Source organism: Pseudodesulfovibrio profundus (assembly GCF_900217235.1).
GTDB classification, from domain to species: Bacteria; Desulfobacterota; Desulfovibrionia; order Desulfovibrionales; family Desulfovibrionaceae; genus Pseudodesulfovibrio; species Pseudodesulfovibrio profundus.
The window spans coordinates 1,385,105-1,442,775 of record NZ_LT907975.1 but is presented as its reverse complement, the minus strand read 5'-3'; the positions used below and the strand labels follow the sequence as shown (position 1 = coordinate 1,442,775).

Annotated in this window: 45 protein-coding genes and 1 pseudogene (2 of these 46 running past the window's edge); 20 read left to right on the top strand and 26 right to left on the bottom strand. The window is 52.5% G+C overall.

The genetic code is table 11. The features are described 5' to 3' along the window. On the top strand, window positions 1-46 hold the 3' portion of the coding sequence (locus DPRO_RS06895; RefSeq protein WP_097011384.1) for a hypothetical protein. 317 nt of this gene lie to the left of the window's left edge; only the last 46 of its 363 coding nucleotides appear in the window; the start codon falls outside the window, past its left edge; its stop codon occupies window positions 44-46. A gap of 50 nt (window positions 47-96) precedes the next feature. Here the strand turns inward: DPRO_RS06895 and DPRO_RS06890 are convergent, their stop codons facing one another. Beyond that, window positions 97-975, bottom strand: a complete 879-nt coding sequence (locus DPRO_RS06890) for a prenyltransferase (RefSeq protein WP_097011383.1) — start codon at window positions 973-975, stop codon at window positions 97-99. 452 nt (window positions 976-1,427) lie between these two features. On the opposite strand from DPRO_RS06890, the gene DPRO_RS06885 reads away from it, so the two are divergent. From DPRO_RS06885 to DPRO_RS06865, 5 genes are all read left to right on the top strand, one after another. Beyond that, the gene (locus DPRO_RS06885; RefSeq protein WP_097011382.1) at window positions 1,428-2,003 is read left to right on the top strand and encodes a pentapeptide repeat-containing protein; all 576 of its coding nucleotides are present in this window, start codon (window positions 1,428-1,430) and stop codon (window positions 2,001-2,003) included. Window positions 2,004-2,295: 292 nt separating this feature from the next. Next, a complete protein-coding gene (locus DPRO_RS06880; protein ID WP_097011381.1) occupies window positions 2,296-4,443 on the top strand; it encodes a methyl-accepting chemotaxis protein in 2,148 nt (715 codons plus the stop codon). Between the two features lie 246 nt (window positions 4,444-4,689). Continuing rightward, on the top strand, window positions 4,690-5,343 hold the full coding sequence (locus DPRO_RS06875; protein ID WP_097011380.1) for a hypothetical protein: 654 nt from the start codon (window positions 4,690-4,692) through the stop codon (window positions 5,341-5,343). 95 nt (window positions 5,344-5,438) lie between these two features. After that, window positions 5,439-5,774, top strand: a complete 336-nt coding sequence (locus tag DPRO_RS06870) for a zinc ribbon domain-containing protein YjdM (RefSeq protein ID WP_097011379.1) — start codon at window positions 5,439-5,441, stop codon at window positions 5,772-5,774. Between the two features lie 100 nt (window positions 5,775-5,874). Beyond that, window positions 5,875-6,267: a hypothetical protein gene (locus tag DPRO_RS06865; RefSeq protein ID WP_097011378.1), complete on the top strand. Its 393-nt coding sequence runs from the start codon at window positions 5,875-5,877 to the stop codon at window positions 6,265-6,267. Window positions 6,268-6,386: 119 nt separating this feature from the next. Here DPRO_RS06865 and DPRO_RS06860 read toward each other — a convergent pair whose 3' ends face one another. The 14 genes and pseudogenes from DPRO_RS06860 to DPRO_RS06790 form a co-directional block, all read right to left on the bottom strand. Then, window positions 6,387-8,069 (bottom strand): L-lactate permease, encoded by a 1,683-nt coding sequence (locus DPRO_RS06860; protein WP_097011377.1) that lies wholly within the window; start codon window positions 8,067-8,069, stop codon window positions 6,387-6,389. A gap of 465 nt (window positions 8,070-8,534) precedes the next feature. After that, the gene (locus tag DPRO_RS06855; protein WP_097011376.1) at window positions 8,535-9,941 is read right to left on the bottom strand and encodes a sigma-54-dependent transcriptional regulator; all 1,407 of its coding nucleotides are present in this window, start codon (window positions 9,939-9,941) and stop codon (window positions 8,535-8,537) included. Further along, window positions 9,926-12,562, bottom strand: coding sequence for a hybrid sensor histidine kinase/response regulator (locus DPRO_RS06850; RefSeq protein ID WP_097011375.1), 2,637 nt, complete (start codon window positions 12,560-12,562; stop codon window positions 9,926-9,928). Before DPRO_RS06850 ends, DPRO_RS06855 begins: the two co-directional genes overlap by 16 nt. A 166-nt stretch (window positions 12,563-12,728) precedes the next feature. After that, window positions 12,729-14,333 (bottom strand): methyl-accepting chemotaxis protein, encoded by a 1,605-nt coding sequence (locus DPRO_RS06845; protein WP_097011374.1) that lies wholly within the window; start codon window positions 14,331-14,333, stop codon window positions 12,729-12,731. 162 nt (window positions 14,334-14,495) lie between these two features. After that, window positions 14,496-16,493: a sensor histidine kinase gene (locus DPRO_RS06840; protein WP_097011373.1), complete on the bottom strand. Its 1,998-nt coding sequence runs from the start codon at window positions 16,491-16,493 to the stop codon at window positions 14,496-14,498. Further along, window positions 16,490-17,611: pseudogene (locus DPRO_RS06835) on the bottom strand (ABC transporter substrate-binding protein). The gene DPRO_RS06840 and the pseudogene DPRO_RS06835 overlap by 4 nt, the downstream one beginning before the upstream one ends. A gap of 233 nt (window positions 17,612-17,844) precedes the next feature. Continuing rightward, the gene (locus tag DPRO_RS06825) at window positions 17,845-18,213 is read right to left on the bottom strand and encodes a hypothetical protein (RefSeq protein WP_097011370.1); all 369 of its coding nucleotides are present in this window, start codon (window positions 18,211-18,213) and stop codon (window positions 17,845-17,847) included. A gap of 71 nt (window positions 18,214-18,284) precedes the next feature. Next, a complete protein-coding gene (locus DPRO_RS06820; RefSeq protein WP_097013668.1) occupies window positions 18,285-19,181 on the bottom strand; it encodes a YitT family protein in 897 nt (298 codons plus the stop codon). After that, entirely contained in the window at window positions 19,150-19,989 is an 840-nt protein-coding gene (gene ablB, locus DPRO_RS06815) for a putative beta-lysine N-acetyltransferase (protein WP_097011369.1), read from the bottom strand. The genes DPRO_RS06820 and ablB overlap by 32 nt, the downstream gene beginning before the upstream one ends. Further along, complete coding sequence (gene kamA, locus DPRO_RS06810) at window positions 19,979-21,298, bottom strand: lysine 2,3-aminomutase (RefSeq protein WP_097011368.1); 1,320 nt, start codon at window positions 21,296-21,298, stop codon at window positions 19,979-19,981. Before kamA ends, ablB begins: the two co-directional genes overlap by 11 nt. Before the next feature lie 13 nt (window positions 21,299-21,311). Beyond that, window positions 21,312-22,049, bottom strand: a complete 738-nt coding sequence (locus DPRO_RS06805) for an amino acid ABC transporter ATP-binding protein (RefSeq protein WP_097011367.1) — start codon at window positions 22,047-22,049, stop codon at window positions 21,312-21,314. A 2-nt stretch (window positions 22,050-22,051) separates the two neighbouring features. Further along, window positions 22,052-22,714 (bottom strand): amino acid ABC transporter permease, encoded by a 663-nt coding sequence (locus DPRO_RS06800; RefSeq protein WP_097011366.1) that lies wholly within the window; start codon window positions 22,712-22,714, stop codon window positions 22,052-22,054. A 76-nt stretch (window positions 22,715-22,790) separates the two neighbouring features. Next, entirely contained in the window at window positions 22,791-23,576 is a 786-nt protein-coding gene (locus DPRO_RS06795) for an ABC transporter substrate-binding protein (RefSeq protein WP_097011365.1), read from the bottom strand. 307 nt (window positions 23,577-23,883) lie between these two features. Beyond that, complete coding sequence (locus tag DPRO_RS06790) at window positions 23,884-25,098, bottom strand: LuxR C-terminal-related transcriptional regulator (RefSeq protein WP_097011364.1); 1,215 nt, start codon at window positions 25,096-25,098, stop codon at window positions 23,884-23,886. A gap of 390 nt (window positions 25,099-25,488) precedes the next feature. Here DPRO_RS06790 and DPRO_RS19960 point away from each other — a divergent pair, with 390 nt between their 5' ends. Continuing rightward, complete coding sequence (locus tag DPRO_RS19960) at window positions 25,489-28,380, top strand: ABC transporter substrate binding protein (protein ID WP_162291152.1); 2,892 nt, start codon at window positions 25,489-25,491, stop codon at window positions 28,378-28,380. A 69-nt stretch (window positions 28,381-28,449) separates the two neighbouring features. On the opposite strand, the gene DPRO_RS06780 is transcribed toward DPRO_RS19960, so the two are convergent. The 3 genes from DPRO_RS06780 to glnH form a co-directional block, all read right to left on the bottom strand. Continuing rightward, window positions 28,450-29,181, bottom strand: coding sequence for an amino acid ABC transporter ATP-binding protein (locus DPRO_RS06780; RefSeq protein WP_097011363.1), 732 nt, complete (start codon window positions 29,179-29,181; stop codon window positions 28,450-28,452). Between the two features lie 9 nt (window positions 29,182-29,190). After that, window positions 29,191-29,859 (bottom strand): amino acid ABC transporter permease, encoded by a 669-nt coding sequence (locus tag DPRO_RS06775; protein ID WP_097011362.1) that lies wholly within the window; start codon window positions 29,857-29,859, stop codon window positions 29,191-29,193. A gap of 75 nt (window positions 29,860-29,934) precedes the next feature. Next, complete coding sequence (gene glnH / locus DPRO_RS06770; RefSeq protein ID WP_097011361.1) at window positions 29,935-30,681, bottom strand: glutamine ABC transporter substrate-binding protein GlnH; 747 nt, start codon at window positions 30,679-30,681, stop codon at window positions 29,935-29,937. 544 nt (window positions 30,682-31,225) lie between these two features. Here glnH and DPRO_RS20460 point away from each other — a divergent pair. Continuing rightward, window positions 31,226-32,074, top strand: a complete 849-nt coding sequence (locus DPRO_RS20460; RefSeq protein WP_232005732.1) for a sigma-54-dependent transcriptional regulator — start codon at window positions 31,226-31,228, stop codon at window positions 32,072-32,074. 18 nt (window positions 32,075-32,092) lie between these two features. Continuing rightward, window positions 32,093-32,647 carry an AAA-type ATPase lid domain-containing protein gene (locus tag DPRO_RS20455; RefSeq protein WP_232005731.1) on the top strand — a complete coding sequence of 185 codons (555 nt, stop codon included), beginning with the start codon at window positions 32,093-32,095 and terminating at the stop codon, window positions 32,645-32,647. A gap of 54 nt (window positions 32,648-32,701) precedes the next feature. Here the strand turns inward: DPRO_RS20455 and DPRO_RS06760 are convergent. The 3 genes from DPRO_RS06760 to DPRO_RS06750 all read right to left on the bottom strand — a co-directional run bounded on the left by DPRO_RS06760 (window position 32,702) and on the right by DPRO_RS06750 (window position 36,418). Continuing rightward, a protein-coding gene (locus DPRO_RS06760; RefSeq protein WP_097010824.1) for an IS3 family transposase occupies window positions 32,702-33,933 on the bottom strand; the annotation gives its coding sequence in 2 pieces (ribosomal slippage) (window positions 32,702-33,579 and window positions 33,579-33,933; 1,233 coding nt in all). A gap of 98 nt (window positions 33,934-34,031) precedes the next feature. Continuing rightward, a complete protein-coding gene (locus DPRO_RS06755) occupies window positions 34,032-34,724 on the bottom strand; it encodes a GGDEF domain-containing protein (protein WP_097011360.1) in 693 nt (230 codons plus the stop codon). A 74-nt stretch (window positions 34,725-34,798) separates the two neighbouring features. After that, a complete protein-coding gene (locus tag DPRO_RS06750) occupies window positions 34,799-36,418 on the bottom strand; it encodes a GGDEF domain-containing protein (RefSeq protein WP_157917386.1) in 1,620 nt (539 codons plus the stop codon). 604 nt (window positions 36,419-37,022) lie between these two features. On the opposite strand from DPRO_RS06750, the gene DPRO_RS06745 reads away from it, so the two are divergent. The 5 genes from DPRO_RS06745 to DPRO_RS06720 all read left to right on the top strand — a co-directional run bounded on the left by DPRO_RS06745 (window position 37,023) and on the right by DPRO_RS06720 (window position 43,439). Beyond that, on the top strand, window positions 37,023-37,544 hold the full coding sequence (locus DPRO_RS06745; RefSeq protein ID WP_097011358.1) for a PilZ domain-containing protein: 522 nt from the start codon (window positions 37,023-37,025) through the stop codon (window positions 37,542-37,544). Between the two features lie 361 nt (window positions 37,545-37,905). Further along, complete coding sequence (locus tag DPRO_RS06735; RefSeq protein WP_097011356.1) at window positions 37,906-38,778, top strand: THxN family PEP-CTERM protein; 873 nt, start codon at window positions 37,906-37,908, stop codon at window positions 38,776-38,778. Between the two features lie 290 nt (window positions 38,779-39,068). Next, window positions 39,069-40,304, top strand: coding sequence for a calcium-binding protein (locus tag DPRO_RS06730; protein ID WP_097011355.1), 1,236 nt, complete (start codon window positions 39,069-39,071; stop codon window positions 40,302-40,304). Between the two features lie 197 nt (window positions 40,305-40,501). After that, entirely contained in the window at window positions 40,502-41,398 is an 897-nt protein-coding gene (locus DPRO_RS06725; RefSeq protein WP_232005730.1) for an N-acyl amino acid synthase FeeM domain-containing protein, read from the top strand. 31 nt (window positions 41,399-41,429) lie between these two features. Beyond that, window positions 41,430-43,439 (top strand): ThiF family adenylyltransferase, encoded by a 2,010-nt coding sequence (locus DPRO_RS06720; RefSeq protein ID WP_173806757.1) that lies wholly within the window; start codon window positions 41,430-41,432, stop codon window positions 43,437-43,439. Window positions 43,440-43,448: 9 nt separating this feature from the next. On the opposite strand, the gene DPRO_RS06715 is transcribed toward DPRO_RS06720, so the two are convergent. From DPRO_RS06715 to DPRO_RS06695, 5 genes are all read right to left on the bottom strand, one after another. After that, on the bottom strand, window positions 43,449-44,135 hold the full coding sequence (locus DPRO_RS06715) for a CAAX prenyl protease-related protein (RefSeq protein ID WP_097011353.1): 687 nt from the start codon (window positions 44,133-44,135) through the stop codon (window positions 43,449-43,451). Further along, entirely contained in the window at window positions 44,132-45,226 is a 1,095-nt protein-coding gene (locus DPRO_RS06710) for an HlyD family secretion protein (RefSeq protein WP_097011352.1), read from the bottom strand. Before DPRO_RS06710 ends, DPRO_RS06715 begins: the two co-directional genes overlap by 4 nt. Before the next feature lie 2 nt (window positions 45,227-45,228). Continuing rightward, a complete protein-coding gene (locus tag DPRO_RS06705; RefSeq protein ID WP_097011351.1) occupies window positions 45,229-45,942 on the bottom strand; it encodes an ABC transporter ATP-binding protein in 714 nt (237 codons plus the stop codon). Between the two features lie 3 nt (window positions 45,943-45,945). Then, on the bottom strand, window positions 45,946-47,076 hold the full coding sequence (locus DPRO_RS06700) for an ABC transporter permease (RefSeq protein ID WP_097011350.1): 1,131 nt from the start codon (window positions 47,074-47,076) through the stop codon (window positions 45,946-45,948). Window positions 47,077-47,380: 304 nt separating this feature from the next. Continuing rightward, window positions 47,381-48,448, bottom strand: coding sequence for an IS5 family transposase (locus tag DPRO_RS06695; RefSeq protein ID WP_097010253.1), 1,068 nt, complete (start codon window positions 48,446-48,448; stop codon window positions 47,381-47,383). A gap of 840 nt (window positions 48,449-49,288) precedes the next feature. Between DPRO_RS06695 and prsT the strand changes: the two genes are divergently transcribed. The 6 genes in view from prsT to DPRO_RS06665 are tightly spaced (at most 37 nt apart) and all read left to right on the top strand, a layout consistent with a single transcriptional unit that may run on beyond the window. Further along, entirely contained in the window at window positions 49,289-51,940 is a 2,652-nt protein-coding gene (gene prsT, locus DPRO_RS06690) for an XrtA/PEP-CTERM system TPR-repeat protein PrsT (protein WP_162291151.1), read from the top strand. 19 nt (window positions 51,941-51,959) lie between these two features. Continuing rightward, the gene (locus tag DPRO_RS06685) at window positions 51,960-53,318 is read left to right on the top strand and encodes a TIGR03013 family XrtA/PEP-CTERM system glycosyltransferase (protein ID WP_097011348.1); all 1,359 of its coding nucleotides are present in this window, start codon (window positions 51,960-51,962) and stop codon (window positions 53,316-53,318) included. A 37-nt stretch (window positions 53,319-53,355) separates the two neighbouring features. Next, window positions 53,356-54,159 carry a polysaccharide biosynthesis/export family protein gene (locus DPRO_RS06680; RefSeq protein WP_232005728.1) on the top strand — a complete coding sequence of 268 codons (804 nt, stop codon included), beginning with the start codon at window positions 53,356-53,358 and terminating at the stop codon, window positions 54,157-54,159. A gap of 11 nt (window positions 54,160-54,170) precedes the next feature. Continuing rightward, window positions 54,171-55,682, top strand: a complete 1,512-nt coding sequence (locus tag DPRO_RS06675) for an XrtA system polysaccharide chain length determinant (RefSeq protein WP_232005727.1) — start codon at window positions 54,171-54,173, stop codon at window positions 55,680-55,682. A 16-nt stretch (window positions 55,683-55,698) separates the two neighbouring features. Continuing rightward, window positions 55,699-56,541 (top strand): XrtA-associated tyrosine autokinase, encoded by an 843-nt coding sequence (locus tag DPRO_RS06670; RefSeq protein ID WP_097011347.1) that lies wholly within the window; start codon window positions 55,699-55,701, stop codon window positions 56,539-56,541. Window positions 56,542-56,561: 20 nt separating this feature from the next. Further along, window positions 56,562-57,671, top strand: partial view of an XrtA/PEP-CTERM system-associated ATPase gene (locus tag DPRO_RS06665; RefSeq protein WP_097011346.1) — the 5' portion only. Its footprint extends 228 nt past the window's final position; the window shows 1,110 of its 1,338 coding nt (coding positions 1-1,110); its start codon is at window positions 56,562-56,564; the stop codon falls past the right edge of the window.

Genomic DNA, 57,671 nt, shown 5'->3' with positions numbered 1-57,671 from the left:
CACCAAGGCGCTTGAAGTAATCGCTCCCGGTTGGTTCGGCGGTTAAGAAACTATTGGTATCGAATACGAGCCGCTGTCATCAGACAGCGGCTTTTTTTATGGCCAAAAGAACAGGCAAAGAATCCCCATGCTCGTCAGTGTGGACAGGATGGAAAGAAAAGTGAATGCCAGAACTCCGACATCACCCGCTTTGCTTCTCATAAAGAAGAGTTGCCCGATGACAGACGCAACAAGAAGAACCAACAACAAAAGACCGTCCACTGGAGCAGGGGTGAACAGCCAGATGATTTGCAGTGCGGTGAGGCTGTGCAGCGATACAACCAACTTTCGAGACAAGGGCCCAAGCAGGACCGGGATGGTTTTCTTTTGGTCCGCACGATCCGAAGGTTCATCGGGTTCAGCTGTTCCGATTGCACAGGCAAGTTGCGTTGGTAGAACAACAAACAATATTTCCCACGGAAACGAATCCAATCTGCCGGAAAAAGCCGTGTAGCCCATGACAGGCAGGACAATGCCAACTCCAATCATCTGGAGCAGTTCGCCGCCTCCTTTGTATGAGAGCTGCACTGGTCGATAGCTGTACAAAAACAGCAACAAGACACCAAGTACGGCCATGATGATCGGGACGATCGATCCTGCCATCACGCCGAGTATCATGCCCAGTCCGATACTTGTCAGCGCCATGAGTCTGGCCGCCTTCAGGATTTGAAAAGGCGTCAAGTCCCCATCGACGAGTACGCGCGATCCGCCCGAGAAGGGAGTGAACGTGACATTGTTCCGGTCTGTTTCCTGATCGGCGTAGTCATTGGCAAAGACAATATACAATTGAATGGCAAGACCAAACAGATGAACTGTCACAAACCGCGATATGCTAAACCCACTCCCATGATTCAAAGCGACAGCTTCGCCAAGCAAAAGAGGGAGAAAAATGTATGTCTGTGAAGGGAGCCGTGCCGCCTTAATCCATGAAGCCATATTTGATCGTATGAGCGAGATACAGTTCTGTTTTTTACTTTGCAAGATGGCGGTACCTTTGTTTTGAGAAGGTGTTCGAAGTCAAATAAGGAGTGGTGTTCGCTGAACCAGTGCCCTCCTTTGAAAAGGTCCCCTTATTGGAGAAATATCACTATGATTTTGTAGAGATGTGCCACTCAGTTACTATAGTGAACCGGATATGTGAATAATAATATGCTTTATTTGGTTTCAGCCTCTGCAAAGTGCAGTTCAACCGGCAGGAGAGTGCGGGCGGCCAGGACAAGTTGTCGAGACTATCCTTGGCGTTTGCGGGTTTGAGTAGAGTCGCAGGATTGAATTGAGCAGGGCTTCCTATGAAAAGTGCGGTTTTACTGGAATCCTTGGTTGATTGCTTTTATGGTCGTCCCGTTTTGGTGGTGCATTGTGGGTATTAATCAAAATAGTGAGGAAGCATGATTTGGGAAGCGGGTGATGTGTGTGAGGGGGCTGTGTATGACCAGCTTGTTTGCGATGAGGATATAGAAGAAGTATCCTTCACCCTGTGTGTTTTCCGAAATTGCAGTTTCCAATCCTGCCGATTTGTCGACTGTGTCTTTGATGATTGCGAATTCATTCAGTGCAATCTGTCTTTGGTTGAATTCCTTCGCCCGATTTTATCCGATGTGCGTTTTGTGGACTCCAAAATGGTTGGCCTTGATTGGAGTCGTATCCTTGGCTTTGTGGCGGCAACTGTCGAGGGGTGCATCATGCGAGACAACGTGTTCATGAATATGAACCTCACTAAAAAGCAATTCACCTCCTGCGACCTGTCAGGGTCCACGTTCTCCAATACCAAATTGAATCACACCGTTTTTGATGATTGCGACCTTTCGCAATGTCAGTTCCATCAAACGGACTTACGATTCGCCAACTTTGCCACTTCCCGAAATTACTTCATCAAGGCAGAGTCCAACCGCCTCGGGAAAACCGTCTTTTCCTTGCCTGAAGCAACATCCCTGCTCGCCAACCTTGATATCGTACTGGAATGAATCCCCGGATTTCCCTGTGATCATGCAGTGAATCATCTGCTTCACATATAAGAACGATATTCTTCTGCCCTGTATTGCAGACCTTCCACAGCCAGCAGATTGTTGGCTGTGCATAAAACGACAATCAGTGCTCAATAAACTCTTGATATAATTCTATATATCTGTTCTGGTTTTGCTTGTCACACTTTTGTGATAAGAATTGCGCCTTGGTCTTGACCGGGTTGGCGCAACTCACTGAAAGGCCAATTGTTATTGCGAAAAAAACTAATGGGGGTTGGTTTTGTTTAAGAATATGAGCATGCGGAATAAGATTCTTATTCCGATCTGTACGGCGGTGGTGATTGTCTTTGTAGCAACTATGACGATTACCGGCATGCGCATGATCGAAACGTTCAAACTGGACGCCGAGAAACTGGCTACGGCTGAGGCTCGGGAATACGGCATGCAGATCGGTGTATCCGTAGATAAGGCGATGGAGAGTGCGCGAACTCTGGCATCCTTGATGGGTGGCGCCAAGGAGGTCTCCGGCTTCTTTGCGCGTGATCAGGCCACAAGCATGATGAAGGCGATTATCCGCAACAGCCCGCATCTGGACGGCATCTGGATGGTCTGGAAAAAGAATGGGTTCGAAGGAGTGGATGGAGCGTTTGCCGACGAACCCATGCACGACGAAACAGGCCGGTTCATTCCCCGCTGGTTTCGCAAGGATGGCGAAATAGTGGGAGAGGCCGTCAAAGGTTATGCGGAAGAAGGCGAAGCAGGTGATTTCTACCGTGTGCCTTTTGAAACCCAGCAAAACTACCTTACAGCGCCTACAAAGGTGAACTGGAATGGCAGGGACCTCATGAGGGTCAGTGTCAGCGTGCCGCTCATTGGAAAGAATGAGGTATTCGGCGTTGCCGGGGCCGATATCATTTTGGATGGCATGCAGGATATCGTCAGCGATGCTTCGTTGTTTGGTTCCGGGTACGGGTTTGTGATCAGTGATCAGGGGAAAATGATCGCTCATCCCAAGTCTGAAATTATCGGTGATGATGTTTTCAATTTTTTTGATGGGGCCATGGAAGAGAAACTGGCTGAAGCCATTAAGCAAGGTTCGGATTTACAGTTTCGCTCCACCTCGGCAGTCACCGGTAAGGATACATTCTATATTTTTGTTCCGTTTGAGTTGGCCGGAACCGGCGTGAAGTGGATGTTCGGCGTCAACGTCCCCATGGACAGCGTGACGCAGGAAGCCCGTGCCATCATGTTTATCAATGCAGCCATGGGAACGGTTGCACTGATCATCATCGGCCTGATTATCTTCTTTGTGGCTGGCAATATCGTTCGTCCGTTGAAGCGGATTGTTGCTTCGGCCGAAGCCGTGGCAGAGGGCGACCTGCAAACGGATGTCGACATCCACCAGAAGGACGAAATTGGTCTCTTGGCCGATGGTTTGCGCAAGATGATCGCCAACCTTGTGGAGATGATCGAAACCGCCGAGCAAAAGACCCGAGAAGCAGGAGAGCAGGCCGAAGCCGCAAAGATTGCGACCCAGGAAGCCGAGGAAGCCAAGAACGCTGCAGAATCCGCCAAGCGTGATGGTATGCTGCAGGCAGCCGAGGCCCTTGAGGGAATCGTCAATCGGATTACGTCGTCTTCCGATGCGCTTTCCAGTCAGGTCCACAGTGCAAGTGAAGGCGCTGGCTCTCAGAGCGAGATGGCTTCGGAAGTTGCCACGGCCATGGAGCAGATGAATGTTTCGGTGCTGGAAGTGGCGAGAAATGCATCGTTGGCTGCGGAAAGAGCAGAAGGCGCCCGCGAGCAGGCCAGACAGGGATCCGAGGTGGTCTCTTCGCTGGTTGAAGCCATCAATGAAGTGAATACCCGGACCGATGAAGTGAAGGGACTGCTTGCAGGGCTTGGCCAGAAAGCCGATGGCATTGGCAAGATCATGGAAGTGATCAATGACATTGCCGACCAGACCAACCTGTTGGCGCTCAATGCAGCCATCGAGGCAGCCCGCGCCGGTGACGCCGGACGTGGATTCGCCGTTGTTGCCGACGAGGTTCGCAAACTGGCTGAAAAGACCATCGATGCCACCAAGGACGTCGAAGAGTACGTGGGCATGATCCAGAATGGGACCCGCAACAGCATAGACAGCATGGATCTGGCGGCTGATGCGGTGACTCGAAGCTCTTCTCTGGCAGAGGATGCCGGTGAATCTCTGGATGAGATTGTATCCATCGTGCATACCACTGCGGATCGCGTCAGCATCATTGCCACCGCTTCCGAGGAGCAGTCCTCGGTCAGCGAGCAGATCAGCCGTTCCGTGGATGAAGTCAACCGTATCTCCAATGAAACCGCAAACATCATGGCCGACTCCAGTCAGGCCATCAACGAGCTGGCGGGCATGACTACAGAGCTGGACGGTCTTATTACCAAGCTCAAGCAGGCATAGTCGTTAGTCGAAGTAGAGCGGTGCACCTGTCACCGCAACGAGTGTGAATAACAAGGACACCGGCCTGATGGCTGGTGTCCTTTTTCTGTTTGATATTTCGCTCATTCATCATGCCGTGATCTCGAATGGCAAATGCTAGCAGCCTGTCCTGAATTGAAGATTGCCAGTCAATCGTAAATAGCATATTGGAAAACCGTTTTATTCGTGTTGACGGGGGAGTACTTTGAATCTGATTTGGAGAAGAAAATGACAGAAGAGCAATTGGTTCACCGTATTATTGATTTGTATGAGGAAGCACGCAGCCCACACTATGCGAGCAAAAGGATTGTCAGGGGTACAAGCAGTTGTATATCCAGCGCCACTGAAGATTTGTTTGCCGACTACTTTGCCGACAAATTCAAGGATGTGGAAATATATGTGAACCAGTGCTTCACACAAGGGCGGAAGAGGGGTCAGCCTGATATCGCGCTAGTCAAGGATGATGTGGTTTTTTCCATCATAGAGATAAAGCAGGACATTGGCTGGAATCGTAACCAGGATGAGGGTGTTGCCAAGAATCGTGATCTGGTTTTGGGGTTGCGCGGTCAACAGAGGAATCTCCCCAACAAGTATTCCAAAGAGGAAAACAAAAAGGTCACCTTTGTCGATGACCTGATGCGTAATGTTATTCTGGTTTCGGATGGCAATATGTCGGCAAACAGGCTCCAGCAGAATCAAAGGGTTTTCAAGAGCTTGAGGGATACTCACCGTTTTCTGTTTTTGACAACAGGTAAACCCCATCCCAATGCATATGAGATGTCGTGCGATGAACGAAAATCCGCGATTACTATCAACCATGCTGGTATGGAATCGATCGTGGAAGCGATCAGGAAGGATATGGTACAGGCGTTTGCCGGTTAACGGCCATAAATGAATAACCACTTGATCAATGCGGCATTTTGGTGGAGTCTCCTGCTCTGCATAATCAATTCCTATAAACCACAGGTTGGAGAGTTATGGAAAACTTGCCGAATTGCCCGGAGTGTGGCTCCGAGTACGTATATTCTGACGGCAGCATTCTGATTTGTCCCGAGTGCAGCCATGAGTTTCAGGCAGAGGACACGGCTGAAAAAGTCTACAAGGACGTCAATGGCAATGTTCTTGTGGATGGTGATACTGTCATCGTCATGCAGGACCTCAAGGTCAAGGGCGCATCCCAGGCCATCAAGAAAGGAACCAAGGTCAAGAACATCCGTCTGGTCGAACCAGAAGACGGAATTCATGATATTGCCTGCAAGATCCCGGGTTTTGGCTCCATGATGCTCAAGACTTCTGTCGTCAAGAAAGGCTAATTATACCAGTTCCCGAAGAGTAGCCTCTTCGGGAACTGTTTCATATCTGCATCGGCAGGCATCCCTGCCCGAAGTCAGCCCGATACAAGGAATACGATCAATGGAACTCAATGATTTTGTCGCGCAGTGGACCGAAGATCCGGCCCAGGTGAAAGATGTGTTCGTGGAACTCAAGGCATTGCTTGAAACCATGGATGACACGCAAATACAGTTCAATGCCCGTCCCGGCATCACCTACTCCATGCGTGGTATGAAGGCATCGGAAACCAAGCGCCCGCTGTTTGTCATGGTGGATGTCATTGATGACGATCCGTCTGATCGCTGGCTGTCGGTGTGTTTTTACGGTGACCTGATCACTGATCCCGAGGAGTTGGGCGACATTGTTCCCGGCGGCCTGCTGGGTGAAGACGGTCATTGTTTTGATGTGGAAGAGCCGGAAATCAAGGACTACGTCATTGCACGAGTCAAGGAAGCCCGCGCTTCTCTCGGATAATGGAAGTACATAGTCTGCAGCCGTAGTTGATGCGGACAGAACAGATGTAAAAGAAAACCCCCTGACCATTTGATGGTCAGGGGGTTTTCTTTGGTGAATCCCTTGCGGGACTCGTTCAGCTAGAGGATGACGAAAATGAGCAGTGCGCCTGCCAGACCAACGGTGGCACCGTATGCCAGCAGCGGCGGGAAGGTGCGCCTGAGGATCATCCCTTCCATCCCGATGAGGCCGACTGTGGCGGACGCGGCCACGATGTTGTGCACGCAGATCATGTTGCCCATGGCGCCGCCGACCGCCTGGAGGGCGACGATGACTTCGGGGTTCATGTGGATGGTGGAGGCCACGCCGTACTGGAATTCCGCAAACAGGAGGTTTGAGACCGTTGCGGACCCGGTGATGAAGGAGCCGAGCGCGCCGACAAAAGCGGCGAAGGCGGGCCACACATCACCCACCATGGCTGCCGAGGCATCGGCCATGGTCAGGGGCATGGAGAGGTACTGCTGAGGGTTGTTGCCGGACTGCTTGAAGATTTCAACCATGGCAACGGCAAAAAACATCGCAATGGTCGGATTCTTCAGCGCCTTGAATGCATCGCCCCACGCCTTGGTGACCTTGCCGACTTCCATGCGGTGCAGGAAAGCGGTCAGGATGGCGACCAGCGTGAAGGGAATGATACCCGGCAGGTAGAGGGGCTTCATGGTGAAATTAACGGTGTCATACCCGAGAATGCTGTTCCAGCTGAATGCCACTGAGTTGAGCATCTCTTTGAAGGGCAGTGAGCTGAGGCGAGTGAGAACCAGCAATCCGGCAATCAGGAAGTAAGGCAGCCATGCCTGAAACTGGCTCATGTGTTGTTTGAGGTCAGACGTGCCGGAGGGGATGGAACCAACCCAGTCGGCGCTCCACTGATCTCTGTCGGCAAAGTCCCAGTCTTCCTTGGGCAGCAGGAATCCGCGCTGTGCAGCGAAGATGATGATGGCCAGTCCGGCCAGTCCGCCTAGCAGGGCCGGGAATTCTTCACCAAAGGCAAAGGCTGTGGCTGCGTAAGGCACGAAGAAGACGGTGGAAGCGAAGAAGGAAAACTTCCAGACGCCCAGGCCTTCACGCCATGATTTGTTTTTGCCGAACACGCCGGTCAGGAAACAGACCGTGAGCAGCGGCAGCATGTAGATCATGACCGCATGGAGCAGGGTGGACCATTGCGCGATGTGCTGAAGGAAGATGTCGAAACCGGCGGTGCCGAGTCCGCTGACGCCTTCAATGGTATCCTGATTCACTTGCTGGCGCAGGTTTTTCAGCCCAAACCAGACAGGTGTTCCAACAGCACCGAAGGTGACCGGGAAGCTGTTGAGAACCAGACAGACGACCACAGCGGCCATGGCCGGGAATCCCAGTCCGAGCAGCAGCGGCGCGGCAATGGCCGCAGGCGTGCCGAATCCGGCCGATCCTTCAATGAAGGCGCCGAACATGAAGGCAATGATAATGGTCTGAATCCGGCGGTCTGCCGAAATGCCGTAGAAACCGGCGCTGATGGTCTCCATGGCCCCGGATTCACGAAGGGTGTAGAGAATGAGGATAGCGCCGAAAACGATGATCAGAACGTTGATGGCGCTGCCAAAGCCGCTGAGTGTGGAGGCGGCGATGAGCATGGGGTCCATTTTCCAGACCGCTGCCGCCAGACAGGCGGCCACGAGCCAGGTCAGTGGCATCGCTTTGGTGGCGGGCCACCGCATGCCGACCATAAGAACAAGAACGAGCACTATAGGCGCCAGCGCCAGAAGTGCGAGTGCAAAGATGGACATAGAGTCTCCAGTGCTGGTGTTTATGTAATAGCGTATCGGGCTTCCGTACCGGACGTTCGCAACCCAACCGACACGCCATTATTGGCTGATCGGAGTGGCGTCCCGTGGACAAGGAGGTGAGCACGGGACGCCACCCGTCGCCTCCCGTATGAAGTTTGCGGGCTTCGTGGAGAGGCGCTCTGAGGTCCGACGTGCTATTACCAAGTATCGTGCCAAATTAATCTGCTTTAATTTCAAGCATTTAACTTGAATAAGAGGTGTCTGTTATTACAGACAGACGATTTCTTTTCTGGAAAATCAGAAAAATGTCGCCCTGTGTTTAAGTGTCTAAAATTATGCACTTTATCTGATTTGAGGCAGCACTGTTGCGCCGGTGGATAGAAAAAGAAAAGACTGACTTGTTGTAAAAAGTCAGTCTTTATTATGTATTAGGTGTGTTTTTTGATTTTTCAGAAAAATCAGGAATCACTTGAGGGATATCCCTGCCTTCTTGAGTAGTGAATAAAGGTGCGACTGGGAACAGCCGGATATTTCAACCATTAACTTCATGTTGCCGTCGGCGTGTGTGCACAGCTCCTCAAGATAATGGCGTTCCATTTCCTGCTTGTAATCCTTGAGGGTGGTGTGGTTCTGGACAGCGCTCATGCCCGAGGTCAGTGGAGCGGATTCAGTCGATTCCTGCGTCGGTGCGCTGCTTTCCACCTGTGCACGGGTAGCAGCCACACGCATACGGGCCGGGAGGTGGCGCGGAATGATCTGCGACATACCTTCGGCCTTGAAGAACGCGGTTTCCATGGCCGCGAAGAGCTCACGGATATTCCCGGGCCAGTTATAGGCGGAGAGCGCCTCGAATGTCTCGGGCGCAAGCGTTATGGTGCGCTCATATTCGCGATTGAGCTGGTTGATGCGAAACAGGGCCAGCAGCCGGATGTCGCCGTCCCTTTCCCGCAATGGGGGCAACTGGATATGGATGGTCTTGAGGCGGTAGAGCAAGTCCTTGCGGAAACGTTCCTGTTCCACATCCTCATCGAGGTTGCGGTTGGTGGCTGCAATGAGGCGGAAATCGCTCTCGATCTCTCGCGTTTCACCAACCGGACGAAATCGTCGTTCCTGAAGCACGCGCAAAAAAGTTTTCTGGATCGGCAGGTCCATGTCGCCCACTTCATCAAGAAACAGGGTCCCCTTGTCGGCCACGCGGACAAGGCCCTTGCGATCCTGATCTGCTCCGGTAAAGGTGCCGCGCTTGTGCCCGAACAGCGTGCTTTCCACCAGCCCCTTGTTCAGGGATGCACAGTCCACGGGAACGAAATTACCGTGCTTGCGTTTGCTGTTGGCATGAATGGTTTGGGCTACCAGTTCCTTTCCGGTGCCGGTTTCCCCGGTGATCAACACGTTGGTCGCCGAACGGGCCGCCAAGCCGATCTGCTCGTAGCAGATTTCCATCTTGGGACTCAGGCCCACAATGCGGCTGAGGTCCAGACTCTCTGCGGGCGGCGCCTGGGTTTTCCGGTCATGATATTTCAGGGCACGCTCGACGCAGAGCATGGTCTGTTTGACCGAAGATGGCTTGAGCAGATAGTCCCACGCACCGCCTTGAATGGCGAGTTCCGCTCCGTCAGGGTCGCCGTTGCCGGTCAGGATGACCACTTCGGGCCTGCACGGTTGCTCCAGCACCTTGGGCAGTGCCTCCAGCCCGTTGCCGTCAGGCAGGCGCACATCAAGAAAGACCAGTGAATACTGATTGGTAGACAACAGCTCCCGTGCCGCCGCAAGGGTGTGCGCGCCATCAGCATGATGGCCCATGCGCTCCATGATACGGATCAGGGTCTGGTTGAGCCGGGTGTCGTCGTCTATGATCAGTATATTTGCCATTCTTGTGCTTCTTCCTTCACGCTGGTCTGGCCTAACGTTTCGCGGATGGCCGCTGCCAGCGAGGAGCCCGTATACGGTTTCACCACGATTTGCGCAATCCCGCGCTCACCTTGGGCCGCAGAGAGGGCATCCCTCCCGCCGGATACCAGAATCACCGGCCACTGCGGGTGTAGCTGGTGCAACGTACGACTCAGCTCCACACCGTTGTGGCCTGGCATATCAAAGTCGGTGACGACGATATCAAACACCGCACCCCCCATGACCAGATCAAGGGCTTCCTGCCCACCTGCCGCCGTTGTCACCGTATATCCCATGCGGCGCAATGAGCGGGGGATGAGATTCAATTGCTCGGGATCGTCTTCCACGAACAGGATATGTTCAATGCCGTTGGTATCTGCCAAAGCTCTCCCAATTTCTTCTCCCTGACCGGCAGGGAAGGGAAGGTGGATTTCGAAGATCGTTTCCCCCGGTTGGCTGGACAGGGAGATGTCGCCTCCATGAACCTGCACGATGCCATGTACGATGGCCAGCCCGAGGCCGGTTCCTTCCTGCTTGTCCTTGGTGGTGAAGAAGGGGTCGAAGATACGCTCCATTACTGTGTCGGGAATGCCGGGACCAGTATCATGCACCCGCAACCAGAGAGACCTGTCCGCACCCTCCGGAGCAACTACGTCCATTGATACGTGGAGTTCGCCGCCCTGGGCGCGCATGGCGTGGATACTGTTGGTACACAGGTTCATGAGGATTTGCTGCAAATGGGCTGGATCGGCCATGCCGGTGCCGAGGTCTGCAGGGATGGTCACATGCAACTGGATATTGTCGGGCAGCATGTGGCTGATCAGGTCCAGTGCTTCGTTCACCGGAGCGGACGGGGCCACAAGCACGGTGCCTTCATTGGAAGGGCGGGCATAGGTCAGAATTTGCCCGACCAGTCGACTGCCATGCTCTGCGGCGGCCTTGGCACGATGTACGTCTTCGGCAACAGGGCCGTTGGCGTCCATGAGCGCCAGCTCTGTGGAGTTGATGATCGTTGTCAGCAGGTTGTTGAAATCGTGCGCAATCCCGCCGACGAACGTGCCGATGGCCTCAAGTTTCTGGGACTGCATGAGTTGGCGCTCCAGTTGAACGCGGGCCGTGATGTCTTCGGCTGTCGTGAGAATGCCGGTGACTTGCCCGTTGTCATCGTGGAGGGGTACCTTGTTGATTTCGAAAATGACATCCTGCTCGCTCGGCCCGTCATGGTCGATGATTTCGTGGAGTACAGGTGCGTTGCTTTCAATGACCTTCTGGTCCAGCCGTTCGCCCTCGCGTGAAATGGACTCCCCCTTGAGCAGATCGCGGTTGCTCTTGCCCTGGACCGACTCGGCATCCGACAGATTGAAGAAATCCGCGAATCGACGGTTGGCACCGACGAATCGGCTGTTCAGATCTTTCCAGTAGATGAGCTGCGGCATGGTGTCGATGATCGATCTGAGCATCTTGCGCGACAGGGCCAGCTCCTGTTCTGCACGAATGGCGCGGGTTCGGCTGGCAACCAGGAAGACCGTGAATGCGGTCAGCAGGAAAAGCAGAGCCAGTGCGGTCCAGACAACACCTTTTTCAAAGCGATAGGTGGGTTCCGGCTGATTGATGAATACGGCGTTTTCCGGCAGCGAAGCATGGGTGAGCTCGAAGCGTTCAAGTACCTTCCAGTCAAAGGTGATCGGGGATTCTTCGTCAGCCGTGGTGAGCAGGTTGGGAACAGGTTTACCATCCAGTATGTCGAGGACCATCCCAGCTGTCGCCTTGCCATGGGTTCTTCCGTCCAGCAGTCGTCCGCCCACTATGCCGTGTCCCAGCAGGAAGCTCCACGCTCCGTAAATGGGGACATTGGCATTGGCGTACAGGGCTTCAACCACATCGGCGGCAGAAAGATACTTACCCCCTCGCTCGATATAAAAGGGGACAAAGAAGAGAAAGCTGTCTTCGGGCATGGATCGGCTTTTCTCCAACAGTTCGTCCAGCGGCAGATTTTCCCAAAAATCAAACGACAAGCGGTGATCAAAGTCAGGCATGGCTTTTTTGATCTGAGCGACAATGGCGCTGGAACTGAGAGAAGAGTCGCTGACTACCACAACCCGTTTCTTCTCGGGATTGATAGTCAGGGCAAGGTCCAGATTATAGCTGATGTCGAGTTCTTCCACGACCCCAGTAAAGAGGTCATGGGCGGCCAGTTGTTGCGGGTCGAAATCGTTGACACCGCAGAAAATGACCGGAACCGACGGAAACAACCGGTCATGGTGAGCCAGCATGAACTGGAATGCGTCGTTGTCGGAGCAGATGATGGCATCAAACTTGGTGGAGCGGAATTTACTCTCGAACAGCTGCCTCAGAATCTCTCTGTTTTCGGGCTCGGGATGCTTTTTGGCATCCATATATTCGACTTGCAGATCCACAACATACTGGCTGTCACGAAATGCTGAACGAATCCCTTCCAGTATGTGATCAGACCACGCATACCCATTCTGATAGGAGTTGAGGTAGAGCACCTGCGTGCGGCCATCCTCTGCCAGCACGGGGGCTGAGCAGACCAAAATCCACAACAGGACGCAGGGGAGAAGGTGTGTTGTTTTCCATGTCATGGTGAAAGCATAGCCTGACTCGCCCGGATGCCCAAGGGTAAATCCATTGGATGGGTTTTGTATTGTAGTATGCTGTAATTATGGTTCTTATTAAAGATAGGAGGTCGAAGCATCAAAAAAAATCTGCTCCGACCTCCATTGCCACGCTCCACCTCTGCTGCGAGGGTTACTTATCTGCAAGCTCGTTATCACATAGCTCGCCTATTGCGAGCACGGGCTCGCCATCAACATCGAAGAAGTCTGTTGCGTCGGTTAGCTCCTTGGCCTTGGATGTCAGCGATTGCGTTGTGGAGGCAATCTCCTCGGCTGCCGTTGCATTGCGATGAATGACTTCACCAAGATTCTGTATGGATTCATTGACCTGACGGGCATTGGAATCCTGAGCAGAGCTTGCCTCGGCAATTTCTTCGATCAACTCTGCTGTACGCTGAATTTCCGGGACGAGTCTTGCCAGTTGATTACCGGCTCTGTCTGCAACCTCTCCGCTTGACTCGGAGATGTTAATGATCTCAAGGGCGGCGTTTCCGCTTCGTTCGGCCAGCTTGCGTACCTCGGATGCCACAACCGCGAACCCCTTGCCGTGTTCACCGGCGCGGGCCGCTTCAATGGCGGCATTGAGTGCGAGAAGGTTGGTTTGTCTTGCAATTTCTTCGATGACCTGAACGCGCCCGGCGATTTCCTTGAGCGCACTGAGTCCGGCTCGGACCGCTTCGCCGCTCTCTTCGGCGTTTTTGGCGGCCTGAACGGCTATTTCTCTGGTGGATTCCAGATTCTTGGCATTGCTCCTGATGCTGTCGGCGATACTTTCCATGCTGGCAGAGACTTCTTCGACCTGCGCAGCCTGGAATGCAGCACCATCAGCTACGTTATCGGCAGCTTCCGATAACTCGCTACTGCTGGAGTGGACGGCTTCCGCAGCCTGCGAAACGGTTCTGATGACCGACGACAGGCTGCTGATCATGATGTTCAATGCCTTGCCAACCTTACCTATTTCATCATTGGAAGGCTTGGGGATTCCGCCGGAAAAACGTCCCTGTGACATGGACTCGGTGAGTGTGGTGATTTTCAGGAGGGGCAGGACAACCGTTGATCGCATGATCCAGGTCACCAATCCGGCGATGATTGCCAGAATCAGTGCTGTCCACAACGAAACGGATATGGCGGCGTTCATGGTTTCCTTCTTGGCCGCATCCAACGAGCTGATAATCTCGAAGGCGCCGTGAATTTCACCGACTTTCCAGCCTTCCTTGGTCCCGCCGGTCACATCCTTTTCTCCTGCGGGATCACCGTGACAGTACAGACACTCCTTGGTCAGCCGAATGGCTTTGAAATAGCGAATGTTATTTTCACCGTAGATGGTAATTTCATCCTTGTTGGTCTCTTTCATCTCGGCGAGGACCTTCCCTTCCAGGGGAGTGGGGGTGTTGTCCGGGTTACGTGGTGAAACCTTGGGGACACGGAATGAGTACCCTGCCTTGTCCGCGTTCTGCATGGCCATGCGAATGGCTACGATGACCGGAACGGCATCAAGAATCTTGTCCTCGGGAATTTCCTCCAGAGGGCGAATGACACCGGAATCGAGCTTGGCGCTCATTTCTTCCCGTGCCGCTTCCGCCATGAGCACGATGGCCCTGCTTTGCTTGAGTATGATTTCTTCCGCTTTCTTGTCGATAGTCATGATTTCCATCGTCCCCATGATCAAGGCGATCAGGAGGGGGCCGGCAAGAGCTGTCATGATGGTCTTCATTTTCACGCTAGTATTGTTCAGCATTTCTACCTCTGTTGCAGTTTAATCAAAGCTGCCTGTGGAGTTTGCATACTAACGTAGCCCACAATAAAGTTCGTGGGTATTATATCTGTACGGTGATTTAATTCTATTCTTCCGAAAAGGTGCAACTTGATGATTGCAAATGAATAATATCGCTCTGATATTCTACCGGACCGGAAGGTGGACTATGAATGTAGCCCCCTGTCCAGGAGTGGATTCGACCCAGATGGTACCGCGATAATGCTCCACTATCTGGCGGGATATGGACAACCCCAGTCCTGAGCCTTTGGGCTTTGCCAGTTCGTCGGATGTATTGGCTATCTGGTGGAACTTGTCGAAAATGGAATCGATATCCGCCGGAGCAATGCCCGCCCCTGTATCCTGAACACGGATTTCGATGACGTCTTCCTCAACGAGATTGCGTGCAGTGACCGTGACGCTTCCTTCTTCAGTAAACTTCATGGCGTTATGCAGGAGATTGCGGATAACCTGAAACAGCTTGTCAGGATCGATGACGATGTCCGGCATGGCGGGTTGTATATCGGTCTTCAGGCTGATCTTGCTATTCTGGAAATCGCCGGAAGCTGCGGAAATGACGTTTTCCACCACCTGGGTGGGGCTGGTGAGGGCGTCATTCCATGGCATTCGTCCTGATTCGATACGGGCCATGTCGAGTACGTCGTTGACCAGCCGTGACAGCCGTTCGCCCTCTCGACCTATGATGGTCAGGTTACTCTCAATGGCCTCGGCCTTGGTCATGGCGCTTGTCGAGTCGACGATAAACGGGTGGATATGACGCTTGAACTGTTTCAGGGTGATTTTGGCGAAGCCGAGGATGGACGTGAGGGGAGTGCGCAGTTCGTGGGAAACTGACGAGAGAAACGATGTTTTCAGCGTATCCAGTTCCTTGAGTCGAATGTTGGCCTTCTTCAGATCATTCGTCTGTCTGGTCAGCTCTTTTGTTCGTTCCTGTACCGTATCTTCCAGGCTTTTGTTGAGACTGGCGAGGCTTTTTTCGCTTTCGGTCAGGGCTTTGAGCATCTCTCGCTGCTTGGTTAAATCCTCGAATACACCACACAGCAGGTCCTTGTTGATTCGCAGAAGGTTGACCCGAACGTAGACGGTTTTCCGACCGCTGATGGAGGTGTAGTAGTTTTCGTAAAATGCGCTGCCGGTTTCTATGGCCTCCCGGACACATTCAACCACGCCCTTGTCCTGAACATCCCGAATCATATTGATGCCAAGGATATGCTCCATGCCTGGAGCACCCATTATGTCGGCAAAATGTTCATTGATTTCTACGATGGTGCCCTCATTGTCGAATAGCAGAATCCCCACGGGTGCCTGGCTGACAATCGTTCGAAAGCGGGCCTCGCTCTCTTCAAGCTCCAGTGCTTTTCTTTCCTTTTCTTCAAGTACTGTCTGCAATTGTGCGTTTTTGTGGTTCAGTTCCGTATAGGAGGCATAGAGGCGTTGAGACATGTCGTTAAATGTCTTGTACAGACGGGCAACTTCATCAGCCGGATTGGTGAGCGTTGCATGCGGGAGTGATGCTCCGGCGCGAGTGTCCTCCATGACGGATACCAACTCCTGTAATGGAGCGATGATGAATTTTCTGGTGCGCCAGCGGACCAGGACGAACATGCAGCCGATTGAAAGGGACAGCAGGCCGCCGAAAAACAAATAGTAGATGGCAATCTGGCGGTTTATTGCGCTCATGTCATAGGCAATCCACAGCCAGCCCAGCGACGATCCCATGGCTCGAATGGGTTTGACGAAAATCAGGCCGTTTTCGGCAGTCTGACAGTAGTGGCGGTCATGGGGATATTTTGGCTCCGCCAGTCTGGCCGGGGGGGTGAGTCCATCGATGGCAAATTCCAGCAAATGCCCTTGTTCATCGTACAGCGCCACTCCCAATACCTTGTGTGTATGGAGTATCTCGTTGAGCCGCAGGGTGATGGCGGCGTTCCGGTTTTCAAAGAGTTCGTTGGCCAGATTGTCGTTGTCGCGTCGGGCAATGGCATCCAGCGAAAAGCAGATAAGGTCCGTGCTGTTCTGGGTCATTGTCACCTGAATAGGGATGCCGATAGCCAGAAAAATAGCGGTTATGGCGAGCATGGTCGCCAGCAATGTGTTTTGGATCTTTGAAGATAAGCTGGTCATTGTCGTGGCGATATCTTTTTTACAAAGAGATTTTTCTTTCCAGAAATACTCAAAATAACGATTGATTTTCTTGGGTTGCGGAGTCCTCCGAAGGTGATATTGCCGGTCACGCCGGGAAAGTTCTCCGTTTGCTCCAAAGCGTCCCTGATGGCGTCGGGATGACTTGAACCAGCCCGTCGAATGGCGTCGACAATCAACGAAAGGGCGTCGTATGCCAGAGGGTTGCCTGCATCGATGTGCTGCATGGCTGCCGGGCCGAGCTCTTTTTGGATGTAAGCCACAAAGGCCTTGCTTGCCGAAGATTCGTCGGACGGATGCCAATGGGAAACGTAATAGTTTTCTCCCTTCAACTCGCCGATGTACGGATACTGTTCAAGAGCTGTCCATCCATCTCCGCCAAGAAAAGGCATGGCAAGTCCCATTTTTCGGGCCTGTACCAATATCATCCCTGAATCCCGAGCAAATCCGGGAGTGAAAACAAGGTCAGGGGCCGCTTCTCTTATCGTTGCCAGTTGTTGCGAAAAATCCATGGAACTGAGCAGGTAGGATTCCTTCAACAGAACTCTGCCTCCCAATTCGCGAAACGCTTTTTGGAAGACCGCTGCAAGGTCTTCGCTGTATTCATCGCCTGCAATGACCATAATGGCTGCTGTTCGGGCCGAGAGATCGTCTGTTGCGAACTGGGCCAGCGCTTCAGCCTGGGTGCTATTGGTATAGCAAGCCCGGAAAATATAGTTGCCGACCTCTGTGACGCGTGGAGCAGTCGTCGTAGCGCCCACCATGGGAATACCGGCGGTTTGAAGAACAGGGGCCATGATCATGGCATGTGAACTTCAGGACGGTCCCACAACAGCAGATACTTTCATCTCCACCGCCTTTCTGGCAGCCTGATAAGAGCCTATTGCCGTGCTCTTGTTATCTATTTCCATGAGTTTGATTGGTCGTCCCAATACACCTCCCTGCTCGTTGACAGCCTTGGCAGCCAGTCTCGCCATGAGATAGTTGGGCGAATTTTCCTCGGATGCCAATCCCGTATGGGCAAAGATGGATGCGATCAAAATGGGTTCTTCTGCGGCCCGTGCCGAAAGGGGACAAACCCCTGTCAGAAGACATATCATGCATAGCACCAGTGCAGATTGGAACAATCCGTTCATGCGGAAACCCTTTTTAAAGATGAATCATCGGCTCATAGCATGGATTACTATTTGCGTAAACGCGGTTATAGGGAAGGAGCCACAGCTCTTGGGACTTTTGCTGCTTAAATAAAAAATGCGAATGTTGCCCATGATGTATGGGACAGGGGAGGGGGAGTGGGTATAAAAAAACCGACCCGCTAACGGGCCGGTTTCGATTAATTCTCTTTGGACTGCTCATCCACTTTGCGAATCAGGAGTCGGATTGCTTCGATCCAATCCATGTAGCGTTCAATCTCAATGGGCTTTTCGCCCAGATTGTTGATCCACCACTGCTGAAATGCCCGGTAGTCCTCCCGCTTTTCCAGTTCGCGCAGGACAATGGCTGAATCCGAGGCTTTTGGCATGGGCCCCAGAGCCAGGGTGATGTCCTGCGCATGCGCAGTTTGCGCCCATTTCAAAGCTTCGGTCATTACCTTGAGCCTGAAGGGTGCATTATCATCGGCTTCGGCCACAGGCAAACTCGCGACGATCTCTGCAAGCAGTGTTTCATCTTTCAATCGATTATTCAGCTGTCCGTCATTCATATTCCAGGCTCCTTGATTCTTTGCATCATTCTAAAGGATTTATTCCTGCGATGCCATAACTCTCAGCCTGGCTAGTAGATTTTTCTTCTGGAAAAACTCGAACCGATAACCGAGAACGTGTTTTCCACTATGAACAGCGCATTTTCATCGTGATTGAAGGTGATTTCTTCAAGCTTCTTGAGCTGCAGGTTGTTGACCACAGTCATCAGTACATTACGTTCCTGCCGCGAGTATGCCCCAAATCCCTTGAGAAACGTGGCGCTCTGCCGCAATTGGTATAAAATGTCATCGCTTATCTCGTCCGCCTTGTTGGAGACGATGAAGACGACCTTCCTCTGGTTGAAGAGGGAAAGCGTCTGCTCCACCAATACCGACGTAATGAAGGCCATGATCAGAGATGCGATCACAAGGTCTGGTGACAGACGGTACAAACTGAAGCTGAACAGCAGGGCATTGAACATCAGGTAGATACGCCCGATGCCAATATTATACCGTTGATAAAGGTAAACTGCCACCACATCGAGACCGCCGTTGGACCCCAGAGAACGCAGCACGAGACCGGCTCCGAAACCGGTTATTACACCACTGGCAATGGCTGCATACAGTTCGTTTTGCACCGGTATCGTCACCGGTATCATTTCATAGAATACCGTGGTGGATGCGATGCTGTATAGGCTGTACAGGAAGAATCGCCGACTGACCTTGAACCATGCGAAGATGAAAAGAGGGGCGTTGAACAGAAAGTTCAACCAGCCTGGCGACAGCCAATCCGTCATATAGTAGATCAGCGCCGCCAGGCCGAAAACTCCAGCCGGAATGAACCCGTGAGGTACAGCTATTCCCTTGATGGCAATGGTGACAATCAGGGTGCCGACAGTGATAAGCAGTAAGTTCCACCAGGTCGAATAGTAGAAGTCGAGGCGAAACTGTGGTCCTTTACCTAGTTCCGATCTGCTTGTGCCAGACATTCATGCTCTCCAGTTTCCCGGCAATTTGTGTGTTGTTGTGCAGGGTGCCGCCAAAGGTGTATCCGCATCGGGAGAAGACGATGTTCATCCCGAAGCTTTCCGCTCTGGCGATGGTGTACAACGTGTGTATGTCGAGATCGGCCAGCGCATCCTCCATGTGATACAGCAGATGTGTGGCAGCGCCATTGCCCCGATACTCGGGCAGGGTGGCGAAGTCCGTCATCTCGGCACACTGCCAGTCGGTATCCATTTCCGCGGAAGCAGCCGCTACCAGTTTGTCTTCGGAGTAAATGCCGAAGAAGACGGTCTCATCTTCCATGCACTCGCGGACAAAGTTCGGGTCGTGCATGGGAAACGGGTATGTCTCGAAGACCGTATCGTACAGAGCAGCCAGGGCTTCCACATCGCCCAGTCGAAGCCGTTCGATTCGCACTTCGCTGCCCGAGGGCGCAGGAACGGTGTCCTGCCCCTCGGCACAGTTGAGTACTTCCGAGATGCGGGTGATGTTGCCCGGAACCGATCGGTCCTGATCCAGATATTTGCACATGAACAGGCCTGCGGATTCTCCCTTGTACATGTTGGGAACCCGGGCTTCGTCCACGAACCCATACTTGGTGAAGTGGGGTGCAGCATCAGCCGAAACCTTGGCAAAGAGCTTGGTATAGCCATGCTGCCTGCCAAGATCGTACACTTTTCCGACGATATCGGGCAGGTCGTCATGACTGAGCTTCATCAGGTAGACGCGGTCGTTTGCCGGACCGTGCTGCACGATGGAGTTGTCAATTTTCTTGACCTGATCAGGCTGCATCGTCGTCCCCTCTCCTTTCGAGGCGATCTTTGTTTTCCGGGGTCAGGCTGGTGGTGTCGTCCCAATCGGACAACAGCTTCTGGATACCTACAGCCTTTTCCTCGGCATCTTCCTCCTTGAGCTGGAGGTTGCACGAGGAGCATTCCCGGTCACAATAGTTCGGCTCGTAGGATGCCGGTTCATTGTAGGTCGTGATAACACCTTCGTAGTTTCTGAGAACCACTTTATTGGTGCCCCACGAAACGATATAGTTGGGCATGACCGGTATTTTACCTCCGCCGCCAGGTGCATCGACCACATAGGTGGGAACCGAAAATCCACTGGTGTGTCCACGCAGACTTTCGATGATTTCGATACCCTTGCCGATGGGGGTGCGGAAGTGGGTCAGCCCTTCGGACAGGTCACACTGGTAAATGTAGTAGGGGCGAACCCTGTTTTTCACCAGCTTCTGGTTGAGAGTCTTGATGAGTCGCTGGCAGTCGTTAACACCGGCCAGCAGTACGCTCTGGTTACCCAGCGGGATACCTGCGTCAGCCATCCGCTGGAGAGCGCGGCGGGATGAGGCGGTCAATTCCCTCGGGTGATTGAAGTGGGTGTTGATCCAGACCGGATGGTGCTTTTTGAGCATGTTCACAAGGTCGTCGGTGATGCGGTAGGGCAATACCACGGGCATGCGCGTACCGATACGAACGACATCGACATGTTCAATTTCGCGAACCTTGGTCAGAATCCAGTCCAGCTTTTCATCCGAGAGCATGAGCGGGTCACCGCCGGACAGGAGCACGTCACGAATCTGTGGCGTATTCCGAATGTATTCCAGGCCTGCCTCCATGTCTCCCATTGTCGGGATGGAATCCGTGTCGCCCACCTTGCGCTTGCGCGTGCAGTGGCGGCAGTACATGGAGCAGGTGTTGCTTATGTGAAACAGGACCCTGTCAGGGTACCGGTGAGTAATGCCCGGTACCGGACTGTCCTCATCCTCGTGCAGAGGGTCGGACATGTCGTGACGTTCGATCCGCATCTCTTCGGCAGAGGGGAAGGATTGGTGGAAAATGGGATCATTTTCGTAATCCTCGGGATCGATCAGGGACAGATAATACGGGGTCACCGACATGGGAAACTTCCGCACGGTCTGCTCGAATATTCGTTTCTTCTTCTCTGGGAAGGTGACGCCGAGCACCCGTTCGAAATCATCGACAGTTTTAATGGAATGGCGAATGTGCCATTTCCAGTTGGTCCAGTCCGATTTAGACGCGCTTTCCCGAAGGGTTTCCGCGACTTCCTGTTGGTGTTCCGTGAATATTGGCAAAAGGTCTCCTTGGTTAGAGTATCTGACTCAGGAATTCCTGAGTCCGGGGCTCGGCAGGCATATCAAACATTGCCGACGGCGCATCCTTTTCGAGGATCACGCCCTCGTCCATGAAAGCCACGGTATCCGCGACTTCACGGGCGAACCCCATCTCGTGGGTTACGATCATCATGGTCATGCCGTCTTCGGCAAGTTCCTTCATGACGGTGAGCACCTCGCCCACCAACTCCGGGTCAAGTGCGGAGGTCGGTTCGTCAAAGAGCATGACATCCGGCTCCATGGCCAATGCCCGGGCAATGGCTACACGTTGTTTCTGTCCACCTGAAAGCAGGTTCGGGTAGGCGTCTTCCTTGTCGCTCAGGCCGACTTTCTCGAGGAACAATCGGCCGAGGTCCTTGGCATCTTTCTTCTTCATACCTCGGACTTGCGTCGGCCCTTCGATGACGTTGCCGAGCACTGTCATGTGCGGGAAGAGGTTGAAGTGTTGGAATACCATTCCGACACGGGCGCGCAGCTTGTTGATGCGCTTCTCGTCGCCGGTGACTTCCCACCCCTTGATCTTGACTGAGCCTTCCTGAAAGGTCTCCAGGTAGTTGACGCAACGGAGCAGGGTGGATTTTCCGGAGCCACTGGCTCCGATGACGCAGAGCACTTCCGAGTCCTCGACATCAAGGTCAATGCCTTTGAGAACGTGATTGTCTCCAAACCACTTGTTCAGGCCGGATATTTCAATAACTGGATCTTGATTCATTATTATGCCGGTTGGTTGTCCACATCGAGTCGGGCTTCGATCATGCGGAAGGTTTTGCTGAATATTGCAGTGTACAGCAGGTAGAAAAGGGCGGCGATGAACAGCATTTCCATCATCATGAAGTTGGAAGAAGCCAATTGCTGGGACTTCAGCAGCAACTCGTTGATGGTGATGGTGCTGGCGAGCGACGAGTCTTTCAGTGCGATAATGAACTGGTTACCCAGCGAAGGGATCGCCCGTTTGAACGCCTGCGGAAGCACGATGCGAAGCATGGCGCGTTGGTACGGCATACCCAGGCTTCGTGCTGCTTCCATCTGTCCTTCGGAAATGGAAACAATGGCGCCGCGGAAAATCTCAGCGATATATGCGCCGTTGTGGATACCGAGCGCAAGAACGGCCGAAGTCAAAGCATCGAGACCGGCCACGCTGCGCAGTCCGAAGTAAATGAAGAGCAACTGCAACAGCAGCGGTGTACCGCGAATGATGTATATATATGCTCGTGCTGGTAAATTGAGCAGTCGTCTTTCCGAAATGCGGAGAAACGACGTCCCAAGCCCCAGGCCGAGGCCCAGGATAATACCCAGCGTCGTGACCTTGATGGTCATCCATGCTGCGGGAAGGAAATAAGGTAGGTACTTGGCGAGTACCGTATAATCAAAGTACATGTTCCTGTCCTGTGAAAGAATATTGAATGGCGCGGCGCCTCCCCCATGAAACGCCGCGCCATGAAAGGGTGTTTCGTTACTTGACGGTTACGTCTGTGTTGAGCCACTTGCGGCTGAACTCGGAAAGCGTGCCGTCTTCGTGCATTGCATTGAGGACCTTGTTGACTTCCTGAAGCAGGGTGTCGTCGCCCTGGCGGAATGCAACAGCAATGTCTTCACCGCGCAACGGCATTCCCAGCAGGCTGATGTCGAACTTGCCGCTGTTCTTGGCGTTAACGCCGACAACACGGTCGGTGATGACGCCATCAACAACGCCGCTATCCAGTTCGGTCAGTGTATGGGTATCATCCTTGTACAGCTTGATGTCGCCTGCGCCGAGCTTCTCAGCATCCTTGGCAAAGGTGGTACCGGTCACGACACCGATGGTCTTGCCTTTCAGGTCGGCGGGGGCTGTATACGGGCTGCCTTTCTTGATGATCATCTGTGCGCCAGAGTAGTAGTAGGGCGTGGAAAAGTTGACGACTTCAAGGCGTTGTTCGGTGACGGCCATACTACCCAGAATGCCGTCGTAAGCGCCGGAGCGAAGTCCTTCGATGATGCCACTCCACTCGGTGGTGACTGGCTTGAGTTCAACGCCGATACGGGTTGCCACTTCCCTGGCAACATCCACGTCGAAACCGACCAGCTCATTACTGTCGTTGTAGAAGTTGAAAGGCGGATACCCACCGCTCATGGCGAAGCTGATCTCACCTTTGTCTTTGACGCGGGTGAGGGAATCCACCTCTTCGTCAGAACAACCAGCAAGGGCAAAAATACAGACCGTGACCGCGAGAACGGCCAGCATACGAATAGCTTTTTTCATGATGTCTCCTATGGGATTATGAGATAGCAGTTGCGAGGCATGGTTATGAATTGTCCACGCTTCAGATGGGTGTTGTTCACCTGTACTCCTTTTGAGGAAACGATGAATAGTCCGAGTATCAAAACAGCCATAACTGGTATGGCGACAAGGACAAGGTCAGCAATATGCGTAAAACACCATTTGTTTTCGATACTCATGTTGCTTTGGGTGTGGTTGAAATTGCTTTCGGGAGTATGAAAGCAGGATTAACCATACCCTGCAAGGGGGCTGGTAGGGTATGTTTCGGGTACTCAGGTATACCCGAAATCTAAATCAGGGAGGGTTTTTGACGAAGGTAGCTGAAAAGGGAGACTTTTTTGCCCTGGAGGTCGAGTTTTCGCCTGATGTTCTTGCGGTGGGTCTGCACGGTCTCAAATGACATGTTGAGCAGATTGGCGATTTCCTTGCCGCTACGACCAAGCTGAATCAACTGACAGACTTCCATTTCACGCGGGGAGAGTCGCAATAAGTCGGAGTCAAATTCACCTGATGGATCGTTGGCCATGTCCACCAGTTGATCTTCGATGACGGTCTTGTAGCTCTCGCGCACCTCGGCTGTGTCTGAATTCGTGATGCGCTCAAGGGCCGGAAGCATTTGTTTTTTTACCTGATCGGTCAGTTGCTCACGAAGCTCTTTGCGTTCCGCTTCCACTGACTGAATAACCTGTTTCAGGGCTATTTCCTTTTCCAGTACCTGTGCTTCTTTCTCCTGCAAATCTTCTTCGAGTTCCACGTGCGCAGTCAGGTCGTGCAGGTTCAACTGAAACAGTGCGTAGTTCTGGAAGGATATTTTGCGCAGGGTCACTTCAGCCGGGTATCCGTCGCCTTCGCCATCGATGGCAACGACGTTTTTGGTCCACCGTTCCTTGTTCTTCAGGACATGCATGGCGTTGCGCAACGGGGCGTGGAACCGTTTGCCGAAGAGAATTTTGCAGTCATTGCCAGTGAGGCGTTGTTCGGACCGGGCATTCTGTTTTTGCGCCGAGCGGTTGGCCGCCAGAATCATACCCGATTCATCGAGCAGAAAAGTGGAGTCCTTGGCCGCATCGAACAGGGCGTTGAACAAGGTGATGGAGTCGGACCATGCTGCGATATTGTCTTCTAGCCGTTCCTCGTAACTTTCGTACAAGACCTCCATGGGCCGGTTGTCCGTGGCAATAATAACAAACCCGCCATCACAGGGGAGTGCGGAAGACAACGGGATAATACGCAGCAGAAAGCTTCGTCCGTCACAGCAGGATATTTCATGGATACGTAACGGAGAGAAACGCTTGAGGGTGGCGTTCAGCGAGTCGGTTCCAAGAGCCAGGACTTCCCAGAACGGGGTGCCGACGCGGGGTGTTTCAGGGAGGTAACCAAGCTCCTGATCGTTACAATCCACGACAGTTCCCTGGGCATCCGTATACAGAATGACATCGTTCCACGCTTCCACAACATCGGCCGGATCGGCCAAGGAAATGAGTTCCATGTCTTCTGGATGCATTGAGTCTCCTGCGCAGATTATATCAATTGGGCGATCCTGCCCATCGTCCCTGATTCAGAGGGTAAGGGTAGGGGAACCGTATCGAAAGTCAACCGTATTTCCATGTACTTGGAAAATGGCTGAGTGGTGCGGATTATGCGCCACCGATATCTGATTTATCGATTGGGAACAGCATTATCATTGTTCATGCATCGGATAATTGGTAGTGTTGAGCTTAAATCGTGAAATAGGCAGGCACATGAAATGAGAAATAGTGACAAACTCTTACGGTGGATCCTTTCCATACTGATTGTAGTGTGGGTATGGCTCATTGGTTTGCCTGCTTCTGCCTCACAAAATGTCTTGATAATCCACTCGTACCATGAAGGGTTTGAATGGACGGACTCCATCATGAAGGGAGTGGATTCCATCTTCGGGCCTTTGGGCGGCACGGTGGAGACACATGTCGAATACATGGACTCCAAACGGCACACCATTGAAAGATCATACGAATTCCTCCGAAATACAATTCAATCCAAGTATCGCAACATCGCTTTCAATCTGATCGTGCTGTCCGACGATAACGCGCTTTCCTTTTATAAGGAGAACGTGGACCTGTTCGGAAGGACCCCGACTGTTTTTTGCGGGGTGAATCAGTTTTCTCCTGACATGATTGATGGGCTTCCCTGGGTAACTGGAGTTGTGGAGGCCGTCGATATACCTGGAACGATTCGTTTGGCCCGGAAGCTCATTCCCAGGCTAAGCGAGGTAGTGGTTATCACCGATGAAACACCAACTGGGAAAGCCAACCAGAAACTGTTGGCTGCAGCTATTCCCTTGTTTGAGGGAGAAATACTATTCACGACCATCTCAGGTGGTGACTTGTCCATGGAGGAGCTTAAAGAGGAGTTGCTCGATCTTTCTGCCGACACCGCTGTATTGGTGATGAACTTCCATAAGGATGAGGTCAGGTCGTACTACAATGAAGCGGATTATATAACACAAATAGTTCAGGCCTCCAGTCGTCCGGTCTTTGGATTATGGAAACACTACATGGACTACGGTGTGCTTGGCGGTAGTGTTGTGAATGGAATGTTGCAGGGACAGGAGGCCGCTCAGGTCGGAATGCGGTTGCTGGTTGGCGAGAAAATCTCGGAAATCCCTGTTAAGACCGACAGCCCCAACCGTACGATGATTAATTACAGTGCTTTTTCCCGGTATGGGCTCTCCGAATCCAATATTCCTGAAAATGCTATTGTTGTCGGAAAACCTGACACGCTTTATGAGCGGTACACGCTCGTATTCTGGGTGGGCCTTGTGGCTGTGGTTTTGCAGACGATTGCGATCATCTATCTTCTGGTCATGCGTGGGGCCCGGCGTGCTGCGGAGCGCAACCTCCATAAAACGGAGCAAAGGTTCCGGCTCATGGCCGAAAATATGCCTGTTCTTATCCATGCCCACGATGAGTCCGGGCTGATTATCTACTGGAATGCAACATGCGAACGTGTTTTGGGATGGACGAATGAAGATATCATCGGCAACCCGGATTTCCTGAACTGCTTGTACCCGGAGCCGGATTTGCAGGATCGTGTCCGTCGGATTCACCTCGGAGAAATGAGCTACGGTGATTTGGAGTTGCCGGTCAGGACCAAAAATGGCGGCAAGCGACTCATTCAATGGATCGATGCTACCCAGTACGTGGCCGTCCCCGGTTGGACCTCCTGGGAAATCGGCGTGGACAACACCGAGCGACATATTGCCGAATCGAAGTTGCGGGATAGTGAACAGCGGCATCGCGTGATTTTCGAGAAATCTCCGATGGGTATGATCCGATTCAGCAAGGAAGGCGTCATACTGGATTGCAACGAGCACTTTGCTGAACTCATGGGGGCGCCGGTAGAACAACTTATCGGGTTCAACTCCGCAAAGCACAGTACCCCGGCAATGCGGGCCGTGCTGAAAAGGGCGTTGGCAGGTGAAAGTACCTCCTTTGAAGATTACTATGTATCTGTGAGCGGCGGGAAAAAGACGTACCTGAACGTACAGTTTAACCCTGTTGAAGATGGTGTCTCCCCCACAGAAGTCATTGCTACGCTTTGGGATGCTTCCGAACGAAAGGCTGCGCAGGACGAGCTACGCAAGGCCAAGGATCAGGCAGAGCGTTTCAGCCGGTCCAAGAGTGAGTTCCTGACGAATATGAGCCATGAAATCAGGACGCCGCTCAATGGTATTCTCGGCATGCTTCAACTCATGGAGACAACTGGACTGAACAGCGAGCAGCATGAGTATGTGGACGCTGCTGTTCGCTCCTCCGAACGTCTGGCCAATCTGCTCGCCGATATCCTCGATCTGTCCAGAGTGGAGGCGGGGAAGCTGATCATTCAGTACAGCCCGTTCAGTCTTCGGGATTCATTACAGCAGATATGCGACATGTACAGACTGACCGGCGAGCACCGTGCTGTTCGTTTGGAATGCCGGATTGACGAGTCGCTACCGCAGTTTGTCCAGGGAGATGCGATCCGTTTGCAGCAGGTCCTGACAAATCTTGTCGGTAATGCGTACAAATTTACCGAAAAAGGAAGCATCAGCCTTGAGGCGTATGTCCAGGGCAGGATGGACTACGGTGAGTGCAGGGTGTTGTTCACGGTTGCCGATACGGGTATCGGCATACCGGACGACAAGATCGAATCGTTGTTCGAGTCGTTTACGCAGGTCAGTGAAGGGTACACGCGTTCTTATCAAGGCGCCGGACTCGGGCTTGCCATCTGTAAACGGCTTGTCGAGTTGATGAATGGCACCCTTGCTATCGATAGCGAGTTGGGGGTGGGGACCACGTTGTATGTTTCGCTCCCATTTGCCGTGGCCGAGCAGGAGGTAACCGTATCAGATACTGAGAGCGCACGCGGGCAGGGCAGCCAGTTATCGGGTCTTCGCATATTGCTGGCAGAAGATGAGCGGGTGAACAGTACGGTTACCAATCGTTTGCTTGAAAAGAGCGGTCACCATGTTGAGGTCGTGGAAAATGGCCGTCAAGCCATAGCCGCCTTGCAGGAAGACGCATTTGATGTGGTTTTGATGGACATTCAAATGCCGGTCATGGATGGAGTCGAAGCCACGAAAGCAATACGTGGAGGTCAGGCTGGAGACAGGGCCAAAGACATTCCCATTGTGGCTGTTACAGCATACGCCATGGTGGGGGATAGGGAAAAATTCATGGCAGAAGGCATGGATGGATACGTGGTCAAGCCGATTGAGATGGACAAGATGCAGGCGACCTTGGGGCTCATTTTGGGCGCCAAGTAGGGATTTCAACTATACGTAACAAAAAAGCCCCGGAGTGTATCCGGGGCTTTTTACGTATTGGGTCAGCTCTTAAATGTGGGAAACGACCTTGCCGAGGAAGTCCCGCAGGCGCGGATTCTCCGGGTTGGCGAAAAACGCTTCAGGTTCGGCATCCACCTGGACCTTGCCTTCGTCAATGAAGATGACGCGATCGGCGACTTCTTTGGCAAAGCCCATTTCATGAGTTACCACGATCATGGTCATGCCCTCGCGGGCGAGTTGCTTCATGACCTCAAGTACCTCACCGACCAGTTCGGGGTCGAGGGCCGATGTCGGCTCGTCGAACAGAATGGCCTTGGGCTGAAGAGCCAGAGAGCGGGCAATGGCCACGCGCTGTTTCTGCCCACCTGACAACTGTTCCGGGTAGCTGTTGGGTTTTTCCGCCAGTCCGACCTTGGCCAGAAGGTCCAATCCCAGTTTGTTGGCATCAGCTCTGGGTAAGCCGCGAACCTTGATCGGTCCGAGGGTCACGTTATCCAGGACCGTCATGTGCGGAAAAAGATTGAACTGCTGGAAAACCATTGTCGCTTCAGTGCGAACCATATTGATGTCGGTTTTCGGGTCCATGATGTCATAGCCGTCGACGATGATCGAGCCGGAGGTGGGCTCTTCCAACTTGTTGATACACCGCAGAACGGTTGATTTGCCGGAGCCTGACGGGCCGATGATGACGACCACCTCGCCGGACTCGACCTTAAGGTCGACCCCCTTGAGCACCATGAGGTCGCCAAAACTTTTATGCAGGTTCTTGATTTCTATCATTTCTCCCCTCTACTTGCCTTGGATGTGCATGCGCTTTTCAACGATCTTGAGAGCCTTGGCAATGGACATGGTCATGGCCAGGTAAACGAGACCACACGCCAGATACACTTCAAAGGATCGGAAGTTGACGGCCACGATCTCATCACCAGTACGCAGCAGTTCTCCGACACCAATGATCATGAGCAGTGAGGTGTCTTTCAAGCTGATGATGAACTGGTTGCCCAGGGGGGGAATCATGCGACGAAATGCCTGGGGCCAAACCACATAGCGCATGGTCTGAAAACGGGTCAGTCCAATGGAACGACCGGCTTCGGCCTGCCCTGAATTAATGGATTGAACAGCTCCACGCACGATCTCGGCTATGTAGGCACCCGAGTTGATCGCGATAACGATAATACCCGCCATCATGGCCGGTATGCGAATGCCAAGCGCCATGGGAACGCCGAAATAGAGGAACATGGCCTGCACCAGCATGGGGGTTCCTCGAATGGATTCGATATATATTCCAGCTATTTTACGTACGAGCATGTTGCGCGACAGCTTCATCATGCCCGTTACGGCACCGATGATGAAACCGAAGAACAGTCCTCCGATTGTCAAAATGATGGTGATCTTCGCTCCCCCCATGAGCAGGGGAATGGAGTCGATCACCACGGACGGTTCAAAATCAAAAGCCATAGATTCTTCCTGTTATAAAAACCACGGGGGCGGCAAAAGCCGCCCCCTGAGAATGGATTCAATTGTTACGGTAGGTTAGCGAGGCTCAACACCAAACCACTTCTTGTAGAGCTCGTTGTAGACACCATTGGCCTTGAGGGTCTTGAGAGCAGCGTTGACTTTGCCAACCAGCTCGGAACCCTTGGGGAAACCAATGCCGTAAGGCTGACCAGCATACAGGTCGCCGACGATTTTGACTTTGCCCTTGCCGCGCTTGGAAACGAAAGACTCGATGACAGGCTTGTCGAACATGACAGCGTCAACACCGCCGGTCAGCAGTTCCATGAACATGGCGTTATCGTTGGGGAAGAGTTTCACTTCTTTGGGAGTGGCGTTTTCCTTGAGGAATTCAACGCTGGTGGTACCCTGCTTGGTGGCGATGACCTTGCCGTCGAGGGACTTCAGGCCGTCAATGGAGTCGTCGTCAGCGCTGACGAGAAGAAGAAGACCGGAATCGTAGTAGCCGTCGGAAAAATCGATGACTTCACGGCGCTTTTCGGTGATGGACATACCGGCGATACCGGCGTCAAGCTGAGCAGACTGGAGACCCGGGACGATGCCTTTGAAGGCCATGGGCTGGAGCTTGTATTCGATGCCGATTTCCTTGGCGATGGCATCCCAGAGCTCGACGTCAAAACCGGTGTGTTTGCCGGTCTCAGGATCTTTGAATTCAAACGGGGGGAAGTTGGTGTCCGTGCCCACAGTCAGTGTACCGGCAAATGCGGTGCCGACCATGGAAAGAGCGATAGCCATAGCGATGAAAAGTGTAGTGATCCGTTTCATATAATTCTCCTTTCTGTGAGCTGCCGAGCAGCCGGACTGTGCATGAACGGGTACGAAGTCGCACCCATTGAAATCCGAAAAAGCGGGGTTTGCCCAATCATGAGCCTAACTCGTTACTTTTGCCTTCAAAACGGGAAAAAATCAAGCAAATGCTGTTTGAGCGAATGATCATGGCTGTTGAAGGAGGAATAGGGGGGATTGTTCTGATGTTATCAGTTTTAAGTTAATAGTTATGCCGTTTTTCTCGCGAGCAGATAACGAACTTTTTTCTGTGCGTGAAAGTATCTGATGGCCTAGTCGGGAAAAAGTCCGGAAAATACGGATTTTTTTATGACCATTTTTTATTCATTGTATTTAATTATTTAGGATAAATTCAAAGAGAGAGAAATCGTTGTAACAGCCAGTTTTATGAGAATCTCCTATGGACAAGATGATTTCTACCGGATAATTTAATTATAACTGTATCTATTGAGCATTGGTTTGTTCACGGATGCCAGATCAATGTTCTTTGGTGAGAAAACCCAAACGGATAGAAAGGATACACGTGGTTAAGATTCTGGTTATTGATGACGATCCCATGATCGGGCAGTTATTGAACCTGATGGCAGTGAAGAATGGTCAGCAGTGCGACTTTGTACTATCTGTAGCAGATGGTATTGACTATCTTCAGGTAAATCAGGTTGATGTCATCTTTCTTGATGTTCTGCTGCCCGACGGAAACGGGATTAATTCAATTCCGGAGTTATTGAATATTTCCCCGGACAGCCCCATTGTCATGCTGACGGGCGAATCCGGTACGGAGCATATCGAAAACGCTTTCAGGGCCGGTGCAACCGATTATCTCATCAAGCCGGTCAATATCGAGCGCTTCAGCAAGGTTGTCAGCAGCCTGATGCTGTTGAAGCAGCACAACCACACGGAAGAGATCGCCCGTGAGGAGATCATTGGTGAAAGTCCCAAGATATTGCAATGTATCGAGAAGGTAGCCCAGGCGGCTTCAGGTGATGCCAACGCCTTGATCGAAGGAGAAACCGGAACCGGCAAGGAACTCTTTGCCAAGGCCATTCACTCCAACAGTCGCAGGGCCAACAACAAGTATATCATTGTCGACTGTACCAATCTGCCTGTCAGCCTGGCGGAAAGCCTCCTGTTCGGTCACGAGCGCGGATCGTTCACCGGAGCTGAAAAGGCCAAGAAGGGGCTGTTCGAGCTTGCCCATAACGGTACTATCTTTCTTGATGAAATTGGTGATCTCGATCTATCCATCCAGAAGTCTCTCCTGCGTGTGTTGCAGGAAAAGAAGTTCCGTCCGCTGTCCACGTCGTATGAAGTGGAGAGCGACTTTCGGCTTGTAGCCGCCACCAACCGTGATCTACAGGCCATGGTTGACTAGGGAACCTTTCGCAAGGACTTGTATTTCCGGCTTCAGGCGTTTGTCATCAGCCTGCCGCCCCTTCGGGAGCGTGAGGGGGACATCCCCCGGCTGGTCGATCACTATCTGAAGATCATTTGCGAGGAGAAGGGGATCAAGTCGCTGGAAATCGGAACGGATTTCATGGCTGCATTGGAGGCATATGATTGGCCGGGTAATGTCCGGGAGCTGGTCAACGTTCTCCAACTTTCCGTGCACAAGGCGATGTTCGAGGAACAGTTGACCTTCTACCACTTGCCGCAACAATTGCGGATGTCCAAGGTAGTGCAGGATGTTTCCAATGACGCAAGCTCTTCTCGCGCCCCCAGTAATTCCAATCACTGCTTTACATTGCCACTGCAGCGATCGGATGGCAGCCTGCCCATGCTCAAGGAAGTACGGCGGAAGACCATACACGCCATGGAAGAGAATTACCTCAGCCAACTCCTCCTGCTGAGCGACAGCTCTGCCAAGATGGCATGCAAGCTTTCCGGTCTGTCTCGTGCTCGCTTGTACGAGTTGTTGAACAAGCACAATCTGGCGTTACGCAATTAGTAGGCAGTAATCTGAGCCGTCCTGAAATAGGTTGACGGTTTTTGAAGGTTTCAATCAGGCTGTGGGGCTAGCCCCACAGCCTGATTCGTGTACATCGTTTGGCGTTCTCATTCCTAGGCTGAGATGTGGCCGTTGTGAATTGTATATCTCAACGGATTCCCTCACCAGGGTATTGAGCTCTGCAAAGTCGTTGCATTTGGTGACCATGAACTCTTGCTTCAGAATTCCATTCATCCGTTCCGCCAAGGCATTTTGATAGCAGTCATAGCCATCTGTCATGGAAGGAACCATGCCGGATTCCTGGAGTTTTCTCTGGTAGACCGAAGAAGCGTATTGGAGTCCTCGATCTGAATGGTGAATTGTATTCACCCTCCTTCGCTTGTTTTCAACTGCCGCGTCCAGCGCTTTGGTTGTGCTTTCCGCACTGAGATCCCGGCTCACGTTGTATCCCATTATCTTCCGGCTGAATGCATCTGTCACCAGCGACAGATAGCATGTTTGCTCACGTGTATTCACGTAGGTAATGTCGCTTACGAACACCTGCTCAGGACATCTCGGTTGAACATCTTTCAACAAGTTGGGATGCTTTTTTAGCCAATGCTTCGAGTTGGTTGTCTTTGTATAGTTTTTCCGTCGCTTGATGAGCATATGCTCTCGCCGCAGCAGGGAAAACAACCCATCACGTCCGAGCCTGATTCCCTTTGCGGAAAATGCGTCCTTCAACAGGTGGTACAGCTTTCGAGTCCCAAGGCGGGGCATCCTGGTCCGCACGTTCAGGACCATGGCCTTTGCCTCCTGATACATGGCTTCCCGTGCATCATGGCGCTTTTCAGCCTGATACACGGACTGCCGACTGACCCCGAGCTGCCTGCAACAAGCAGACAAGCTTATTTGTCTTTCTCTCTGAAGACTTCGTGCAGCTCGGGGGTAAGCTTTTTTCTTATAGAAGTCCCAAACTCGCGGTCGGAAATCTCAATCATTTTATTGAGAAGCGCGGTCTTGATCTTTTCTTCCTCAAGCTCTTTCTCCAGCCGTTTGATCTTCTGGACCGGTGTTTCTCTGGCTTTTGGGTCTTTTCGGGAATGTACCATGGACTTGCTCCAATCAAGGGTGCCGTGCTTCCTGAGCCACTTCAGCACAGTGCTTCGCCCTTGAATACCATAAAGAGCCTGAGCCTGCTTGTACGTCATCTCGCCCTTTTCCACCTGTGCCACAACCGACAATTTAAAGGCCATCGTGTAATCGCGTTGGGTGCGTCTAACTCGCTGTTTGGATTTGTCTTCCATAAATAGGTCCTCTGGGTGTCAACCTATTTCAGGACGGGACAATCGTAAAAAAAAGGGGCGCACCAAATGATGCGCCCCTTTTCTGTTTGTCGGATTGCTTAACAGCAGTCAGCACAGGTTATGATCTTGTTACGCGGGGAGCGTTGGGCTTCCACATAGGCCTTGATCGAACCTTCCAGCAGTTGCTTGGAGGTCTTTATCTTGGACGAGGTGCCACAGATGCCAAAGGGGACTGTCGTACGTTGTCCGAGGCGTTGCTTCTTCAACTCCTCACTGATGGCCCGCTTGACGCGATTGGCGGCTACCTTTGCTCCGTCGGCATCGGTGCTGGGGAGCAGTATGGAGAAACGTCCATCCTTCATGGTGGAGAAAACATCACTGTTCCGGATGGTTCTTCCAACAGTTTCGATGAACAGGAGTTGAATCTCCTCGACACTTTTACCGAGTTGGTCGGCTGTCTCCTTGAGCGTATCAAAGGAGAAGACCATGAGAGCAACCGGCATCTCGTGTCGTTCGCTCTTGTTGCATTCCAGATTAAGGGCGTTGTAGAAAAATCGTTCGCTGTAGAGATTCAGTTCCGGGTCGGAGAGGGCGAGTGCTTCATTTTGTCGCTTCAGCCACCGGGTGACAAGAAGCACTGCTGCCAGAAAGAGAATGGAGTAGAAGAGAAGGGGAGTCGTGGTGGTCCAGGAAAGCCCATCCTGCAGGATGTGCATCCCTCCCCATCCGGCTACGAATATGACGGCCACTATGCCGTAGATCCAATCCTTGATTGCTGTCCGGTTTCGCATGGCGCACCCCCGGGGATTGAAAACGTTATGCCGCTCCAATGAATACGCGGCGTTAGATATTGCATAAGCGAGAGTTAACAGTTTTCTCTCTTATTCTTATACATTCTTGTATCAGCCAGGTCGAGTAATGCTTTTGGGTCTTCGGCGTCATCGGGATAAATCGAGTAGCCGATGGACGCGCCTACATGGAAGACCGTGCCATTGATCTCGCACGGTTTATGGATAATATCCTGTATCTTCTCCGCGATGGTCTCCACATCTTGCGGGTTGGAAACATCCGGAAGAATGAAGACAAATTCATCGCCGCCGAAGCGGGCCACCGTGTCGGACCCGCGGATCGAGTTGAGCAGGCGTTCACCCATGATTTGCAATAATTGATCCCCGGCAGAATGTCCGTAGTCGTCGTTGACAGCCTTGAACCCATCCAGGTCGAGCATCATTATGGCGAACTGGGAACCGTTGCGTTCAGAGCGTTTAGCCTCAAGGGAAAGACGTTCTTCAAACAGCAGTCGATTGGGCAACTGGGTCAGCCGGTCCTGATATGCCAGTTTGCGAATAGCTTCCTCGGCATTACGCTGGGCCGTGATGTCCTGAACCGAGAGGACGAATCCGGCAGTATGGGCACGCTGCTTGACTGTGCTGAGCCTGCATTGAATATATCGTTTGCCCTCATTGATCGTGATCCAATTGGCAAAGATCTGTTCTCCGTCCTCTTTCACCGTGTCGAGCATCGCGTTGAGTGACTGCTGCGATATGGCACAAGAATCGGTTACCGCCCAAATCTTGCTGCCAAGCCGTAACAGCTCCGGTTTTTGAATGAAGTCCAAAATAGCTTCATTAAAATAGATTATGTTGAGAAATTCATCCGTACCCACGATGCCGGTACGCAGCGTGTCGCTCAACACGGCGTCGAGTATCATGGATTCGCTCAGGGAAATGGGATTCATAGGTGCTGCTTCCGTGGAGTTCTCCTGAGTTATTTCAGCAGCACTGTTCAGGTAACGTCGCATTTTCTTGATGTCGGCAATACCCATGAGGCTGCCTGCCGAACTTATTATCGGTACCGGGCGTTCGGCATAAGAGGCGACCATATCGAGATCGTTGAGTGAAATTGGCTTGTTTTCAGTCAGCACATGCGACGGCTTGACTTCGTTGGCCAGTTCGGTGTTCCAGATATCACATCCCTTTTCAATAAGGCGGCTGATGTCTCTATCTGTAATGGTTCCCAACAATTCTCCCTGGTCGTCGATGACCAGAACCACGCTTCTCTGCTGAGAGAAAAGCTCTTTGTGGGCACCGTAGACGGAACGGGTAAGACTGAGGACAACGTGTCTGTTGTCGATCAGGTAGTCCTTTGCTCTGGTCAACGGAGCGGCTGTGGAGTTGAGCAGGCTTTCATGGACAGTGGTCCACCCGATAGGGCCGTCGGCGTTGTGGACGATGATGACCTTGTCGTTTTGGGCAACGATATCCATCAGGTCGTTCTCAACGATATCATCATCCTGCACATGGATGATGTCATTATTCAGGTGTTCCTGGATATTGGTGTCCATGTCGCCGTTGGATGATCGAAGAGTGTTAAGGTTGAATGCTCGATATGTGCCGTCAGCTACCGGAACAGGGACACTGAAAGTTCGCTTTTCCCGTGCCGAACTGAGGAGGTCGGGAAAGCCTGCCCCACGTCTTTTTGGCATGGGGTGAAGTGGCAATGATTTGAAACGTGCTGGCATTGGTCCTTTGGGTTTTACAGTTCCATGAATAGCACCGTTATGGCACATGCTTGAACGAAAAGACAATGATGAACCATCATTACTCGATTCGGCATAGCTGTATGTGTGCACTGAGTCCTCGCTGCCTGATCCCTTGTACAAAATCCCGATAGTATCGAAATGGTCCACGGTCGTGTTGTCCCTTTTCACCATCAAAAGCGGATTCACATAGTAATTGATAATACATAATCCATGCCAAACGATGGGCTGTCGCCAGGAGCGAGACCACGTGTTCGGCTAAACCGGATAATTCTTGATAATATGGACAGTTTGGATGGAATGTCCGTTGGCCCCGAAAGAGGCGGCAGGGGGAAATGTCGGCTTGTATCGGGTGGTTTGTGATGCGTCGAAATAAAAAATCCTATAAAATCAGTGTGTAAATAGAGTAGTTGTTCAGCTTTAGTATCAAATCATCCAGTTGGCATGTTTATGGCAGTACAGTTACGAACGGCTATCACCTTTGAAACATCGCCTGGGTGTCGTTTAATTTAATATGATGCATTCTTCATTCCGCAGGATGGTTAAGAATATGACTGATAAGATACGCGTATGTTTCGACATGGAAAATGATGACTTCCTTGCTCTTCAAGGAATGGCGGAAGTAGAGGATGTTGATTACACCCGCTACATTCAGGCTGTTGTGAGTCGTCACGTCCGGCTGCATGCGGATGAAAAGGAACAACTGAAGAAGGGCGATCGGCGGATTCATCCCAGAGTCGAACTGTCAATTCCTGCTGTCTCTTGTGTTAAGTTTTCCGACATGGAAATGCGGAGCTATCCGGTTGTCGTCGAAGATATCTCCAAGGGTGGTATACGCATCTCATTCAAGAGCGTGACACAGGAGCTGGCCCAGAAGATGGAAGACTCCTCCCACTTTGAAATCGTGTTCACTGTCCCGCGCCTTTCGCAGACCGTTTCCCTTTACTGTAAGCGTCTGCGCTACAATATGGACCAGGGTGTCACCATGGTTGGAGTGTACGAGGGCGACAACAGCGCACCTCTTTCGCTTATGAATGATATTTTTGAACATCCCCAAGCCTATCTTTCCTGATCGGTTCGCCTTTTGAAATCAGTACGTTGAGCGTCTGGATTCTCATTGTGTGAGGTCTTGGCGGCGTATATCATATCAGTTAGGCACACCGTGTCCTGGCTCCTCCTTTTATCCTCTCCCTGTTCCTCCTTTCGCCCGGTTTTGGGCACCCATTCTATAAGGATGTCCATGAGTCTTGATAAGTGTAAGGCTCTCCGACAAAGTGTCTTTACAGGTTTACAATTATCCTGATTCTAATGGTTCGTTTTATTCTTTTGGTAAGTTATTCCAGAGTGTTAATGTTTTGGCCCGCCTGTTGCAATATACAGCATGATTGCGATGTTGATTTGGTGGTAAAAATATTTGCTTTAGGAGTGTTACCATGAAGAAGTTAGCTGTTATCTTTAGCGCGATGTTGCTCTCGCTGGCGCTTATTGCTCCGGCATCCGCAACAGTCGTCTCAAATTGGAACTGGGAATACAATGCTGGATTCATCAGCTGGTCCGACACCGCTGATCCGTTCGGCTCCAACGTACACGTGGATCCGGGCGATCTCACCGATCTCGCATGGGACATTCCCCTGCCTGGCGGCATGATCACAGACGTTCCGCAGACCATTTACTGGGGAACCACTGACGGTGTAGTACCGCAGTCCATCTTCGGCGCAAGTGGTATTACCCTTGATCCCATCGCTTACGGTGATGGTGACTATCAGATGATCGAAACCAATGGTGCATCTGTTGCCGTTGCGGACTTCACGCACTTCAACAATCCCATTAAGGGGCCCTTCCTGGAATCTGGTACTGTGTTGACTACGTTCAACCTGTCCCCGATCGATCCGCCGGATTTCGACGCCAGCCCTGCATACGTAGCTGCCCTTGAGTTCACTTTCTTTGAAACTGACAACGAATGGGCTCTGATTGACGAATGGAGAGCAGACGACGTCTTTATCCTGGACGATCCTTCTCTGACCAACGGTACCTTCAACTATGACAGCGAACAGTACATCTTTGACTTCGAGGATTCCTTTGAAGCTATCGATGCCAAGTACATCGAGCACCTGGTCGACAACCTCGGCTACGCACAGCTGGATCCCGAACTGACCTACTACGGTTGGGTCACCACTGAAGGTCTTGATACCACTGTTCAGCCCAAGGTCTCTGTCGTAACAACTGTCCCTGAACCTTCCACCCTGATTCTCCTGGGTGTCGGCCTCCTGGGCATGTTCGGAATCGTTCGCAGACGCCGCAGCTAGTAACTGATTGGGCACAACTGCCATATCGATACATACGAGAGGGAGGCTCCGGCCTCCCTCTCTTTTTGATATCCGGCGGGTCTGGATTTGTCGGACTTCTGAAATCAGGTGTAAAGTTTTCCAGACAAATGGCCGCTTGAAAAAGCGGTCATTTTGATTTTGTCACGTAAAGTCAGCTTGATATGTGTTTGGCGCAATAATTGCTCACTACTAATTATCCTAAATCAGTAAAAGGATGATCCGCCCGCCCCTGTCACAGGCACACGGGTAAAAAATGAAGGGAGAACGCCATGTCAGATTCCACACAAAACAGCCAGGACAAGTCCATACGTGTCGTCATCGAATCAGGAGAAACCGCGGTATATACCGTTGGTGCTGATTCCAATCTGGTCTTCGGATTCGATTCGGATTCCGTTCTGATCGAACAGCGTGGAAATGACCTTGTGATTCTTGGTGACGATGGCGGAACCGCTGTCCTCAAGGGGTATGTATCGCTGGTGGAAGCTGGAACGCCTCCTGATGTACTGCTTAATGATGGCATTTTGGTCGCTGGTGATGTCTTCCTGATGTCTCAGGGGCAACCGGAAGAAACCGCAGCTGACGGCGTGGTTAGTGGCAGTGGACTGAATGGCTATTTTGATGATGCTGGTGGTCTGGTTGGTGGCGATAATTTCGGATTCGATGCTGGCGATGGTGGTTTGGATGGAAGTGGCGAGGCAATACAATTTTTCGCAGCTCGTGACACAGAGCTGTTTCTAGTTAACCAAGCCGTTAACGAAACCGATAGCGCCCCGACAGGTGGGTCTACAGACGGTTCCGGTCCAGACGTCGAAGTTCCTTCCTATGATTATCCGGAAATTGCCCCGGCTCCCGCTTTTGGTCGTGCAGGCGCTCTTGATAGTGATCACTTCCTGCTCCGGCCCGCTGATGTTGATGAAAATGATCCCGAACCCTGGACCATTCGCGGCAATCCCTTTGGCGATGATGAGTTCAATGGTGGTGCCGGGAACGACATGCTCAACGGCATGGGCGGCAATGATATCATTTACGGTAATGATGGCGATGATGTCATCGCTGGCAGCTTTGGTGACGACATCCTCTACGGCGGTCATGGAAATGATCAGCTTGGCGGTCAACAGGGTAACAATACCATATACGGTGGCGGTGGGTATGATTCCATTTCCGCTGGCGGTGGATCCAATGTGATCGTCCTTAACGAAGAGACCTTCTCACAAGGTCAGGCCATAGTTGAGGTCAAGGATTTCGAATTTGCCAATGACGGCTTCAAGCTTGAAGACGGTGTGGAATTTGAAGCGTTGCGTCAGTTCGGTGTGGATGGCGCTCCTGACACCTATGTCGAGGCAGTGCTTGGCAACGGCACGGACGACAACGTTATCGTTCGCCTCATGGGCATGGAACGCGCCGATTTTGATGCCGCTCTCGACAGCCTTCCCGATTCACACGTGTTTGCCGATGACGAGCAACTGCTCCAGTACATGTCCGGTAATGACTCAGCCTGGGTTTAATCGGCAGGAGTGGCTTTATAATATTTAGTGTAGCTTTACCCGTTGTGGCTGGTGGAGTATACTTGTCCTAATAGTTGTATGAGGAGGAGTCGGCTTTGAATGAGTCCGGCTCCAGGAGGAAGAAGGGGGATTCGCATACGGACAGCGCGTCAGTCTTGCAGGGATGATGGTCGAGTAACCGGGGGCCAGGATTCATAATGGTCAAAAAAGGAAAAGTGAAGAAAATGGAAAGCGGCCTAGAAAGAAGACGCACTGTACGCATACGGCGATCATCGCTTATCAAGAACAAGCTTGAGGGTATTGATCGTCCGGCAATGAAGATAGCTGAAACCCAGGAAGAACTGGAGCAGGCTTTCGGTATTGTCTACGATGCGTATCGTGCCGCGAACTATATCAAGGAACCACACCCATCGAAGATGGCATATGGTATTCACAGCCTCCTCCCCACCACCTGTGTGTTCGTATTCAAGTCCTACCTGTCGGTCCTCTCTACCATGACCTATATTCCGGATACGCCGGTCTTCGGCCTGCCCATGGATGCGGTGTACAAGGAAGAACTGGACACCCTGCGAAATCAGGGACGAAACATAGCTGAAGTGGGTGCGTTGGCGACCCCCAAGCAACGCCGGTGGATCAACCTCATCTCCTACCTTGCCAAGGCGCTCTTCTGGTATGCGCGCATGACGGATGTGGATGATGTCTGTATCATGGTCAATCCCAAGCACGTCCGTTTTTACAAGGAAATTTTCCTGTTCGAGGACTTCGGAGAGGAAAAGTGGTATGACGGAGTGGATGCCCCTGCAGTGGCCTTGCGCGTCGATATGGATACCTATGAGCGGAAGATGACCGATGCCTATGGCGAAGCGGATTTTGATACGGATCTGCTGTCGTTTTTTACAAAGGTCAATAACGTCATCCTCGATCCGAATATTGAATATCCCATCAAGCGTACCTTGCCTCTCGATATGTCCACAGTGAAGGGATTCATTACCAAGCGTCCTGAACTGCTTGAGACCATGACGGAAGATCAGGAGCAACTGTTCAGAATGATTTATTACGAAATCAACGGCATAGAGAGCGGTTTTACTCACTAGCGCCGTGAACCCGTTTCCGGAGCGAACAGTGATGTCAGACAGCACGAAACAGATTCTCGAAGCATATTCTCTCAACTCCGCTGGAGCCTATCACGAAACGGCATTCTGCCGAAACCTGGGCCTGCTGAACGCCAATGAAATGGCACGCCTCAAGGATGCCACCGTAGCCGTAGCCGGTCTTGGTGGCGTGGGGGGCGGGCATTTGATTGCCCTTGCCCGAACAGGCATTGGTCGTTTCAAAGTGGCTGATTTTGATCGGTTCGATCCGGTCAATATCAATCGGCAGTACGGGGCACAGGTTGCCGACTTTGGTCGGGAGAAACTGGCCGCCATGGTCGACAATGTCCGGCAGGTCAATCCGTATCTCGATATCACCACGTATCCTGAAGGTATTACTCCGGACAACGTGGACGACTTCCTCGACGGTGTGGATCTGGTCGTTGATGGGCTCGACTTTTTCGTGCTTGATATCCGGCGCATGGTTTTTACCCGCGCCGTGGAATTGGGCATCCCGGTGGTTACAGCCGGTCCCATGGGTTTCAGTTCCGCGCTTCTGGTCTTTGCACCGGGCGGGATGACCTTTGATCAGTATTTCGACATATCCGATGACGATCCATACATGGATAAGGTCATCAAGTTTGCCGCAGGGCTTGCGCCTCGTCCGACCCATGTCCGATACATCGACATGGATTTTGTCGACCTGCTTGAAAAGCGTGGCCCTTCACTGGGTGCGGCCTGCTGGTTGTGCTCGTCGCTGACAGCTACTGAGGCAGTTCGTATCATCACTGGCCGAAAAGCCGTGAAAAAGACCCCGTACTATCTGCAATTCGACCCGTATCTTCGCAAGTTGGTCAAAGGGCGTCTTTGGGGCGGCAACCGCCATCCTCTCCAGCGTGCAAAAATCTGGCTGATCAAGAATTATCTGTTGGATCGCAATACGATTGTCGGTCCGGTCAAGCCCGAGGAGCCGTCGGCTGAAGCGCCTTTCAAGACCAAGACAGACTACATCATACGGGCCGGAATGCAGGCTCCATCCGGTGACAATGTCCAGCCATGGCGATTCAAGCAGGATGATACCGGTGTGGATATCTTCATGGAGAGCGCTGCCGACGACAGTTTGTTCAACGTGCAGCAGGCCGCTACCATCGTTGCGTGCGGTGCGGCAGTTGAGAACATGACCATTGCTGCCGGAGCCTGCGGCTTGGGTGCTAGGGTCAACTGGATGCCTACATCCCACCCTGAACACGTAGCGCGATTGGCTTTTTCGCCTGATGATCATGCTGGCGAAAGCGTATTGCACGATGTCATCTGGCGGCGTGTCACCAATCGCAAACCGTATTCGACCCGGGCTGTAGAGGCGGGGGTGTGGCAGCGTATGCAGGAGACCATTGAGGATTGCCCCGGTGTTAGCCTGCAATGGATTAATGACAAGCAGCAACTCAAGGATTTTTCACAGGCCGTATTCTGGGCAGATCGGATTCGTACCGAACATAGAGGGTTGCATGAGCATCTCATGAAGATGATCCGGTTTTCCCGGACCGAAGCCGAAACGACCCGCGATGGCCTGCCGCTCAAGAATCTGGAAGCGGGCATGGCTGGCGAGCAGTTCATGAAAGCGACCAGACCCTGGAAGGTCATGTCTGCATTGAATACCGTTGGCGTTGGCCGCATGGTCGCCATGCATTCAGCCATGGGTATACGCAAGTCCGGTGGTGTCGGGTTCCTGTCCGTTGATTCAACGGATACGGCGTCGCTGCTGGAAGCTGGCCGGGCGTTGGAGCGAATTTGGTTGACGTTCACACACAACGGTATCCGTTTTCAGCCTGCCGCGGCTCCTGCGTTGTTCCGATTGCGCTGGTTGCTGGAAGGGCCGGAGTCGTTCAGCGATAAGCATCAGCACCTCCTGGAAAAGGTCTGGCCCGTATGTGACGATCTCTTCCCGGGATTCTACGGCACCAATCCGGTGCTGTTCTTCCGGGTTGGTTTCGGCAGGGGCATCAAGTACGGCACCTATCGGCGACCGCTGGAATCCTTTCTCTAGGCTGAGAGTCTACCAGAAGTACCAGTTCCCACTGATCAGAACGTATCCGGCGAGGATGGCGTTTGTCAGCGCGTGGCTCAGAATGCATTGCGCCAGACAACGTGTGTGCATGTATATGAAATTGTATGCGACACCGGCGACCATGCCTGCCAGCCAAAGCTGATGTTCCAACCCGAAAAGGACGGCTGTTCCGGCAAAGCTGAACAGGGTGAACGTGCCGGGAACGACCTTGGTGAAATCCTTGCTGATGAGATACCGCGCCAGAAACGACTTCCAGAACAGCTCCTCCATGACGGGAACCACAAGGGCAGCTCCGGCCACCCGGCTGGCTATCATCATCCATCTGGTGCCTCCTTCCCCGAATGTGGCGGGGTCAAAGGCCGTCAATTCGCCCTGAATGGCAAAGTCCATATCCAGATTGATCCACAGAACGAAAACAACGACGCCGGTGACGATGCTGATGAGCGTATGGCGTGCGTTGCGCAGCCCTGCCCAGTCAAAGTCGTCATAGCTTTTTCGGAAAAAGAACAGAGTGGCAACAACCAGAGCGGCCTTGAGCGGATACAGCCAGTTCATGGTTTCCTGCGACGGGGCAGGCATGCCGAGGAGTTTCGCACCTTCCACCACGGCTATGAATGCCATGTACACGGCGAAAGGCGCGACGCGAGCTGCGAGCGCGTTTTCCTGAATCTTCATGAACTGCTCCCGACGGTTCCCTGTATGGCGTTCTTGCCATTGATATGAATGAACACATCGCCGGTCAGGCCGGTGATCAGCCCTGTGAAGTCGTCCAGCCGGATAATGACTTCAAGGACCTTGGTGTCGACCTTGTCCTGTGGAGAGCCGGTGTCGATACGCTTCTTGCCTGTCATGGTTCCAACACGGATTACCTTGCCGTTGAACCGTTGGTTGCCATAGGTGTCGGACGTAAAATAGGCCTTTTGCCCAATCTTGACGCGGGCGGCGAACTTCTCGTCCACCTCGGCCCTGATCTGATATTCGCTGATGTCAGCCACTGTCAGGACCGGACTTTCAAAGAATATGGAGACATTTTCGCCAGCGTGACGATGCTTCTTGAGGACGGTGCCATCGACCGGACTTCTGAGGCGGGTCTTTTCCAACTGCGATTCCGCTTCATCAATCTTCTTCAAGGCCGCGCTGTATTCCGACCACGCCTGGGCTATGTCTTCCTTGCGGGACTGGTTCTTGGTGATCAGGTGACGCTGTACCGCTTCCTGATACTCCCGCTGGGCTACACGGTAGTCCACTTCCGCACGGTCGACTTCTTCCTTGGCAATAAGGTTGTCGCGGAGCAGTTGCTGGCGGCGCTTCATCTCGCGCTGGGCATTATCCATGATCGACTTGAGGCGTTGCACCTTGTTCCAGGCCTCGGTCTTTTCCTCTTTACGTGCTCCGGCAATGAGCTTGTCGTACACGGCTCGGCGTGCCTCTGCTTCGGCCTTGGCGGTGTCGACGTTGGCGACGCGCTCTTCGTCACGCAGGGTGGCGAGAACGTCACCTTTCTTGACCAGATCGCCTTCACGAACATTGACGGCGGAAATAAGGCCGCTGATTTCAAATGCCAAACGCCGTTCTTCGGAGACAGGTTCGACCCGGCCATGGGCCGCGATCCATGGGGATTGCTCCTCAAGAATCGGGACATTCTCGAAAGACGGCGACCGCTCTTCTGTTGAAGGGAGGTAGTCTGCAAGCCATTGCGGATATTGGGATTGGATGAAAAAAGCTGTCCCAATGAGAAGGATGACGATGGCGAATAACGTTTTCATACTTACCTCGTATTGCTCGGGTCGGCTGATTGCTGTTCATCCAGCAGTCGGCCGTCCTCTATGGTCACGATGCGGTCGGCGAATTCCAGGGTGCGCGGGTCATGGGTCACGATGACCACGGCCCTGTCGCCTGTTTTGGCCAGCGATGCCATGAGGTCAACGACCATGCGCCCGTTGGCCGAATCGAGTGCGGCTGTAGGTTCATCGGCCAGGATGACTTTGGGTTGTCCGGCCAGTGCGCGGGCAATGGCCAGACGCTGTTTCTGGCCGCCGCTCAATGTGTCGGGCATGGCCTTGGCCTTGTCCGCGAGTCCCACGGCTTCCAGGCTCTGCATGGCGAGGTCGTGTGATTGCTTCTTGTTCATGCCGCGCAGGTTGAGGGCCACCTGTATGTTGTTGATGGCATTGAGCGTGGGGAAAAGATTGTACTCCTGGAAAACAAACCCGAGGTTGTCCAGCCGGACCTTGCCGAGGGCCTTGCTCCGCATGCCCGAGATGTCGGTGCCGTTAATGGATATCGTCCCTTCGCTTGGCTGGAGTATGCAGCCCATGATCGAGAGCAGCGTGGTCTTGCCGCTACCCGATGGGCCCATGAGCAGGAGCACCTCGCCGGTATTGACGGAAAGGGAGACGTCACGCAGGGCATAGGTCCGATTATCCTTGGGGCCAAAGTGCTTGGTGATATTGGAGAGGGTGAGGAATTCGGTGCCGGGCATGGTTTATCTCCCCTTGAAAACCAGCGCCGGGTCCAGGCGGGTTACTTTTCGGATGGAAATGAATGCCGAAGCCACGCACATGGTCAGCGTAAGCCAGAACATGCTGATCATCAGCTCGGGCGGAAGAAGGATCACTGTGGCGGAGAAATTGCTGAAGTTGGATGCGATACTGGCCACGCAAATGCCGAGCATGTAGCCAAAAACAGCGCTCAGCGTGGCCTGTGCAATGAGGATTTTATAAATATAGGAATTGGGTGCGCCCATGGCTTTGAGTGTGGCGAACTCGGCTATGTGATCCAGAGTGGTGGCGTACAGTGTCTGGGCCACAACAACGGTTCCGACGATCAGCCCGAGAAAGGCGGCAATCAGCAATCCTGCGCCCGCGCCGGTGTTGTACATCCAATAGTCCTGTGTCAGCTTGCTGAATTCCGGTGTGGTGTAGACGTCCACGTTGTTGACGTTGGCAAGAATGCTCTTCTTGAGCATTGCCGGACTGACACCTTCTTTTCCCTTGACGAGAACGTAGGTGAATTCGTCGCTATCGAAGTTGGTGTAGTTGCGAGCCGTTTTCAGGGAGGCGAAAACAAACGGGGACGTGGTGAACGAGCGGGTTCCGCGGGTGAATCCCACCACGCGGGCCTTGCGCTTGTTGATCTCCACGGTTTCACCCAGCATGGCGATGCCCAGCTTTTCCATATACAGCTGGTCAATGATGATGGCGTCCTTGAGCTCAAGCATCGAATCGGAGCCGGTCACATAGTTCCAGGGACCGCCCATTCCTTTGCCGGTCTCGAATCCGATGATCTCGATTGATTCCTGCAACCCGTCCGGGCGCTTCCAGTCGGCAAAGCGGATGATGAACTTGGAAGCTTCCTCTATGCCGGGGCTGGAAAGGACCTGATAGTACTTCTGCTCGTCAAGAGGCAGGGTGATATCGAAATTCTTCACTCCTCGGGAGGTCACCCATACATCGGCACCAGAGTTGTCGATGACAGCGGCGATGGTCTTGGTGAATCCGAGAAAAATGCCCACCTGAATCGTGATCAGAACAACAGCAAACACCACGCCGGTCAGCGTGACGCACAGCCGCACTTTGTCGTGAAACAGATTCTGACGGGCAATGGTGAATATCATCGAGACTCCAGTTTATTACATAGTACATGAACCGTACCATGTTTTCGGGTTTTTTCCACCTAATGAATATGGTTGTCCCATGTCTTTGTAATTACGGCACTTGATAGATTAAACCTTTTCTATATGTACACCTGCCAGTGATTTTTGTCCATTGTATTGAGACCTCTGCGCATCCCCTTTTCGCGTCCGTGCCTTGCGCTCCGCACCCAATTTGATGTTCTGACCGCACCCCAGCTTGGGCTCATTCCCGGCCTTTTCCTGCCATTTCTGGCCGAAATGCCGGATTTTGGACGCACCTCTCCCTTCAGGCTCGCGCCAGTCGAACAGCTTTTTTCAAATTGAACGCCATGGCGAGGATGTGGAACTCTCCCTCCACCTTCTCACGACCCACGTATCGGGACCGAAAGAATGCGTAGCCACGTTTGAGTGTGCCGAAGGCCCGCTCGACTATTTGCCGAATGCTGCTGATGTCACGGTTGCGGGTCTTTTCGAAGTCTGTCAGCCTGCCGCCACGAGGCGTCTTGTCCATGGTTCCGTCCTCCAAATCGCGATCAAACAGAATGTCCCGGTTCTTCCCGCTGCAATAGCCCTTGTCCGCATAAACCCGTGCGCCGGGATCAAGGCCGACGCCATTCACGAGCCGCTCGAATTCGCCCGTGTCCGAATGGTTCGCGGGAGTGATGTGACCACAGAGCAGAAACCCGTCTCGACTGTCCGTCGCGGCATGGAGCTTGTAGCCGTAATAGGCCCGATTTCTCTTGCGGAGCCAGGCCGCCTCCTCGTCATCCGAATAGCTGACCCGGCAGTCCACCGGCCCATCCTGTTCTTCGGCGTCCTCGGAACGGTCCTCAGGCATCACGTCGATAACCTTGCGCGGCCGCCGCTGCGACTCGACTACCGAGGCGTCCACCACGGCTCCCTCACGGACAAGAAGCCCTTGTCCTTCAAGCTGGCGGTTAAGCATGTCGAGCAAGGAGTCCAGCACCTTCAGGCGGATCAAACCGTTACGGAAACGGCATATGGTGGTCTCGTCCGGCACGTCGTCCTCGATGGAAAAACCGGTAAATCTGACAAAGGAGAGCCGGTCGAGCAGCGCCTGCTCCACGCCCGGATCACTCAGGTTGTACCAACGCTGCAAGAGCAGAATCTTGAACATCGCCAGAGGCGGATAGGCGGGATTGCCCACGGCGTTGGCCTTGCGCCTGATCTTCTTGCACAGAAAGGCGTTGATGGGCTGCCAGTCGATGAGTTCGTTGATCTCATCCAGAAATGTGGTCTTGGTTCTGCGGTGCCCCAGGAAGTAATCACCCAACCGAGGTCCTTTCTGCCGAATAGCCATGCCTTCCTCCTTTGGATGGAGAAATAATAGCATAATAAATCAAATAGTTAAAGAGTAAAAGTGTGGGATTTGCCGTGCAGAGGTCTCTGTATTAGCAAGTTATGATGCTAGTCCTGAAAAAACAGACATGCGCTCACCTCTTTCAAAGAGAGCGGTGATCGTATGAAGTGGCACTCTCGGAGCAATGCGAATCCAGCTCCTTTCAATAATTGAAAAATGGCTCTGTAACCCGACTGCGGGCGATAAATTCTGTGAAGAGTTGATCGTGCGTCTGGCATTATTTGTTTGTGACAAATGCTAAAAAGAAGTTGGCACAAAAGAGTCGGGATGAGGCAAAAAAAGTTCTGGATGGCGTTTCGGATTAGGTGTCTGGAAAAATAAGACACTGCATTTTGCGACTGTCTGAAAACCTGACAACTGGCGATATCCCGGTATATGGCCGAAAAACGATTGGGTAGTCCTCCCAATGTGGGTGACTAGCTGTTGAAAATTATTTTTTTATCACATTATATTGGATGTTTAGTGCAAAATCAGCACTCCCAAAGTCCGTCTGCAAGAGCCGCCAGCCACTCCAGGTAATGTCATTTATCTAATGTATGCAGACTGTTAGATGTCCCGATTTTCGGTGTTGGCCAGCTGTCGGTGACGCTTACAGTGTAAAGGATCCGAGACAGAGAGTCTGGAAAACATGGACAAGCATGGTTGTATTTCTGAATTATAAAATAGGGGAATTGTATGTAACTTGCCGATTTGTTGTGGTTATTTTGTGTATTGGTGGCTGGCATGGTTATAGCATTTAGGGGACCAACTTGGATGGAGTGTTGTATTGATTGTTTTTTTCCTAACTCAAACCATAAATCCCTGGAGTCTGCAGTGAATCGTCTTGCCACCATTCTTATACTGATCCTCTCCCTCACCATGGTTGCCTGTGGTCAAGATGTTTCCGAATTGATGGCCGAAGGCGATCAATACCTTAAGGAAGGCAACTACCAGGGAGCCATCGTCATCTACAAGACCGTGCTCGAAGATTCGCCGGAGTCCATGGAAGCCCGTTTGGGTTTGGCCAAGGCATATCTGGAGACCGGCAAGATTTCTCAGGCCGAAAGCAATTTTGAAAAGTACATTCGCCAGAACCCCTACGACAAGAGCGTTCTGATCGATATGGCGAAGATCAATTCCTATGAAAAGGACTACGATGCCGCCATCGGGTATCTTAAGGATTATATAAAGGAGTACCCTGAGTCGTCGGAAGCCTATCAACTGCTGGGTAAGAATTACTGGGCATTGGGTGACAAGCCCAACACGTTGCAGAGTCTGCAAAAGGCCGTGGAAGTGGCTCCTTCCGACAATGATGCCCGCTTTACATTGGCGCAGTTCATCGCCCTCGAAGACGGCAAGGAAGAAGCTGACAACCTGGTCGCAGCCATCCTCCAGGATGACCCAAACCACCGTGATGCGTTGCTCTATCGTTCACGCGCAGAAATGGCTGCCGGCGATCTCGAAAAGTATCAGGCCACCCTCAATCAGATATTGGCAAATCATCCTGATGACGCGTTCGTCAAGTATGCGCTCGCCAAGTCGTATATCGCTCAGGCCCGCCTCGACGAAGCTCAGGCCATTGCAGACGAGCTGAAGCAGACCGCTCCCGATACCGCTTTTGGCAACAAGATTCAGGGACTGGTTCGTTATGGTCAGCGCGACTTCAAGGGAGCCATTGACTCTTTTCTGGAAGCTGTTTCCATCCATCCCGATCTCGAAGGGTATTTCAACCTTGGACTGAGCTACTACAACAAGGGTGATCTGGAGACTGCGATTTCCAACCTCCGCATCGCTGCCGACCGTTCCGACAAGTTCATCAACGCCCGCGAGATGATCAGTCTGATTCTGCTTCAGCAGAACCGCGTGGATGAATCCATTGCCGAAGCCCAGAAGGTGCTCGAAGTTGATCCGCAAAGTGTGACGGCTCGCGTCATCCTCAGTGATGCCTACACCCTCAAGGGCGAGCCGGAAAAGGCTCTGCAATACGCCAAGAAGGCGTCCGAAGAGCGCCCGGATTTCACTGGTGCCTATCTCAAGATCGGCTCTCTCGAATATGAACGTGGCGACATGAACAAGACCGAAAGCGCGCTTCGTCAAGCCATGGACAGCGCTCCCCAGGCTCTTCGTCCCAAGATCGTCCTCGCATCTTTCTACCTGAGTCAGAGCAACAAGAAGCAGGCCAAGCGCGTGCTGGAAGATGGACTGACCGGTGCCAAGGGTGATGTCCCGTTATACGTATTTCTTGCTCGGCTGGCTCTTCAGGACAATAACGCCGATGAAGCCCGTGAGTATCTGGCAAAGGCCAAGGAGGCCGATCCTAGCGTATCAAGGCCGTACCTGATGCTCGCTTCCATGAATTTGGCAACCCGTCAGCCTGACGCTGCCATCGCCGAGTATGATGAACTGCTTCAGAACAGACCGGGCAGCATGCAGGGACTGATCGGCAAGGCCGGGGTTCTGGATATGCTGGACAAGCACGATGAGGCTGTCGAGCTGTACAAGAAGGCCCTGGAGTCGGGCCATCCCAGAGCTTACCTGTCCTATGCAGGCAGTCTCTTGAAGCGCAAGCAGGATGAAGCCGGACTCGCCATTCTTGATCAGGGTCTCGCCAAGCATCCCAATGATCCGTTCCTGAGCAATGTTAAGGCTCGGACCCTGCTCCGCCACGAGCGGTACGATGAAGTCATCGCCATGAGTGAAGAGATCGGTAAGGAGCGTCCTGGTGTTGGCCTGGCAATGCGGACCCGCGTGTACGTCCTCAAGGGCGAATTTGAAACAGCCATGGCCGAAGCCGAAAAGATGATTGAGTTCTCTCCCAAGGAATCTCAGGGGTATCTGGTTCTGGCCGATATCCACCTGCGTCAATCAGATAATTCGGCTGCACTGACCGCCCTGGAACGTGGACTTGAGAATTGTGGTCCCCTGCCTGATCTGCTGCTGGAAATCAGCAAGCGTCACATGGCTGGTGGGGAAGACAACAAGGCGTTGACCTACCTTGATGCAGCCATCAAGCGCAACGACAAGTTCTACAAGGCCCATTCCCTGAAGGGTGATGTCTACTCGCGTATGGGACGCAACTCCAAGGCCATCGAAAGCTACCAGAAGGCGCTGGATATCTCTGAAGTATATGTCCCTGCCCTGAACAACCTCGCAATGCTGTACCTGGAAGATGCCAAGATGAAGGAAGAGGCGTTGCGACTTGCATACAATGCGTATCTGCAGGCTCCGTGGGAAACCGCGGTTCTGGATACGTTCGGTTACGCACTGGCCGTAAACGACCGTGCGGATGAAGCGGTTATGATTCTGGAGAAGGCGGCAGTGAATGCTGCTGACAACAAGGCGATCTCCTACCATCTCGGGTATGCCTACGCCAAGGCCGGGAAGAAGGACAGGGCCAGGGAAGAACTGGCCAAGGTCGTCGACTGTTCGGACTGTGATAATGTTGAAAATGCCCGCAAGCTGCTTGATTCGTTAGGAAACGGATAAAGCATACGGGAGGGATGATATGGTTACGCTCGCATCAGTAAGAATGTTTAAGGACTTCATATTCCTTTTTATAGCGCTCGCTTTCAGTTCCTTGTTCGTGTTCAATGATTTCAGTGAACTGCTCGCAGTGTGCCAGGGCCGTTGTTACGATCTGGCAGTGCTGGCGGGTATCATCCTTTTGTCCTCATTCATCGTGCACATGGTTATGTACTTGAGTCGCGACCCGCGCAGGGAAGGCTTGATCAGTCTGTTCATGAGCATGGTTCTTGCCACCAATGTGGCATTCGTCATCTACTGGAAGGCCGGATTGTTCATGCAGCTGGAAGAAATCGTTTTGATGATCCTTTGTCTCTTTGGGGTCCTGCACTCCGTCTGGATTATTGGCTCCACCCATTGGCGTCGAATCCCGGGCGTGATGCAGCGAGTCCTGATCGTGGGTAACGGCGATTTGGCCCGTGACATGCGCGAATTGGCTGAAACCTCCGGCGGACGGTACGAATTCAGCGATTTCATCCAGTGCGAACCCGGCGATTATGACGATCCCGTGGCACAGGTGGAGTCACCTTCGTTCAATATCCTGAATCGGGCCAGAGAGCTGAAGGCCAACAACATCGTTGTTTCCATGTCGGAACGCCGCGGTGCTTTCCCCTTGCAGGAAGTGTTGAGCTGCAAGCTCAGCGGTATCGAGGTTATGGATGCTCCCGAATTTTATGAGCGCGTCAACAAGCGCCTCATGCTGGAAAATATCCGTCCCAGCGCGCTGATCTTTGCCAGCGGTTTCAAGATCATCGGTATCCGCCGCTTCATCAAGCGACTGATGGATATCGTCCTCTCGCTCATCGGATTGATCATCGTCACCCCGTTTTTCCCGCTGGTGGCACTGGCCATCAAGCTGGATTCACCGGGACCGATCTTTTTCCGTCAGGTGCGAGTGGGCAAGGGCGACCAGCCTTTTGAGATCGTGAAGTTCCGCTCCATGCGTCAGGATGCCGAAAAGAAGTCAGGCGCGGTGTGGGCCAAGGAAAACGACAACCGTATAACCAAGCTGGGTCGCTTTCTGCGCAAGTCGCGCATCGACGAGCTGCCGCAGTTGGTCAACGTGCTGTTCGGTTCCATGAGCCTGGTAGGGCCGCGCCCCGAACGTCCTGAGTTCGTACAAGAGCTCAAGAAGATCATTCCGTACTACTCTGAGCGTCATTTCGTGAAGCCCGGCATCACCGGTTGGGCACAGGTTCGTTACCCTTATGGTGCATCAGTTCAAGACGCGATTGAAAAGTTACGCTATGACTTGTATTACATTAAGAACTATTCCCTGAGCTTCGATCTGTTGATCATGTTCAAGACTGTGTCGGTCATGCTCAAGAAGATGGGCCGCTAGCGGTATCTGAAGCCCAAATCACATCAAAGGGGGACTCGTGCGACATTTCTCATTATTCCTGTTGGTTGCCGTATTGTTTATTGCTGCTCCAGCTTGTGCCGAAGAGTACATTATCGGCGAAGGCGACACGCTTTTCGTCCACATTTGGGGCGAGAATGACCTTAACAGGCAGGTCCTTGTCCGTCCCGACGGTATGATCTCCATGCCTGGAATCAATGATGTCCAGGCTGCCGGATTCACCATCAGTCAGTTGCGTGGAGAGGTGGAGAAGCGCCTCAAGCGGCTGATCAAGGACCCCATCGTGAATATTTCGCTGCAACAGAGCATGAACAGTCGTGTGTATGTTGTGGGTGGTGGCGTCGAGCCGACAGTTTATGAAATGTCCCAGCGGACCACCTTGCTCCATGTTCTTGCCTCAGTCGGTTCGCTGGCTGGAGCCGACCTGGAAAAGTCCTATGTGTATCGCGATGGCAAGAAGGTCATGTCCGACTTCTCCGGCCTGTTCAAGCGTGGCGATTTCCAGAAGGATATTCAGCTCAAGCCGGGAGACACGGTTTTCCTGCCGGTCAAGTATGACCGAAATGTCTTTGTCATCGGCGCAGTCAATCAACCGCAGGCGATCCCCTTCGTTGAAGGGCTGACTGTGTTGGATGCTCTGCTTCAGGCTGGCGATTTCAGCAAGTACGCGGATGAAGATGAAATTTCCATTGTCCGCACCGAAGACGGCAAGCAACAGGTAATCAAGGTCAAGACCAAGGCACTGCTGGAAAAGGGCGACTTCAAGCAGAACGTCCAGCTCCATGCAGGAGATTATATCGTTGCCAAGGAAAGCTTTTTCTAGGACATTCATACATGATGAAGAATCACTCTGCCGACTACCACGAGCAGGAGGATGGGCTTGATATCAAGCGCTACCTGCAACTCGTCCTCGAAAGGAAGCGCCTGTTCATAGCAATAGCATTGACCGTGATGTTCCTCGCGATCATCGTGGCGTATGTCATCCCCAAGAAGTACAATTCAGAAAGCGTTGTCTTCATAGAGCAAAACGTCATCAGCGATTTGGTCAAGGGGATTGCTATCACGCCGTCCATGGACATGAAGATCAAGGCCATCAAGGTGACCATGCTCAGCCGTTCCATGCTCACGAAGATGATCAGGGAATTGGATCTTGACCTCGGTATGGAAACGCAGGCTCAGATGGATAATCTGATCAAGTCGTACCAGAACAACGTCAATATCCGACTGGATGAAAAGCGCGGTGTCATCACCATTTCCTACACCGATAAGAATCCTTTTGTGGCCCGTGATGTGGTTAATACGCTCACCCGTCTTTATATTGAGGAAAACACCTCGACCAAGCGTCAGGAATCCTTTGAGGCAACCAAGTTCCTGGCTGAACAGATCGAGGTGTTCAAGGATCGTATCGATGCGGCAGAAGCTGAGATCGATGCGTTCAAGACCGAATCCGGCAAGATGTTGAGCGCCGATGAAGGGGCTGTGCGTCGAAAGATCGAACGGGCCGAAGATGAGCTTGCACAGGTCAATATTAAGATCAACGCGCTCAAGACATCGCGCAGCATTCTCCTGCAGAATACGCCGCTGCGAAATCAGCTGGAAGAGCAGGAAAAGTCGCTCAAGCTCTTGCGCACCAAGTACACGGAAAGCCATCCGCAGGTCGTGCAGCTCAAGAATTCCATTGCTCAGACCAAGGCCCAGCTCAAAAGTGGTGGGTCCGGTGATTTGAGTTCGGTTTATCGCTCCGAAGAATATCAGGGCGTCAAGGTTGAGCTGGAATCGTTGGAAAGCATCAAGAATCGATTGGAAGAAGAGATCGATCGTGAAAACGAGATTCTCAAGCAGATTCCCACGTTGCGAACCCAATTGGCCGAGCTGGAACGCAAGAAGATGAATGAAGTCATCATCTATGAAAAGCTTGTTTCCCGTTACGGTCAGTCCGAGGTCTCCAAGGAGATGGAGTTGCAGGATAAGTCCATGTCGTTTCGGGTACTGGACCCGGCTGTGGTGGCCTCTTCACCGTCCAGTCCCAACCGACCGCTCATAATCGGCGGCAGCATGGTTCTCGGTATAGGTCTCGCCATTGGCCTTATCATACTGCTCGACCTTATTAATCCGACAATCAATACGGTGGACGATCTGCGCAAGTTCGGGCTTCCGGTGTTGGCTGTCATTCCTAAGATCAAGGACGTCGAGGCTGAACGTGAGCAGCGGCGCATCAATATGCGCGTCTACGCTATCGGGGCTTTCGGCCTGTTTGTCGTGTTGAGTTTTCTGGTTATTGAAGTGTTGCACCTTGGCATAGTGGACCAGCTCATCCAAATCATCAGATACAGCGTTATCAGCTAACCATCAGGGGTACAGCATGAGCAGAATAGAAGAAGCCTTGAAGAAGGCATCCCAAATGCGAAATTCGACACGCAGGACAGAAACGTTTGACCCCCCTTCGGAAGAAGCCATCAATCGAAAGCTGGTGGAAAGCTCGGTGACAGCCGAGGCCATAGAACGGGTCAAGGGGCAGCATCTGCTGGTTTCCATGAATGACAATGTTTCACCGGCGGCCGAGGAATTTCGCAAGCTGAAGCAGAACCTTGTTCGTCTTAGCAAGAAGAACGGCTTCCACAACACGGTGCTTGTCACAAGCGGTACTGTTGCCGAGGGAAAGTCGGTCACGGCCACGAATCTTGCCATCAGCCTTGCTCATGAATTTGATCATACCGTCTTGCTGGTGGATGCGGATATCAGGCGGCCCAGTGTCAATCATCTTCTCAACCTGGAAAACACCTACGGTCTGTCTGATTGCCTGAACGACGGCACGGACATCAGTAAGGCGCTGGTTCCAACGGGTATTGGCAAGCTGACCTTTCTTCCGGCAGGCACGCCCACGGCCAATCCCGGCGAACTGCTGTCATCCAAGCGTATGGAAATGATCCTTCGGGAAATGAAGAATCGCTACTCGGATCGCTATGTCATCATCGATTCCCCGCCCGTATTGCCCTTTGCCGAAACGCGCATCCTGTCGCGCTTGGTGGATTCCACCATCCTTGTGGTCAAGGAGGGGCGGCTTTCCCAGTACGAGGTTCGCGACACCATGGAAGCCCTGAGCGGGTCCAATATCATCGGTGCAGTCTTTTCGCAGGCATCCACCGGAGCCATGCGCAGCGGGTATAGTAGCTCGTATAGCTACAGCTATTACCATTCGTACTGAGTTAACGAGGCGGAGTATTCATGTACGAAGAATTTTTTGGTTTCAACGCAAAGCCGTTTGACCTGTTGCCCAATCCGGACTTGCTCTTCATGAGCAAGACCCATGGAAAGGCCTTGTCCTATCTGCGCTACGGCATTCAGGAGCGGGCCGGGTTCATCCTGCTGACCGGCGAGGTCGGTGCAGGGAAGACCACCTTGATTCGGGAGCTTATCAATCGCCATCTTGAAAACGTCACCCTTTCCAAGGTGTTTAACACAAAGGCCGATTCGCAGCAGTTGCTGACCATGATCAACGACGACTTCTCCCTCGAAACCGAAGGGCGGAGCAAGGCGACCATGATCAGGGACTTGAACGAATTTCTGATCGATGAATATGCGGCTGGTCGACGGGCTGTCCTGATCATCGATGAAGCACAGAATCTCAATACCGAGTTGCTCGAAGAGATGCGCATGCTGTCCAATCTGGAAACAGATGGCGGCAAGCTGCTCCAGATCATTCTCGTCGGGCAACCTGAACTCCGGCAGACACTGGATACGCCTGAACTGCTGCAACTGCGCCAGCGTATTCAGATCGGGTGCCACATCCAGCCTCTCAATGCCGAAGAGGTCAAGGAATACGTCTACTATCGCATGGAGCGCGCCGGAAACAGGGACGCTGTCCAGTTCACTGATCAGGCGCTGTATCTCGTACACGAGCAAAGTCGTGGAATCCCCAGGCTGATTAATATTTTGTGCGACTATCTGCTGATCGATTCCTTTGCCAATCAGAAGAACACCGTCAATGAGGCGGATGTGTCGGATATCGTTACGGAGCTGGATTTCGAGCGCCAATACTGGCAGTCGAGCGCTCCGTCGACTTCGGATGAACGACACCAGGGCGCACAGCCCTCGAAGAAGCCCGGCACACATGCTTCCGGCAAGAACCCCATTGGAGCCAAGCGGCTCCCGCCAAGGGCGGAAAAGGTCCTCCGGCAGATACGGGGTGTCGAATCGCGCATCGAATTTCTGGAAAAGAATCTGGTCAGGGACAGTGAAAAGACCAACCTTGAGAACGTGGAACGTCTTGAACGACTCGAACGCCAGGTATCCCGGATCGAGCAGCAACTGGAGGCGCTTTTCAATATGAATGCG

Coding starts and splice junctions, on each gene's coding strand:
- DPRO_RS06800 (WP_097011366.1), bottom strand. CDS start 22,714: ATGTACTTTGATTATACGGTACTCGCCAAGTACCTACCTTATTTCCTT.
- DPRO_RS06840 (WP_097011373.1), bottom strand. CDS start 16,493: ATGACCAGCTTATCTTCAAAGATCCAAAACACATTGCTGGCGACCATG.
- DPRO_RS06695 (WP_097010253.1), bottom strand. CDS start 48,448: ATGCTATTATTTCTCCATCCAAAGGAGGAAGGCATGGCTATTCGGCAG.
- DPRO_RS06675 (WP_232005727.1), top strand. CDS start 54,171: ATGATGAAGAATCACTCTGCCGACTACCACGAGCAGGAGGATGGGCTT.
- DPRO_RS06820 (WP_097013668.1), bottom strand. CDS start 19,181: ATGTCTGGCACAAGCAGATCGGAACTAGGTAAAGGACCACAGTTTCGC.
- DPRO_RS06870 (WP_097011379.1), top strand. CDS start 5,439: ATGGAAAACTTGCCGAATTGCCCGGAGTGTGGCTCCGAGTACGTATAT.
- DPRO_RS06880 (WP_097011381.1), top strand. CDS start 2,296: ATGAGCATGCGGAATAAGATTCTTATTCCGATCTGTACGGCGGTGGTG.
- DPRO_RS06715 (WP_097011353.1), bottom strand. CDS start 44,135: ATGAAGATTCAGGAAAACGCGCTCGCAGCTCGCGTCGCGCCTTTCGCC.
- DPRO_RS06670 (WP_097011347.1), top strand. CDS start 55,699: ATGAGCAGAATAGAAGAAGCCTTGAAGAAGGCATCCCAAATGCGAAAT.
- DPRO_RS06775 (WP_097011362.1), bottom strand. CDS start 29,859: ATGGCTTTTGATTTTGAACCGTCCGTGGTGATCGACTCCATTCCCCTG.
- DPRO_RS06750 (WP_157917386.1), bottom strand. CDS start 36,418: ATGCCAAAAAGACGTGGGGCAGGCTTTCCCGACCTCCTCAGTTCGGCA.
- DPRO_RS06700 (WP_097011350.1), bottom strand. CDS start 47,076: ATGATATTCACCATTGCCCGTCAGAATCTGTTTCACGACAAAGTGCGG.
- DPRO_RS06780 (WP_097011363.1), bottom strand. CDS start 29,181: ATGATAGAAATCAAGAACCTGCATAAAAGTTTTGGCGACCTCATGGTG.
- DPRO_RS06805 (WP_097011367.1), bottom strand. CDS start 22,049: ATGAATCAAGATCCAGTTATTGAAATATCCGGCCTGAACAAGTGGTTT.
- DPRO_RS06865 (WP_097011378.1), top strand. CDS start 5,875: ATGGAACTCAATGATTTTGTCGCGCAGTGGACCGAAGATCCGGCCCAG.
- DPRO_RS06685 (WP_097011348.1), top strand. CDS start 51,960: ATGGTTACGCTCGCATCAGTAAGAATGTTTAAGGACTTCATATTCCTT.
- DPRO_RS06790 (WP_097011364.1), bottom strand. CDS start 25,098: ATGCATCCAGAAGACATGGAACTCATTTCCTTGGCCGATCCGGCCGAT.
- DPRO_RS06720 (WP_173806757.1), top strand. CDS start 41,430: ATGTCAGACAGCACGAAACAGATTCTCGAAGCATATTCTCTCAACTCC.
- DPRO_RS06725 (WP_232005730.1), top strand. CDS start 40,502: ATGGTCAAAAAAGGAAAAGTGAAGAAAATGGAAAGCGGCCTAGAAAGA.
- glnH (WP_097011361.1), bottom strand. CDS start 30,681: ATGAAACGGATCACTACACTTTTCATCGCTATGGCTATCGCTCTTTCC.
- DPRO_RS06730 (WP_097011355.1), top strand. CDS start 39,069: ATGTCAGATTCCACACAAAACAGCCAGGACAAGTCCATACGTGTCGTC.
- DPRO_RS06845 (WP_097011374.1), bottom strand. CDS start 14,333: ATGCTGAACAATACTAGCGTGAAAATGAAGACCATCATGACAGCTCTT.
- DPRO_RS19960 (WP_162291152.1), top strand. CDS start 25,489: ATGAAGGGAGTGGATTCCATCTTCGGGCCTTTGGGCGGCACGGTGGAG.
- DPRO_RS06825 (WP_097011370.1), bottom strand. CDS start 18,213: ATGAATGACGGACAGCTGAATAATCGATTGAAAGATGAAACACTGCTT.
- ablB (WP_097011369.1), bottom strand. CDS start 19,989: ATGCAGCCTGATCAGGTCAAGAAAATTGACAACTCCATCGTGCAGCAC.
- DPRO_RS06755 (WP_097011360.1), bottom strand. CDS start 34,724: ATGCGAAACCGGACAGCAATCAAGGATTGGATCTACGGCATAGTGGCC.
- DPRO_RS06735 (WP_097011356.1), top strand. CDS start 37,906: ATGAAGAAGTTAGCTGTTATCTTTAGCGCGATGTTGCTCTCGCTGGCG.
- DPRO_RS06745 (WP_097011358.1), top strand. CDS start 37,023: ATGACTGATAAGATACGCGTATGTTTCGACATGGAAAATGATGACTTC.
- DPRO_RS06860 (WP_097011377.1), bottom strand. CDS start 8,069: ATGTCCATCTTTGCACTCGCACTTCTGGCGCTGGCGCCTATAGTGCTC.
- DPRO_RS06705 (WP_097011351.1), bottom strand. CDS start 45,942: ATGCCCGGCACCGAATTCCTCACCCTCTCCAATATCACCAAGCACTTT.
- DPRO_RS06855 (WP_097011376.1), bottom strand. CDS start 9,941: ATGGCAAATATACTGATCATAGACGACGACACCCGGCTCAACCAGACC.
- DPRO_RS06875 (WP_097011380.1), top strand. CDS start 4,690: ATGACAGAAGAGCAATTGGTTCACCGTATTATTGATTTGTATGAGGAA.
- DPRO_RS06885 (WP_097011382.1), top strand. CDS start 1,428: ATGATTTGGGAAGCGGGTGATGTGTGTGAGGGGGCTGTGTATGACCAG.
- DPRO_RS06850 (WP_097011375.1), bottom strand. CDS start 12,562: ATGACATGGAAAACAACACACCTTCTCCCCTGCGTCCTGTTGTGGATT.
- DPRO_RS06890 (WP_097011383.1), bottom strand. CDS start 975: ATGGCTTCATGGATTAAGGCGGCACGGCTCCCTTCACAGACATACATT.
- DPRO_RS06795 (WP_097011365.1), bottom strand. CDS start 23,576: ATGAAAAAAGCTATTCGTATGCTGGCCGTTCTCGCGGTCACGGTCTGT.
- DPRO_RS06710 (WP_097011352.1), bottom strand. CDS start 45,226: ATGAAAACGTTATTCGCCATCGTCATCCTTCTCATTGGGACAGCTTTT.